The 56,136-nt window shown below is 63.5% G+C and carries 59 protein-coding genes and 1 rRNA gene (1 of these 60 only partly in view); 24 read left to right on the top strand and 36 right to left on the bottom strand.

Going from position 1 to position 56,136, the window contains the following annotated elements:
• On the bottom strand, positions 1-17 hold the beginning of the coding sequence (gene gltA / locus C1876_RS08840) for an NADPH-dependent glutamate synthase (RefSeq protein ID WP_114546361.1). 1,474 nt of this gene lie to the left of the window's left edge; only the first 17 of its 1,491 coding nucleotides appear in the window; it begins with the start codon at positions 15-17; the stop codon falls past the left edge of the window.
• Between the two features lies 1 nt (position 18).
• Entirely contained in the window at positions 19-858 is an 840-nt protein-coding gene (locus C1876_RS08835; RefSeq protein WP_114546360.1) for a sulfide/dihydroorotate dehydrogenase-like FAD/NAD-binding protein, read from the bottom strand.
• 318 nt (positions 859-1,176) lie between these two features.
• Between C1876_RS08835 and C1876_RS08830 the strand changes: the two genes are divergently transcribed.
• Positions 1,177-2,100, top strand: coding sequence for a magnesium transporter CorA family protein (locus C1876_RS08830; protein WP_114546359.1), 924 nt, complete (start codon positions 1,177-1,179; stop codon positions 2,098-2,100).
• A gap of 1 nt (position 2,101) precedes the next feature.
• Here the strand turns inward: C1876_RS08830 and C1876_RS08825 are convergent, their stop codons facing one another.
• The 4 genes from C1876_RS08825 to C1876_RS08810 form a co-directional block, all read right to left on the bottom strand.
• Positions 2,102-3,247, bottom strand: a complete 1,146-nt coding sequence (locus tag C1876_RS08825; RefSeq protein ID WP_114546358.1) for a Fic family protein — start codon at positions 3,245-3,247, stop codon at positions 2,102-2,104.
• A 174-nt stretch (positions 3,248-3,421) separates the two neighbouring features.
• Positions 3,422-4,069 carry a uracil-DNA glycosylase gene (locus tag C1876_RS08820; RefSeq protein WP_114546357.1) on the bottom strand — a complete coding sequence of 216 codons (648 nt, stop codon included), beginning with the start codon at positions 4,067-4,069 and terminating at the stop codon, positions 3,422-3,424.
• Positions 4,070-4,083: 14 nt separating this feature from the next.
• A complete protein-coding gene (alr, locus tag C1876_RS08815) occupies positions 4,084-5,487 on the bottom strand; it encodes an alanine racemase (RefSeq protein WP_114546356.1) in 1,404 nt (467 codons plus the stop codon).
• 61 nt (positions 5,488-5,548) lie between these two features.
• Positions 5,549-7,099: a helix-turn-helix domain-containing protein gene (locus tag C1876_RS08810; protein ID WP_114546355.1), complete on the bottom strand. Its 1,551-nt coding sequence runs from the start codon at positions 7,097-7,099 to the stop codon at positions 5,549-5,551.
• Between the two features lie 220 nt (positions 7,100-7,319).
• On the opposite strand from C1876_RS08810, the gene C1876_RS08805 reads away from it, so the two are divergent.
• The 4 genes from C1876_RS08805 to C1876_RS08790 all read left to right on the top strand — a co-directional run bounded on the left by C1876_RS08805 (position 7,320) and on the right by C1876_RS08790 (position 12,112).
• Positions 7,320-9,755, top strand: a complete 2,436-nt coding sequence (locus C1876_RS08805) for a DMSO/selenate family reductase complex A subunit (RefSeq protein ID WP_114546354.1) — start codon at positions 7,320-7,322, stop codon at positions 9,753-9,755.
• 15 nt (positions 9,756-9,770) lie between these two features.
• Positions 9,771-10,406 (top strand): 4Fe-4S dicluster domain-containing protein, encoded by a 636-nt coding sequence (locus tag C1876_RS08800; protein ID WP_114546353.1) that lies wholly within the window; start codon positions 9,771-9,773, stop codon positions 10,404-10,406.
• A gap of 231 nt (positions 10,407-10,637) precedes the next feature.
• Complete coding sequence (locus tag C1876_RS08795) at positions 10,638-11,261, top strand: 4Fe-4S dicluster domain-containing protein (protein WP_114546352.1); 624 nt, start codon at positions 10,638-10,640, stop codon at positions 11,259-11,261.
• Positions 11,258-12,112 carry a dimethyl sulfoxide reductase anchor subunit family protein gene (locus C1876_RS08790; protein ID WP_114546351.1) on the top strand — a complete coding sequence of 285 codons (855 nt, stop codon included), beginning with the start codon at positions 11,258-11,260 and terminating at the stop codon, positions 12,110-12,112. Before C1876_RS08795 ends, C1876_RS08790 begins: the two co-directional genes overlap by 4 nt.
• A gap of 10 nt (positions 12,113-12,122) precedes the next feature.
• Here C1876_RS08790 and C1876_RS08785 read toward each other — a convergent pair whose 3' ends face one another.
• Both C1876_RS08785 and C1876_RS08780 read right to left on the bottom strand, forming a co-directional pair.
• Positions 12,123-12,605, bottom strand: coding sequence for a MogA/MoaB family molybdenum cofactor biosynthesis protein (locus tag C1876_RS08785; protein ID WP_114546350.1), 483 nt, complete (start codon positions 12,603-12,605; stop codon positions 12,123-12,125).
• A gap of 12 nt (positions 12,606-12,617) precedes the next feature.
• Positions 12,618-13,874, bottom strand: coding sequence for a molybdopterin molybdotransferase MoeA (locus tag C1876_RS08780; protein WP_114546349.1), 1,257 nt, complete (start codon positions 13,872-13,874; stop codon positions 12,618-12,620).
• Positions 13,875-14,136: 262 nt separating this feature from the next.
• On the opposite strand from C1876_RS08780, the gene C1876_RS08775 reads away from it, so the two are divergent.
• On the top strand, positions 14,137-16,023 hold the full coding sequence (locus tag C1876_RS08775; protein WP_114546348.1) for an MFS transporter: 1,887 nt from the start codon (positions 14,137-14,139) through the stop codon (positions 16,021-16,023).
• Between the two features lie 76 nt (positions 16,024-16,099).
• On the opposite strand, the gene eno is transcribed toward C1876_RS08775, so the two are convergent.
• The 3 genes from eno to C1876_RS08760 form a co-directional block, all read right to left on the bottom strand.
• Positions 16,100-17,392, bottom strand: coding sequence for a phosphopyruvate hydratase (gene eno / locus C1876_RS08770; protein ID WP_114546347.1), 1,293 nt, complete (start codon positions 17,390-17,392; stop codon positions 16,100-16,102).
• Between the two features lie 139 nt (positions 17,393-17,531).
• Positions 17,532-18,422, bottom strand: coding sequence for a type II TA system antitoxin MqsA family protein (locus tag C1876_RS08765; protein WP_274542568.1), 891 nt, complete (start codon positions 18,420-18,422; stop codon positions 17,532-17,534).
• A 45-nt stretch (positions 18,423-18,467) separates the two neighbouring features.
• Positions 18,468-19,997, bottom strand: a complete 1,530-nt coding sequence (locus C1876_RS08760) for a LuxR C-terminal-related transcriptional regulator (RefSeq protein WP_114546346.1) — start codon at positions 19,995-19,997, stop codon at positions 18,468-18,470.
• A gap of 208 nt (positions 19,998-20,205) precedes the next feature.
• Between C1876_RS08760 and C1876_RS08755 the strand changes: the two genes are divergently transcribed.
• Positions 20,206-21,936 carry an FAD-dependent oxidoreductase gene (locus C1876_RS08755; protein ID WP_114546345.1) on the top strand — a complete coding sequence of 577 codons (1,731 nt, stop codon included), beginning with the start codon at positions 20,206-20,208 and terminating at the stop codon, positions 21,934-21,936.
• 102 nt (positions 21,937-22,038) lie between these two features.
• On the opposite strand, the gene C1876_RS08750 is transcribed toward C1876_RS08755, so the two are convergent.
• From C1876_RS08750 to C1876_RS08670, 17 genes are all read right to left on the bottom strand, one after another.
• Complete coding sequence (locus tag C1876_RS08750) at positions 22,039-22,518, bottom strand: SAM-dependent methyltransferase (protein ID WP_114546344.1); 480 nt, start codon at positions 22,516-22,518, stop codon at positions 22,039-22,041.
• 54 nt (positions 22,519-22,572) lie between these two features.
• Positions 22,573-23,409: a MerR family transcriptional regulator gene (locus tag C1876_RS08745; protein WP_114546343.1), complete on the bottom strand. Its 837-nt coding sequence runs from the start codon at positions 23,407-23,409 to the stop codon at positions 22,573-22,575.
• A 17-nt stretch (positions 23,410-23,426) separates the two neighbouring features.
• Positions 23,427-24,281, bottom strand: a complete 855-nt coding sequence (locus C1876_RS08740) for an energy-coupling factor transporter transmembrane component T family protein (protein WP_114546342.1) — start codon at positions 24,279-24,281, stop codon at positions 23,427-23,429.
• A gap of 60 nt (positions 24,282-24,341) precedes the next feature.
• A complete protein-coding gene (locus C1876_RS08735) occupies positions 24,342-26,066 on the bottom strand; it encodes an MFS transporter (protein ID WP_114546341.1) in 1,725 nt (574 codons plus the stop codon).
• A 93-nt stretch (positions 26,067-26,159) separates the two neighbouring features.
• Positions 26,160-26,543, bottom strand: coding sequence for a hypothetical protein (locus C1876_RS08730; RefSeq protein WP_114546340.1), 384 nt, complete (start codon positions 26,541-26,543; stop codon positions 26,160-26,162).
• Between the two features lie 43 nt (positions 26,544-26,586).
• The gene (locus C1876_RS08725) at positions 26,587-26,847 is read right to left on the bottom strand and encodes a BAG1 BAG family molecular chaperone regulator 1 (protein ID WP_114546339.1); all 261 of its coding nucleotides are present in this window, start codon (positions 26,845-26,847) and stop codon (positions 26,587-26,589) included.
• A gap of 157 nt (positions 26,848-27,004) precedes the next feature.
• Entirely contained in the window at positions 27,005-27,256 is a 252-nt protein-coding gene (locus tag C1876_RS08720) for a hypothetical protein (RefSeq protein WP_114546338.1), read from the bottom strand.
• A gap of 199 nt (positions 27,257-27,455) precedes the next feature.
• The gene (rplQ, locus tag C1876_RS08715; RefSeq protein WP_114546337.1) at positions 27,456-28,067 is read right to left on the bottom strand and encodes a 50S ribosomal protein L17; all 612 of its coding nucleotides are present in this window, start codon (positions 28,065-28,067) and stop codon (positions 27,456-27,458) included.
• Positions 28,068-28,079: 12 nt separating this feature from the next.
• The gene (locus tag C1876_RS08710; RefSeq protein WP_101720734.1) at positions 28,080-29,030 is read right to left on the bottom strand and encodes a DNA-directed RNA polymerase subunit alpha; all 951 of its coding nucleotides are present in this window, start codon (positions 29,028-29,030) and stop codon (positions 28,080-28,082) included.
• Positions 29,031-29,059: 29 nt separating this feature from the next.
• Positions 29,060-29,686 (bottom strand): 30S ribosomal protein S4, encoded by a 627-nt coding sequence (rpsD, locus tag C1876_RS08705; protein ID WP_114546336.1) that lies wholly within the window; start codon positions 29,684-29,686, stop codon positions 29,060-29,062.
• A 19-nt stretch (positions 29,687-29,705) separates the two neighbouring features.
• Entirely contained in the window at positions 29,706-30,104 is a 399-nt protein-coding gene (gene rpsK / locus C1876_RS08700) for a 30S ribosomal protein S11 (RefSeq protein ID WP_114546335.1), read from the bottom strand.
• Between the two features lie 11 nt (positions 30,105-30,115).
• Positions 30,116-30,484, bottom strand: coding sequence for a 30S ribosomal protein S13 (gene rpsM, locus C1876_RS08695; RefSeq protein ID WP_114546334.1), 369 nt, complete (start codon positions 30,482-30,484; stop codon positions 30,116-30,118).
• Positions 30,485-30,506: 22 nt separating this feature from the next.
• Positions 30,507-30,620, bottom strand: a complete 114-nt coding sequence (rpmJ, locus tag C1876_RS08690; protein ID WP_006363204.1) for a 50S ribosomal protein L36 — start codon at positions 30,618-30,620, stop codon at positions 30,507-30,509.
• 168 nt (positions 30,621-30,788) lie between these two features.
• Positions 30,789-31,007: a translation initiation factor IF-1 gene (infA, locus tag C1876_RS08685; protein WP_009306918.1), complete on the bottom strand. Its 219-nt coding sequence runs from the start codon at positions 31,005-31,007 to the stop codon at positions 30,789-30,791.
• A gap of 294 nt (positions 31,008-31,301) precedes the next feature.
• Complete coding sequence (locus C1876_RS08680; RefSeq protein WP_114546333.1) at positions 31,302-31,883, bottom strand: ECF transporter S component; 582 nt, start codon at positions 31,881-31,883, stop codon at positions 31,302-31,304.
• 96 nt (positions 31,884-31,979) lie between these two features.
• Positions 31,980-33,023, bottom strand: a complete 1,044-nt coding sequence (locus C1876_RS08675) for a twin-arginine translocation signal domain-containing protein (RefSeq protein ID WP_114546332.1) — start codon at positions 33,021-33,023, stop codon at positions 31,980-31,982.
• A gap of 165 nt (positions 33,024-33,188) precedes the next feature.
• Positions 33,189-34,709, bottom strand: coding sequence for a helix-turn-helix transcriptional regulator (locus tag C1876_RS08670; protein WP_244910092.1), 1,521 nt, complete (start codon positions 34,707-34,709; stop codon positions 33,189-33,191).
• Between the two features lie 94 nt (positions 34,710-34,803).
• Here C1876_RS08670 and C1876_RS08665 point away from each other — a divergent pair, with 94 nt between their 5' ends.
• On the top strand, positions 34,804-35,730 hold the full coding sequence (locus tag C1876_RS08665) for an FAD:protein FMN transferase (protein WP_114546330.1): 927 nt from the start codon (positions 34,804-34,806) through the stop codon (positions 35,728-35,730).
• 46 nt (positions 35,731-35,776) lie between these two features.
• Complete coding sequence (locus C1876_RS08660; protein WP_114546329.1) at positions 35,777-36,649, top strand: MerR family transcriptional regulator; 873 nt, start codon at positions 35,777-35,779, stop codon at positions 36,647-36,649.
• Here C1876_RS08660 and C1876_RS08655 read toward each other — a convergent pair.
• On the bottom strand, positions 36,646-37,071 hold the full coding sequence (locus C1876_RS08655; protein ID WP_148044501.1) for a hypothetical protein: 426 nt from the start codon (positions 37,069-37,071) through the stop codon (positions 36,646-36,648). The two genes, C1876_RS08660 and C1876_RS08655, sit on opposite strands and share 4 nt — an antisense overlap.
• Positions 37,072-37,148: 77 nt before the next feature.
• Here C1876_RS08655 and C1876_RS08650 point away from each other — a divergent pair, with 77 nt between their 5' ends.
• Positions 37,149-37,361, top strand: a complete 213-nt coding sequence (locus tag C1876_RS08650; RefSeq protein WP_114546327.1) for a helix-turn-helix domain-containing protein — start codon at positions 37,149-37,151, stop codon at positions 37,359-37,361.
• Positions 37,362-37,598: 237 nt separating this feature from the next.
• Here C1876_RS08650 and C1876_RS08645 read toward each other — a convergent pair whose 3' ends face one another.
• From C1876_RS08645 to C1876_RS08620, 6 genes are all read right to left on the bottom strand, one after another.
• The gene (locus C1876_RS08645; RefSeq protein WP_114546326.1) at positions 37,599-37,886 is read right to left on the bottom strand and encodes a molybdopterin-binding protein; all 288 of its coding nucleotides are present in this window, start codon (positions 37,884-37,886) and stop codon (positions 37,599-37,601) included.
• Positions 37,883-38,728 (bottom strand): molybdopterin-dependent oxidoreductase, encoded by an 846-nt coding sequence (locus tag C1876_RS08640; protein WP_114546325.1) that lies wholly within the window; start codon positions 38,726-38,728, stop codon positions 37,883-37,885. The genes C1876_RS08645 and C1876_RS08640 overlap by 4 nt, the downstream gene beginning before the upstream one ends.
• Positions 38,725-40,293: a molybdopterin-dependent oxidoreductase gene (locus C1876_RS08635; RefSeq protein WP_158544655.1), complete on the bottom strand. Its 1,569-nt coding sequence runs from the start codon at positions 40,291-40,293 to the stop codon at positions 38,725-38,727. Before C1876_RS08635 ends, C1876_RS08640 begins: the two co-directional genes overlap by 4 nt.
• Positions 40,294-40,335: 42 nt before the next feature.
• Positions 40,336-41,367, bottom strand: coding sequence for an NrfD/PsrC family molybdoenzyme membrane anchor subunit (gene nrfD / locus C1876_RS08630; protein ID WP_114546323.1), 1,032 nt, complete (start codon positions 41,365-41,367; stop codon positions 40,336-40,338).
• Positions 41,368-41,378: 11 nt separating this feature from the next.
• Positions 41,379-42,044: a 4Fe-4S dicluster domain-containing protein gene (locus tag C1876_RS08625; RefSeq protein ID WP_114546322.1), complete on the bottom strand. Its 666-nt coding sequence runs from the start codon at positions 42,042-42,044 to the stop codon at positions 41,379-41,381.
• A 220-nt stretch (positions 42,045-42,264) separates the two neighbouring features.
• A complete protein-coding gene (locus C1876_RS08620) occupies positions 42,265-42,912 on the bottom strand; it encodes a LexA family protein (protein WP_114546321.1) in 648 nt (215 codons plus the stop codon).
• 307 nt (positions 42,913-43,219) lie between these two features.
• Here C1876_RS08620 and C1876_RS08615 point away from each other — a divergent pair, with 307 nt between their 5' ends.
• The 14 genes from C1876_RS08615 to C1876_RS08550 all read left to right on the top strand — a co-directional run bounded on the left by C1876_RS08615 (position 43,220) and on the right by C1876_RS08550 (position 55,927).
• Positions 43,220-43,810 (top strand): hypothetical protein, encoded by a 591-nt coding sequence (locus C1876_RS08615; protein ID WP_114546320.1) that lies wholly within the window; start codon positions 43,220-43,222, stop codon positions 43,808-43,810.
• 129 nt (positions 43,811-43,939) lie between these two features.
• Positions 43,940-44,380, top strand: a complete 441-nt coding sequence (locus tag C1876_RS08610) for a hypothetical protein (RefSeq protein WP_114546319.1) — start codon at positions 43,940-43,942, stop codon at positions 44,378-44,380.
• 12 nt (positions 44,381-44,392) lie between these two features.
• Positions 44,393-44,890 carry a hypothetical protein gene (locus C1876_RS08605; RefSeq protein ID WP_114546318.1) on the top strand — a complete coding sequence of 166 codons (498 nt, stop codon included), beginning with the start codon at positions 44,393-44,395 and terminating at the stop codon, positions 44,888-44,890.
• Between the two features lie 33 nt (positions 44,891-44,923).
• Positions 44,924-45,304, top strand: coding sequence for a hypothetical protein (locus C1876_RS08600; protein WP_114546317.1), 381 nt, complete (start codon positions 44,924-44,926; stop codon positions 45,302-45,304).
• 4 nt (positions 45,305-45,308) lie between these two features.
• Positions 45,309-45,941, top strand: a complete 633-nt coding sequence (locus C1876_RS08595) for a Gp15 family bacteriophage protein (RefSeq protein ID WP_114546316.1) — start codon at positions 45,309-45,311, stop codon at positions 45,939-45,941.
• 90 nt (positions 45,942-46,031) lie between these two features.
• The gene (locus C1876_RS08590; protein WP_114546315.1) at positions 46,032-46,685 is read left to right on the top strand and encodes a hypothetical protein; all 654 of its coding nucleotides are present in this window, start codon (positions 46,032-46,034) and stop codon (positions 46,683-46,685) included.
• Positions 46,675-47,115 (top strand): hypothetical protein, encoded by a 441-nt coding sequence (locus C1876_RS08585; RefSeq protein WP_114546314.1) that lies wholly within the window; start codon positions 46,675-46,677, stop codon positions 47,113-47,115. The genes C1876_RS08590 and C1876_RS08585 overlap by 11 nt, the downstream gene beginning before the upstream one ends.
• A 288-nt stretch (positions 47,116-47,403) precedes the next feature.
• The gene (locus C1876_RS08580; RefSeq protein ID WP_114546313.1) at positions 47,404-49,659 is read left to right on the top strand and encodes a phage tail protein; all 2,256 of its coding nucleotides are present in this window, start codon (positions 47,404-47,406) and stop codon (positions 49,657-49,659) included.
• Positions 49,659-52,232, top strand: coding sequence for a fibronectin type III domain-containing protein (locus tag C1876_RS08575; protein ID WP_148044502.1), 2,574 nt, complete (start codon positions 49,659-49,661; stop codon positions 52,230-52,232). Before C1876_RS08580 ends, C1876_RS08575 begins: the two co-directional genes overlap by 1 nt.
• Positions 52,216-53,286 carry a hypothetical protein gene (locus tag C1876_RS08570; RefSeq protein ID WP_114546311.1) on the top strand — a complete coding sequence of 357 codons (1,071 nt, stop codon included), beginning with the start codon at positions 52,216-52,218 and terminating at the stop codon, positions 53,284-53,286. Before C1876_RS08575 ends, C1876_RS08570 begins: the two co-directional genes overlap by 17 nt.
• A 24-nt stretch (positions 53,287-53,310) precedes the next feature.
• On the top strand, positions 53,311-53,526 hold the full coding sequence (locus tag C1876_RS08565; RefSeq protein ID WP_114546310.1) for a hypothetical protein: 216 nt from the start codon (positions 53,311-53,313) through the stop codon (positions 53,524-53,526).
• A gap of 15 nt (positions 53,527-53,541) precedes the next feature.
• Entirely contained in the window at positions 53,542-54,276 is a 735-nt protein-coding gene (locus C1876_RS08560; protein ID WP_114546309.1) for a phage baseplate protein, read from the top strand.
• A 17-nt stretch (positions 54,277-54,293) separates the two neighbouring features.
• Positions 54,294-54,941: a holin gene (locus C1876_RS17845; protein ID WP_211309531.1), complete on the top strand. Its 648-nt coding sequence runs from the start codon at positions 54,294-54,296 to the stop codon at positions 54,939-54,941.
• Complete coding sequence (locus tag C1876_RS08550) at positions 54,941-55,927, top strand: endolysin-like domain-containing protein (RefSeq protein WP_114546308.1); 987 nt, start codon at positions 54,941-54,943, stop codon at positions 55,925-55,927. The genes C1876_RS17845 and C1876_RS08550 overlap by 1 nt, the downstream gene beginning before the upstream one ends.
• Before the next feature lie 107 nt (positions 55,928-56,034).
• Here the strand turns inward: C1876_RS08550 and rrf are convergent.
• Positions 56,035-56,136: ribosomal RNA gene (gene rrf, locus C1876_RS08545) — 5S ribosomal RNA — on the bottom strand; the annotation flags it as partial.

Genomic DNA, 56,136 nt, shown 5'->3' with positions numbered 1-56,136 from the left:
TAGCTCATCCGCGCCATGTTACGCCCCCTCCCCTTCGTTGCAGTCGCGTCCTTCGCGAGCCGCGCTCTCAAACGTGCGATACATGACGCCGCGGCGCATGGCGTCGTCGAAGTCCACCAGATGACCGTCGAAGTCGGGGCCGTCCACGCAGGCGTGCAGGTACTCGTCGCCCACCTTCACGCGGCAGCCGCCGCACATGCCCGTCCCGTCGATCATGAGCGGGTTCATGGACACGAGCGTCTTGATGCCGTACGGCTTGGTGGTTGCAGCCACGAACTTCATCATGATGACGGGTCCTACGGCCAGCACGAGGTCGTAGTCGGCGCCTTCGTCGATGCGCTGCTGCAGCGCTTGCGTGACCAGGCCTTTATTGCCGTTCGAGCCGTCGTCGGTCATGATGATCTGGCGCGTGGAGTGCGCGTCGATCTCGTCTTCCAACAGCACGAGGTCCACGTTGCGGAAGCCGGTGATGACGTCCACTTCGCAGCCGTGCTCGTACAGCCACTTGGCCTGCGGAAACGCGATGGCTGTGCCCAAACCGCCGCCGATGACGCACGCGCGCTTCGCTCCTTCGAGCTCGGTGGGGTTGCCCAGCGGTCCCGCGAAGTCGAGCAGCGCGTCGCCCGCCTTCATCTGAGCGAGACGCATCGTGGTTGCGCCCACCGCCTGGAAGATGATCGTGATCGTGCCGGCCTCCGGGTCGCAATCGTTCATCGTGAGCGGGATGCGCTCGCCCACCTCGTCGATGCGCAGCATGATGAACTGACCCGGCTTGATCTTCTTCGCAATCTCGGGCGCCCGCACCACCATGCGCGTCACCTCGGGATTGAGCGCCTCTACCTGTTCGATGGGATACACGTCGTCTGCCCTTCTCGTCTCAGATACAAAAGCAGCACCAAGAACGGTGCCGTTTCGTGTAGATGTGGCCGCCAGTATAGCAAATGCGCCGCCGCACCTTTGTTTCGAGCGTGTTTCCATACGGCCAGCGGAAGAATTCCCACGAGAAGGGTTCCCCCGCGCGGCCGCCGACGGCCGCCAGACGCCGCCCACCGGCCCCGTCAACAATCGCCTAACGGGCGCACGCAGCCGATTCACGCGTGAAATGCTGCGTGGTAAGCTGAGGAATCGCCCAGCTCGCGGGTGCGACCACCCGCGCTTCACGTGAAAGAACGCCCGATGGCCCACCTATACTTGCTGCAAAATCATCTCGAGCCCGCGCCCGCCGCCACGCCCATCGCCATCGATCAACCGGTGGTTGAGGTGCTCAGCTCGCAGGAGATCACCGAGGCGCGCTTCCTCAGCCCCGACATGCAGGAATCCCTGCGCTCCATCTCCACGGTGGAGAACACGTACCTCGACGTGTTTCCGCACTGCCTCATCGGCTCCTTCGCCGTGCCCGACAAAGAGCACGTGCTGTCTGACCCGCTGTGCTTCGCGTTCTACCTCGACGCCACCCACCTCGTGTTCCTCGACGACGGCACCACGTGCGTGCGCATCCTCGACACCATCGCGTCGTACCACATCGTGAAGAAGCCCACGGTGGCCCACTGCCTGTTCGAGTTCATGAAGCTGCTCGTGAAGAACGACCTGGCGTTTTTGGCCGATCTCGAAGATCGCATGGAAGACGTGGAAGAGGCCATCATCGACCGCGGCATGGACGCGAGCACGCGCACCATGCTGACGTTTCGCCGCAAGCTGCTGCGCATCGACACGTACTACCAGCAGCTCGTGGACATGGCCAGCGGCATTGCCGAAAACGAGAACAAGCTGCTCACCCACGAGGAAAGCCGCCTGTTCCTCGTGCTCGAGCGCCAGGCCGAACGCCTGTTGAAGCGCTCGCTCACGCTCAAGGAGTACAGCCTGCAGCTGCGCGAGCTCTACCAGACGCAAATCGACCTGCAGCAGAACAACACCATGCAGTTCTTCACGGTCATCACCACGCTGTTCGCGCCGCTCACGCTGCTCACCAGCTGGTTCGGCATGAACTTCGCGAACATGCCCGGCCTCGATTGGCGATGGGGCTACGAGACCATCATCGTGGTGTCGGCCATCATCGTGGTCATCGAGATCATCATCTTCAAGCGCAAGAAGTGGCTATAGCTTACAAAGGATCGGTCCCCGGCTCAAGAATATCCAAGTAAGGCTGGAACACGAAGCGCTTGTTTCTTTGCGAGCGAGGCGTCGCATCCTTGAGAATGCCGAGCGCGCACAGATTGTCGATTACGCTCTTCGCCGTAGGTTCGGAAACCGCCAGCACCCTCGCCGCTTTTTGCTTCGTGATGGAAGGCGACTCGAAGAGACGGTCAAGCAATGCAGCGTGGTTCGCGCTCAAACGCGCTTCGTTGATGCGCCGGATACCGTCGTTTTGCAGAGCGATGATCTTTTTCGCAGATGCAACGCCTTCCTCAGACGTCTGCGCAATGCCCCGCAGGAAGAATGCAAGCCATTCCTCCCAAGCGCCCTTCCGTCTCACGTCCATGAGTCGATCATAATATTCCTGCCGATTCCGCTTGAAGAAATAGCTCAGATATAAAACCGGTTTCGAAAGCACTCCCTCATTGCACAGCCAAAAAGCGATGAGCAAGCGCCCCATTCGGCCGTTTCCATCAAGAAACGGGTGGATCGTCTCGAATTGCGCATGGATGAGGCCGATTTTGACGAGCGTCGGCAGATCCGTGTGGCTATAGAAGAAGGATTCGAGATCCCCGAGCGCCTGGTGCATGTCCTCAACCGCAGGCGGAACGTACGCCGCTTCGTTTAATGTGCATCCTTGGGCTCCGATCCAGTTCTGCGAATGTCTGAATTCTCCGGGCGTTCGCTCGCTTCCCCGACCAGTCGCCAACAATCGCGCATGAATCTCGCGAAGCAACCTAAGGCTCAAAGGAAATTCACGCAAGCGGTCGAGCCCGAAGTTCATGGCTTCAATATAGTTCGCGACCTCAAGGGTGTCGTCGTTGAGACGGCTTTCCTCGATGGCAAGCACGTCCTGGAGGGACGCCTGTGTGCCCTCGATCTGCGAACTGAGAAGCGCTTCTTTTTTCACATACATCGAAACGAACAGGTCGGGATTGGGAAGAACCTGCGTCACGCCATCAAGCCTGCCCAACTTGCGATCAGCTTCGGATAGCAAGCTCATCAACTCAGACGAGAACACAAGCGGAGGCTCAGGAGGCAGAGGGTTGGGCACAAACGCACGATAGCCGCTCGGCTGCATGACGTACCGTCCTGAACGGTTCGATATCTCCATCGTTTGCCACCCTTTCACGCATAACGAGACAATGTTCGAAAGTCTATCGTACATATCTTTCGTAAAAGACGAATAACGAAAGAAATCATCGATTTTCTTTCGTTAAGAGAAGAAAAGAGGCGCTAACGAAAGAGAACTTTCGTTAGCGCCTCGAAAAGCACGATAAGGCTACGACTATAGCAAATGCGGCTGCTCCACGTGCTCGGGCTCGGGGGCTGCGGCGGCTTCCGCAGCGGCTGCGGCTTCGGCGCGGGCGGCGGCGCTTGCACGCAGCAGCTCGCCGAGGGTGGCGAAGTCGTTCTCGAGCGCCTCGCGCTTCGAGCCGTCGTACAGCGCGGCGGCCGGGTGGAAGATGGGGAACACCTTGAACTTGCCGGCCTGCTGCACCGTGCCATGCAAACGCGTGATGCCGATGTCGGTTTTCAGGATGAACTTCGTGGAGAAGTTGCCCAGCGTCACGATGAACTCAGGGTCGATGGTGCGCGTCTGTTCGCGCAGGTAGGGCGTGCACAGCTCGATTTCCTCGGGGCGCGGATCGCGGTTTCCCGGCGGGCGGCACTTCAGCACGTTCGCGATGAACACGTCGTCGCGGGTGAGCCCCGCCACGGCCAGCAGCTCGTTGAGGTACTTGCCGGCCGCGCCCACGAAGGGTTCGCCCTGCAGGTCCTCGTTCTTGCCCGGCGCCTCGCCCACGATGAGCACGCGCGCCTCGGGATTGCCCACGCCGAACACGGTTTGCGTGCGCCCATCGGCAAGCGGGCACTTGCGGCACGCCTCAACCTGTGCGCGGATTTCGTCGAGCGGAACATGCGGCTTCGTCATAGCGATCCCCCTTCTTACACGTACAGGCGCGGCATGCGCAGCGAAAAGCCCACCGCCACCTCGTAATTGATGGTGCCCAGCGCATTCGCCATATCGTCGAGCGTCACCACGGAGTCGCCCTCGCGTCCCACCAGCAGCACCTCGTCGCCAATCATCGGGTCGAGCCGGCGACGGCTGCCGTACACGCGCAGGTCAACCTCGAACATGCACTGATCCATGCAGATATTGCCCACCTGATGGCACCGCTGTCCCTTGAGGATGACGTCGGTGCGACCGGACAACCCGCGAGCCAGCCCGTCGGCGTACCCCACGGGAATGGTGCAGATTTTCACGCTGCCGGGGCTGCGGTAGTTCATGCCGTAGCTCACGCCGTCGCTCATGGGCACCGTGCGCACGTCGGTGATGCGCGCATGCACGCTCATGGCGGGCCGGAGGTCGATCATCGAGCGCGTGACGGGCGACGGATGCAAGCCGTACATGCCGATGCCGAGGCGCACCATGTCGAACTGCACGTCGGGATAGCGAATGGCCGCCGCCGAGTTCGCCGCATGCACGATGCCGGGGTTGACCCCCGCTGCACGCAGGGCGGTGATGGCCTCGATGAAGCGCTTCACCTGAATTTGGAAGTCGAGCGTTTCCACTGAATCGGCCGTGGCGAAATGGGTGAACGTGCCCACGAGGTCGAGCGCGCGATGGAAGCTCACCTGCCCCATGAACTCAACCACTTCGTCGTGGCGCACGCCGATGCGGTTCATGCCCGTGTTCACCGCCAGGTGGTAGGGGGCGCGCACGCCGAACGCGTCGGCGGCCTCAGCGTACTGGATGGCGAACTCGGACGTGTAGATGCTGGGCATGACCTTGTAGGCGAGCAGCAGCGGAATGGCCGTCTCGGGCGGCTGCGACAGGATGAGAATAGGCGCGTTCACCAGCGCTTCGCGCAGCTCGATGGCCTCGTTCACCGTGGCGACGCCCAGGTAGTCGGCGCCGGAGTTGAGCGCGGTTTTGGCGCACCGCACCGCACCGTGACCGTACCCGTCGGCCTTCACCACCGCCATGAGGCGCACGCCGTTGTCGACGCGCTGACGCACCGAGCTCACGTTGTGGCGGATGGCGTTGAGGTCGATTTCCGTCCACGCCCATCGGCGGTCGATGGCGGGAATGAGGCGCAGCTTATCGGGGTCGAACTGGGCCGACTCGCCGTCGGGACGCGCGTGATCGCGCGCGTATTGGAAGGCGCCTTCCGCACCGGAGCTGAACGCTGCCGTCGCCGCTTCGTACGCGCCCTTGCTTGCCGCGTTGTTCGCAGGTTGCTGGCCGCCGACGTACCGAGGCGTGCCTATCGCCGAGCTCGCGGACACGAAGCCGTTCGGCTTGCGCTGCGAGAAACCGGTGAATCCGTTGGGAAGATCCTGTGCCATGCTCCATGCCTTTCAGTCGATCGGGCATCAGTATAGCACTCCCGCTCTCCCTGACGCGCCCCTACTCCCCCAGCATGTCGAGCAGTTCTTGGCGGCGGTGGATGTCGAGTTTCGTGTAAATGTGCTTCGCGTGGGTGCGCACGGTGTTTTCGCTGATCACAAGGCGCTCGGCGATGGAAGCCATGCTGTTGCCGCGCGCGATGAGCTCCATGACCTCCGTCTCGCGCGTGGACAGCCCATGCGCCTCCTGCAACACGAGACACTGCTTCGACGTGCGATCGCGAATGACGCCGGCGTCCTCGGAGGCCGACGGGCGGTTGCGCCGCCGCTTCGCAGCGGGCTTGTCCGCTTTCGCCTTCGCCCCTTTCGCCGCTTTCTGCTGACGCGGCTCGCCGTTCGCCAAGAACTCGATGGGCTCCATGGTGACCGTGCCCTTCGCCACGAGCGGCTTGAACAGGGTGCCCGTTGCCGCAAGCAGCGTGAGCCCCAGCACATAGCTCGACACCATGGCCACGAAGAACAGCCACGCACGCCCGTCCACCGAAATGAAGTCGCTCACCCATCCCAGCAAGAATCCCCCGCTCTGCATGATGTACGCCACGCCGCCGAAGAAGCCGTAGATGAACACGGGATTGATGCCGCGGTCGCGCGAGATTTGCGCGCACTGCATCATCATGAGCATCTGCACGAGCGAGAACACCATGTACGTGAGCGCCGCGAACAGGTTGAGGTAGCCCGCGCCCAGGAAGGGCAGCAGCAAAAATCCCGTGACGATGAGCGGGTACACCACGCGAAACACCGAGGTGAGCCCGAAACGGAAGCTCATGCGGTACCACAGCACCAGCAGCACCACGGCCGACACGAGCGATCCCAGCATGGACGCGCTGTTCACCACCGCCCCGATTTCCTCGTGCAGCAGCGCGATGCCGCGGATGACGCCGCTTGCGAACGCGAGCGAGCCCACGCACAGCGCGTTGCGCCAGTAGTCGGACACCACGCGCCGGTACACGCGCGGATGCTGCTGAGGTACGTCTTCGAACATGGGCTGGTCGATATGCATCTCGCGCACCGACAGCGCGATGCACAGCCCGCACAGCGGCACGAACACGAGCGGGATGAGGAAGGCCGTCAGCGCGATGGGCACGAGGTACAGCCCGAAGTAGATGAGCGGCGCGATGGCCGTGCCCACGATGAGCCGCAGGTTGCCCTCGGCCGACGGCAGCGAGGCGAAGTAGCGCTGCCACAGCATGAACATGCCCGCGCACCCGATGCCCAGCAGCACGCCGCCGCCCGCCACCAGCACGAGCGTGATCGCCGACACGTACATGGCCGCGATGAGGCAGGCCGACCCGGCGAACACGAGGATGGCGCTCAGCGACACCAGCATCACGCGCGCGCCGCGCGGGAAGTAGTACGAGCCGAACATGCTTGCCACGAACGCGCCGCCGAACGCGAGCGCTTGCGCAAGAAAGAAGGTGAGCGTGATTTGCGCCGTTTGGAATTCAAGCGGCAAAAACGGGAATACGCCGCCCCAGATGGACGTGGCGTTCACCGTGAGAAAGCAGGCGTAGCCCCAACTGGACACATGCGTGCGATGTGCGGTCTGTGCCATGAGCGCCCCCTTCCACTTCCCCGCTCGGCCCGTCGTCGCATCTGCCATACTATCAAATGGAGGGGCTCCCGCCATCCCTTATGGCCAGAAAACCTCTCACCCTCATTCGTCCCACCTGGGGTTTTGTTCTTAAATCACATGACGAGTGTGATTCGTCTCCCGGTTGTTTCAGGTACTTTTGAAAAGGCGAGAGGAACAATCGGAATTAGAGGAGGGAACTATGACCATGAACGAATCGACGTTGTCGCGCCGCACGTTCGTCAAGGGATCGCTTGCAGGCCTCGCGCTTGCGGGCGCTGCCGGATCGACCGCGCTGTACGGCTGCACGCCGAAAAGCGAGCAGGAAGCCGGCGGCGAGGGCGCTGCTGCGCCGGCCGATCAGATTTCGTGGAGCCAGTGCAACGTCAACTGCGGCGGCAACTGCATCTTCCAGTGGCACTCCCAGGACGGCAAGATCGTCTACATGGAATCCGACAACACGGGGGATGTCGACCTGCAGGCGCGCGCCTGCCTGCGCGGCCGCTCCATGCGTCGCTGGATCAACAGCCCCGACCGTCTGACGAAGCCCATGAAGCGCGTCGGCAAGCGCGGCGAAGGCAAGTTCGAGGAGATTTCCTGGGACGAGGCCATCGACACCATCGCCGAGAAGCTGAAGTACACCATCGACACGTACGGCAACGAAGCCATCTACGTGAACTACGCCACGGGCATGTACTCCACCACCGGCAAGCAGCCGGGCCTTCGCCTGCTCAGCCTGCTGGGCGGCTACATCAACCAGGCGTACGACTACTCCACCCACATGCTGCAGGTGGCGCTTCCCTTCATGTACGGCAGCAAGTGCAGCCCGTACGACAACGTGCACGCCTCCTCGTTCTCCGAGGCCGAGCGCGCATCCGACCTCGTGGTGATGTTCGGCAACAGCCCGGCGGAAACCCGCATGGGCGGCGCGAACGCCGTGTGGGACTTCGCGAAGGTGCGCGAATCCGTCACCGGCCGCGGCGGGAAGATCATCAACATCGACTACCGCATGAACGAGTCGTGCTCGGGCCATCCCGACGAGTGGCAGCCCATCCGCCCCGGTACCGACGCCGCGCTCGTGTCGGCCATCGCCCACGAGTGGATTGCGAACGACCAGGTGGACAAGGAGTTTCTCGACCAGTTCTGCGTCGGCTACGACGAGGACACCATGCCCGAGTCCGCCAAGGGCCAGAACAAATCGTACAAGGACTACATCATGGGCACCGGCTACGACATGGTGGAGAAGACCCCCGAGTGGGCCGCCCCCATCACGCAGATTTCCGCCGACCGCATCCGCGAGCTGGCAGCCGAGATAGCCGCCGCCAAAGCGCCGTTCATCTGCCAGGGCTGGGGCCCGCAGCGCCACACGAACGGCGAGGACACCGCGCGCGCCATCTGCATGCTTCCCGTGCTCATCGGCCAGATCGGCCTGCCCGGCACGAACACCGGTCAGCGCGAGGCCGAGCCGCCCACGTACCTCGTTGGCAGCCTGCCGTTCGAGAACCCCATCAAGACGGCCATCCCCGTGTACCAGTGGATCAACGCGGTTGATCACGGCAAGGAGATGACCGCCACGAATGCCGGCATCGTGGGCGCCGACAAGTTGAACAGCGACATCAAGTTCCTGTGGAACTACGCGGGCAACTGCATCACGAACCAGCACGGCGACATCAACTACACGCACGACGTGCTGCAGGACGAGAGCAAGCTCGAGTTCATCGTGGTGTGGGACACCGTTATGACCGACTCCGCGAAGTACGCCGACATCCTGCTGCCCGACGCCATGCGCTCCGAGCAGCTGAACATGCAGACGCAGGGCTACTCCGAGTACTACACGGCCGTCGTCGTGGGCGGCCCCGCGCAGGACGCGCCGGGCGAGTGCCGCTCGAGCTACGACGTGTGCGCCGACATCGCCGACAAGTTCGGCAAGAAGGACGTGTTCACCGAGGGCAAGACGCAGGAAGAGTGGATTCAGGAACTCTACGAAGCGGGCGCCGCAGCCGACAAAAATATGCCCAGCTGGGACGAGATCAAGGAACAGGGCGTGTACAAGCGCGCGCTCGAGCCGGCCATCGGCCTCGTGGACTTCCGCACCGATCCCGAGAAGAATCCGCTGTCCACGCCGTCGGGCAAGATCGAAATCTACTCCGAGCAGCTGGCCGAGATTGCCGCCACCTGGGAGCTCGAGGAGGACGAGGTCATCAACCCCATCCCCGTGTTCATGCCCGGCTTCCAGGGCTACGGCGCGGTGACCGACGAATACCCGCTGTACTGCACCGGCTTCCACCACAAGAGCCGCACCCACTCCTCGTTCGGCTTCATTCCCGAGCTTGAGCAGGTGGCGCGCCAGCAGCTGTGGATCAACCCGGCCGACGCCGAGTCGCGCGGCATCGTCAGCGGCGACACGGTGGCCGTGAAGAGCCCCGCCGGCGAAATCCGCATTGAGGCGAAGGTCACGTCGCGCATCATTCCCGGCACCATCGGCATCCCGCAGGGCGCGTGGCACAAGGCGAACATGAACGGCGATCGCGTGGACGAAGGCGCGTGCGTGAACACGCTGACCACGTACAAGCCGACGCCGCTTGCCAAGGGCAACGGCCCCGCGCACTCCATGATCGCTGAAATCACGAAGGCCTAACGGGAGGAGGATCACATGACTCAGTACGGATTTTACTTCGACAGCACGCGCTGCACGGGTTGTCGCACCTGCGAGATGGCGTGCAAGGATTACAAGGACCTGTCGGCCACCATCGCGTTTCGCAAGGTGTACGACTACGAAGGCGGCGCCTGGACCGATACCGGCGACGGCACCTACGTCTCCGACGCGTTCGCCTACCACGTGTCGCTGGGCTGCCAGCATTGCGCCATGCCGGCGTGCATGGCCAAGTGCCCGCAGGGCGCCATCGAGAAGGACACCGAAACGGGCCTCGTCGCCATCAACGAGGAGAAGTGCACGGGTGCGGGCGTGTGCGTCACCACCTGCCCCTACAACGTGCCCATCGTGGACAAGGAGAAGGGCAAGGGCGTGAAATGCGACGGCTGCGCCGAGCGCGTGGCCGAAGGCAAGAGCCCCATCTGCGTTGAGGCGTGCCCCCTGCGCGCCCTCGAGTTCGGCGACATCGACGAGCTGCGCTCCAAGCACAGCGGCACCGTGGCCGGTATCGCCCCCATGCCCGCCCCCGACCAAACCACGCCGTCCATCGCCATCCTGCCGTGCCCGGCCGCAAAGGACCCGGGCGACACCACCGGCGCGATAGCCAACGAGAAAGAAGTGACGGGCGTCGCGTAGGGACTTTCCACCACCCCTTCCCCTCCATGGCGCTGGGCGGATCTTGCGAACCAGCAAGCCCGCCCAGCGCCGATTCGGCGAACCCAGGGATCGCCCAAAAGGCGCTGCATACGTCTCACCATCAAGCACGATTCGCGCAGCGCCATAAGGGAGAGAACTCCACGCCACAGGTTGCACCCACTCCCGCCATGCTAAAATCATCCACCACATCACCAACTTGAAAGCGACGCCATGCCACGGGGATTCTTCTATGACAACACGCGATGCACCGGGTGCAGAACCTGCGTGTTGGCGTGCAAGGATTACCACGACCACGGTCCCGACCTCGCGTTTCGCATGGTGATCGACTACGAGGGCGGCTCATGGCACCGCGATGCGCAGGGCGAGCTTTCACAGGACGCGTTCGCCTACCACCTCTCCATCTCGTGCAACCACTGCAACAACCCCGTATGCACGCGCGTGTGTCCCACCGGCGCCATGCACAAAGACGAGCTCGAACTCGTGTGGCCCGACGCGCGCAAGTGCATCGGCTGCGGCTACTGCACCATGGCGTGCCCCTACCATGCGCCCCACATCGACGAGCACCTGAAGCGCAGCACGAAATGCGACGGCTGCCGCACCCGCGTCGCCGAGGGAAAGCCGCCCATCTGCGTTGACGCGTGCCCCGTGCGCGCGCTCGACTTCGGCACCGGCTCCGAGCTGGCGAGCCGCCACCCGAACACCGTGCGCTCCATCCTCCCCCTGCCCGACGAGGGAGCCACGCATCCCAACCTGCTCATCCTCCCCTCGCCCGCCGCTCAACGCGCGGTCGAACAGGGCGGCAGCATTGTCAACCGGACGGAGATCCACCTATGACGAGCGGATTCGACGCCTTCTCGCTCGCGCTGTTCACGTCGCTCGCACCGGCGGGCGTCGTCGCGTTCCTCGCGCTTGCGCTCGTGCGCCTGGGATCGCACGACCACGCTGCCGCCGTGCGCATCGACCGCATGATCGCGTTGCCGTTCAGCGTGGTGCTGGCCGGCTTCATCGCCTCGGCCACCCACCTCGGCACGCCGGCGAACGCGCTGCACGTGTTCTCGGGCATCGGCCGCTCGCCCCTGTCGAACGAAGTGCTGAGCGCGGTCGCGTTTCTGTTCCTCGTGGGTTCGTACTGGATGATGGCGTTCAAGGAGCACTTCAGCGATGCCGTGGCCAAGCCGTGGATCGCGCTCGCCTGCCTCGCGGGGATGGGGCTCATCGCGTGCACGTCGGTCGCATACGGCGTGGACACGGTTCCCACCTGGGATACCGCCTTCACGCCGGCGAACCTCGTGCTGTCGGCGCTGCTGGCCGGCCCCGTGCTGGGCCTGCTGTTCATGGAAACCGCCCGCGTGCGCCCGCACGCCCTGGAAGTCGCGCTCATCGTGCTTGCCGCGGCGGCGCTCATCGTGGGCACCGCCGTGCTCGTCATGCACCAAGCCAGCCTCGAAACCATCGTGAACAACGAGTTCTCGGCCAGCTCGCTCGTGCCGCACTATCCGAGCGCCATCGTCATCCACCTCGTGCTCGGGGCCCTCGGCGTGGCGGCCGCCGGCCTGTCGCTCAAGCGCGTCCAATCGCGGCGCACCACGCTCGCCCTCCGCATAGCGGCCAGCATCTTCGTGCTGGCCGCCGTCTTCGTCACGCGCTTCGTGTTCTACCACCTGCACATGACGGTGGGTTTTTAGGAGCGTCGGCTCAGTGGCCGCCGCCGGCCATCATCTTGGCGGCATGCGGCAGGGCTTTCACCACGCCGTCCCAGTTCTCGCGTGCGGCCTTCTCGCTGCCCGGCAGGTTGATCACGAGGTGTCGGCCACGCTGCATGCACAGCGCACGCGACAGCATGGCGTACGGCGTGATGGCCAACGAGTGGGCGCGCATGGCCTCGGCGATGCCGGGCACGTTGCGCTCGCAGGCGTCCATCGTGGCCTCGGGCGTCACATCGCGCAGCGACAAGCCGCTACCGCCGCAGGTCAGCACAATGTCCACGTCCTGCTCGTCGCAGGCGCGCACGATGGCCGACGCGATGAACGGCCGCTCATCGGGCACCACCACGTGGCTCTTGCACTCCCACCCCTGCTCGGCGATAAGCGCCTCGAGTGCGGCGCCCGCCGTATCCTCCTTCATGCTGCGCGTGTCGGAGCACGTGATGATGGCGAAGCTGATAGGGTTCTCGGACATGAAAAGCTCCTTCTACAGACTGACTTCCTCGTTCACATCGAGCAGCACGCACTGCACGAGCGACCCGGCCGTGCGCGACTCGAGGCCCTCGGGCAGGATGGCCATGCAGTTGCTGCGCTGAATGACGCCGAACAGGCCGGAGCTCTGGTTCTTCGCCGGAGCCACCACGTAGGCGCCCTCGTCGTTTTTGTACAGCGTGCCGCGCAGGAAGATGCGGCGCGGGTCCTTCTTCTTCACGTCGCGCGACAGCTGCGCCATCACGGACGGACGCTCGAAGTGCGTGTAGCCCTGCATCTTGCGCAGCGCCGGACGGATGATCATCTCGAAGCCCACGTAGGCGGCCGCGGGGTTGCCGGGCAGGCCGAACACGGGCGTACCGTTCACGATGCCGAACGTCTGGGCCTTGCCGGGGCGCATGTTCACCGTGGTGATCAGCAGCTCGCCCAGCTCTTCGACGACGGGCTTGATGAAATCGAAGTCGCCGTTCGAGGCGCCGCCGCTTGTCACCACGAAGTCGTACTGCTCGGTGGCGGCGGACACGGCGGCGGCCAGGGCCTCCTGCGTGTCCTCCACGATGGGCAGGATCACCGGCACGGCACCCGCGGCCTGCGCGCATGCGGCCAACGCGTAGCTGTTCGAGTTGCGAATCTTGCCGCGCGTGGGCACCTCGGTGGGATCGACCAGCTCGGAGCCCACGGCGATCACCGCCACGCGGGGGCGGCGATGCACCGGCACGTTCACAATGCCGCAGCTGGCCAGGAACCCGACGCCGGCCGAGCCGATGACCTCGCCCTGCTCGACCACCACTTCGCCCGCCTTCGCCTCTTCGCCCGCGTCGCGCACGTTCGAGCGCTCGGCGGCGGGCGCGGTGAACGCCACGCGGCTGCCGGGCTTGCCGTCGCCCGTCACCACGTCCACGATCTCGTACTTCACCACGGCGTCGGCATCCTCGGGCAGCGGCGCGCCCGTCATGATGCGCACGCACTGACCCGCTTCGATGACGCCCTCGAACACGTCGCCCGCCGCGATTTCCGCGACGACGTCGAGCTCCACCGGCGCCTCGGCGCTGGCGTGCGCCAGCTCGGCGGCGCGCACGGCGAACCCGTCCATCGCCGAGTGGGCGAACGGCGAGACGTCGATGTCGCTGCTCAGATCGGCGGCCGCCACGCGGCCCACCGCCTCCAGCACGGGCGCGGTTTCAACCGGCAGCGCAGACACATGCGCCAGCACCAGGGCTCGCGCTTCCTCAAGTGAGATCATTTCCGGCATGGTTGCATATCCCTTTCGCGATGGCGCGGATCGCCCGCCTCATTCTTGCACGCCGTCAATTATAGCGTCCCCAGTATACTTAGCTACGAGAACCTTCCACGAGACGCGTGCAGTCATGGAGATATTGCGCGGCAAGGCCTGCCATCGCGTACAATCGTTACTAACAACGAGCAGTTGCACCAACGTAAGTCCAGTTGTGCGGCCGCTCGCCTTTCTTGCTGCGGCCGCGACGTGTGTCCCGACAAGAAAGGAATTCCTTTGTATGAGTAAGCAGAACGTCATGCCGATGCTCGCCGTGCTGTACGGCAGCGCATTCGTCGCCGCGTTCAACGAGAACATTATCAACGTCGCCCTCGTCAGCATTATGGGCACGTTTTCCGTGGGAGCCGATACCGCCCAATGGCTGGTCACCGGCTACATGGTGGTCACCGCTATCATCGTGACCGTCACTGCATTCCTCTTCAAACGGCTGCGCCTGCGCACGCTCTTCTTCGCAGCCGCCCTCTTCCTCGTGGGAGGCTCGCTGGCGTGTCTCGCGGCGCCCACCTTCCCCCTCCTGCTTGCCGCGCGCCTGGCGCAGGCGGTGGGCACGGGCATCTTCATCCCCGCCATGATGAGCACGGTGCTGATGGTTGCGCCGCGCAAGCGCCTGGGCACGTACCTGTCCATCGGCAGCTGCATGATCACGTTCGGCCCCGCGTTCGCCCCGGTGATATCGGGCCTGATGGTAACCGCGTTTGGTTGGCGCAGCGTGTTCGTGCCGGCCGCCGTCCTCGTCAGCGTGCTGGCCCTCGCAGGTGCGGTGTGCATCAAGAACATCGCCGAGCCGGAGAAGATCAAGCTCGACGTGGTGTCCGTGGCCCTCTCGGCCGTCGGCCTGTTCGCCCTCGTGTACGGCCTGTCCACCATCACCGCGAACCTACCGGTCGCGATGGGCGCTCTCGCAGTGGGCGCGTGCGGCATCGCATGGTTCGTGGTGCGGCAAGGCCGTCTCGAGAATCCGTTGCTCGACCTGCGGCCCCTGCGCAATCCGCGCTTCTCCACCGCGTGCGGCCTCGTGGTGGTGGCCATGATGACGACGTTCTCCATGAGCGTGCTGTTGCCGCTGTACTTCGAGGGAGCGCTCGGCATGACCGCGCTCGCGTCGGGCGCGCTGCTGCTGGCGCCCATCCTCGTGAACGCAGCCACCGCGCTGCTGGGCGGGCGCACGATGGATCGCCGCGGCATCTGGCCGCTGCTGCCGTGCGGCTTCGCGCTCATCGCCGCCGGTCAGCTTGCCATCTGCCTCGTCGCGCCCGGCATGTCATGGGTGGCGGTGCTGGCGGGTTCCGTGGTGGTGTACGCGGGTGTCGGCTTCATCTTCTCGCCGTCGCAAACGGCCGGGTTGCAAACCCTCGAGCCCGAGCAGAACCCCCACGGCGTGGCCATCATCAACACGTTCATCCAGGTGGCAGCCTGTATCGGGCCCTCGCTGTTCATCGGCGTGCTGTCGTCGACCGCCGCCGGAGCCACAGCGGGCGGCGCATCCGCTGTCTCTGCGCAGGCAAACGGCTTCTCGGCCGCCGTGGCCGTGGCCGCCGTCGTAGCCGCGATCGGGCTCGTAGCGTCGTTCGTCTACGCGCGGCGCGCACGAGTTGCCTCCGAACCCCGGGCTGACGCATCGACAACGCCCCTCGTCGAGCCCGGCATCGACGCCGTCATGAAGCGCGACGCGTTCACCATCCCGGCAACCGCTTCGGTGCTCGACGCCATGCGCGTGCTCATCGAGCGCAAGACGAGCGGCGTGCCCGTCGTGGACGAACGCGGCAGCGTGGTGGGCTTCATCTCCGACGGCGACATCATGAAGGCGCTCACCGTGCACGAGCCCACGGGCTACGACCTGGCGTACGGCCTGGCCATCTACCGGCACGACGAGGAATTCTCGCAGCGCCTGAGCGAAGTCGCGCAGCTCAACGTCATGGAGCTCGCCACCGACAGCGTGGTGTGCGTGCCCCTCAACGCCTCCATCGAAGATGCGTGCGCCACGCTCAGCGCGAAGCGCATCAAGAAAGCGCCCGTCATCCGCGACGGCGCGCTCGTGGGAACCATCAGCCGCAGCGACGTCGTGCGCCAGCTCATGGCCTCATACGCCGAAGTCGAACGCGCATAAGCCCCCCAACGCGAAGCGGCCCCGGGATATCCCGAGGCCGCTTCAATCATGACAGCAGGTTCAACCTGCGAGGCAGTTAGCGCTTGATGTTGTAGAACGCGTTCATGCCGGCGTATTGGGCGGCGGTGTCAAGCTCTTCCTCGATGCGGAGGAGCTGGTTGTACTTCGCCACGCGGTCGGAGCGGCAGGGCGCGCCAGTCTTGATCTGGCCCGTGTTCACAGCCACGGCCAGGTCGGCGATCGTGGTGTCCTCGGTCTCACCGGAGCGGTGGCTCATGACGCAGGCGTAGCCGGCCTGCTTCGCCATTTCGATGGCCTCGAGCGTCTCGGTCAGGCTGCCGATCTGGTTCACCTTGATGAGGATGGCGTTCGCGCAGCCCATCTCGATGCCCTTCGCCAGGCGCTTCGAGTTCGTGACGAACAGGTCGTCGCCCACCAGCTGCACGCGGTCGCCGATGCGGTCGGTGAGCTCTTTCCAGCCGTCCCAGTCTTCCTCGGCCATGCCGTCCTCAAGAGAGATGATGGGGTACTTGTTCACAAGCGCTTCCCAGTAATCAACCATCTCGGCGCTCGTCAGCTCGCGGCCTTCGCCCGCCAGCACGTACTTCTTCTTGTCGGCGTCGTAAAACTCGGTGGAAGCCGGATCCATGGCGAACATGATGTCCACGCCGGGCTTGTAGCCGGCAGCCTCGCACGCCTTCGTCACGTACTCGAGCGGCTCTTCGTTCGTGGTGAAGTTGGGGGCGAAGCCGCCCTCGTCGCCCACGCCGCCGCCGAGGCCGGCGTCGTGCAGCACCTTCTTCAGCGTGTGGTAGATCTCGGCGCACCAGCGCAGCGCCTCGGCGAACGAGTTGGCGCCCACCGGCATGATCATGAACTCCTGGAAGTCCACGTTGTTGTCGGCATGCACGCCGCCGTTGAGAATGTTCATCATGGGCGTGGGCAGCAGGTGGGCGTTCACGCCGCCCACGTACTTGTACAGCGGCAGCTCAGCCGACTCGGCCGCGGCCTTCGCACAGGCCAGCGACGCGCCCAGAATGGCGTTCGCGCCGAGGGCACCCTTGTTGTCGGTGCCGTCCACCTCAAGCATGATATCGTCGATGGTGCGCTGATCGTCGGCTTCAAGGCCGATGAGCGCGTCGGCGATCTCCTCGTTCACATGGGCAACCGCATCGAGCGTGCCCTTGCCGAGGTAGCGACCCTTGTCGCAGTCGCGCAGCTCGACGGCCTCGAACGCGCCCGTCGAAGCGCCCGACGGCACGGCGGCACGGCCGAACGCGCCATCCTCCAGCACCACTTCCACTTCCACGGTCGGGTTGCCGCGCGAGTCGAGAACCTCGCGACCGAACACATCGATGATGACGCTCATGCATGCCTCCTAGTAGGTTTCTTCCGCTTTGCCGCTCCCGGCAAAGATGCACTTCGCGGTAATCATAGCACGTCGGAAGCGCAGCGGCCGTACTCCCGCGCGTTTCCCACAACCACAACGACGAACGGCAAACAACCCGTTACCCTTCCCACTGCAAGCGCGACGCGTACCCATAGCCGATGAACCCGCCCAACTCGGTGTCCTTCCACCCCGGCTCCCCGTGGGAGAATTCCGACAACGCCGAAGTCGACGCAAACGTGTTCGCGAACGCGCACACGGCATCGAGCAGGGTCACCTCCGACGGCGAGAACGCGGAAAGATCGGCACCGCGCCGCGCGATGACCACCTGTCCCTCCCCTTGCTCGTGCAGAGACAGCGCTTCGTCATCGACGAGCGCCGCCATGATCAGCTCGTACTGATCGGGAACGGGCCCGTATTCGGCTTTGGCGTAGCGCAGCCCCGTGAAACCCTCCCCGCGGTCGCGATAGGACGCGAAGTCGAGGTAGAACAGCACTTTGTTGAGCTTCGTCCGATACAGGTCGGACACGTGCGCGGCGAGATACGCCACCACCTCCCGAAGCCGATCGGCGTCGAACGCACGCATGCCGGTCTCGGCCGACGCCGCGCGCGGCAGGCCGTCCAACAAGTCGAGCCGCACGATGGCGTAGTCGATGCTCTCAAACCCCACCGACTCCACCTTCGCCAACGCCTTCTCGCACTCGGCCTCGCTCAACCCTTTCGGGTTCGACAGGAGCTGCTTCTTGAGAAATCGAGGGTCCCGAGCACTGCGCAAAAGCTGCGCATGCGAGTCGGTGGCCAAGCTCCCCCGCTCGTACCGCTGCAAGCTCGCCACCCCGATGCCGAGAATTGCGGCAAATACCCGCTGAGAAAGCCCGTACCGTTTGCGCAACATCACGATTTCCTCTGGCTGAGGAATATCGAGCTTCGTCCGATACGCCCGATACATCTTCTCGAAGCCTTTGTCGACGATGGGAGCCCATCCGATAGACTCCCCGCATTTCGGACAAATCAGATGCTATAGCACACCACCTCACCGCAAGCTATCCCTTTCACATCATTTGATGCCGTTCTCTCCTTCGCCGTCGCCTACGAGGTGTTCGCGCTCGGCTACGATGAGGTCGATGAGCTCTTGCTGCGAGTGCACGTTGAGCTTGCGGTAGATGGCGCGCACGTGGGTTTTCACCGTGTCGGGCGACACGGTGAGCTCCTCGCAGATGGCGCGGCGCGTCTTGCCCTGCGCCAGCAGCAGCATCACGTCGGTCTCGCGCTGCGTCACCTCGCGCTCCGTGGCCACGAAGCGCACGAGCCCTGCCAAGTCGCCCGACTCCAGGCCGCCCTCGCCCGGCAGCACCGTACCCCAGCCGTATTTCAGGTTGCTGCCGCTCGACAGGAACAGCGCACACGCGAACAGGAAGCACGCCACGAAGCTGGCCAGCATCGCCGACTCGGAATAGGGGCGCCCGTCCAGAAACACCCAGGCCACCGCACCGCCCACGAGCGCCCCGGAGAACAGCGCCGCACCGGGACAGCTTGCCACCCACGTCGCGGGCAGGCCCATGTTCTTCATGAGGCAGGCGCCCAGGCTCCACAGCACGAGGTCGAGATAGCAGAACCCGGCCGCGAGCACCACGAACCCCAGCTCGGGCACGGCGGGCAAAGCAGCCAGCAGCAAGAACCCCACCGCCACGGACGAGAACGCCACCTTGTAGATGAACCGGTTGAAGTCGAGCCGCAGAAACACGAGCGTCGCGAACAGCAGCACCACGGCCGCAATCTGGCCGACGGCCGCATTTGTCGACCCCGTCCCCGGCACGCCGAACATGAACAGACTCACGTACAGCACGCCGGCCGCCACGCCCTGCACGGCCGAGGTGGCCACGAACTTCGTCGGAAACGGCAGGGGCACGTCGCGTCCATGCTGGTAGTAGCGCACGCGCGGGAAGGCCCGCACGACGCGGCGCAGCAGCAACAGCGTGACGAAGGGCAGCACGAGCGCCATGCCGTACAACACCATCGGGCCGAGTGCCCCCTCCTCGAACCCCGCGAACCCCACCGTTACCAGCAGCAGCGCCACGAGCGTGCCCAGCATGCCCTGATACAGCGTCTGCTGCGTGCCAATCCAGCCGAACACCCGGTCGATCTCCACGCGAAACAGCGCCACGCCCGCTCCCGTCAGCACGCTCATCAGCGCATACAGCACTGCATCGGCCGCACTCGGCAGCGAGCGGTCGAGCGCCCACACGAGGTGCACCGACGCCGCCAGCGTCATGATGGAGGCGAGCGCCACGAGCCACGACGGGCTGTCGGGCACCTTCCGCGTGCGCTTGAACCACACCGCCACCGCCGTGCTTGCCACCGCCGTAGCCAGCAGCGGTCCCGACCACGCCGGCACGCTGGCGAACCCGCCGCCTCCCAGCGGCACGGCCACCGCCGGGCCCATGCAACAAGCGGTCATCCACGCCATATAGCAGGCGCTGATCAGCGCGACGAAGCCGCGACCTGCCGCGGACTGATACACGCTCGACACGACGCTCTGCCGCTCGTTCGGCGCGTTAAAAAGATTGCGCACGTGTTCGTTCGGCATATCCCTCCCCTTTTCTCCCGAGCTCAGGATACCTCGTCAGACCTCACCCCTCAGGGTGAAAACGCTCGGATCGGCGTTTTCCCTGGGGTGGGCGACGAAACCGCTCGGTCATCACGGTAAGGTGACCTTAAAGCTCAGTGCGGAGGGCACCGGGCAGACGGCATCGCCACCAAGCGACGCCGTCGCAATCAAGGAGGAAGGGATCACCATGAGCCAGGAAACCAGCATGGATCGTCGCAGCTTCTTGAAGGGCGCGTTCGCCACGGGCGCCGTGGCAACCGCCGCCGTCACGGGCGTGGGAACGCTCGCCGGATGCGCCGCCGAGCCGCAGCAGGGCACCGCAGGCGCGTCGAAGACCAGCTCGAAGGCAACCGCGGGCACGTACGACTTCGAAATTGCGCCCGACCCCATCGCCGCAAGCGACATCAAAGAGACGGTCGACGCCGACGTCGTCATCGTGGGCGCTGGCTTCTCGGGCCTGTGCTGCGCGCTGTCCGCCGTCGAAAACGGCGCGAAGGTGGTCATGCTCGAGCGCATGGACCACGTGGTGGGCCGCGGCGGTTCCATCTACGCCATGAACTCAAGCCTGACGAAGGAAAAGGGCTACGAATGCCCCGTCGAGGAAATCGCCCAGCGCTACAAGCGCATGATGGGCTACCACTCCTACCGGGTCGACGGACGCAAATGGATGCTGCACTTCAACCGCTCGGGGGAGGCCATGGACTGGCTCATCGACCGCATGACCACGGCCAGCTCGGTGGGCGGCAGCGACCTCACTCCCGTCATGGAGCACTGGTACGAGGACCCCGAGAACATCAACGGCGAATTCCCCGGCACGCACGAATTCCTCGACGGCCCGAACGGCAAGGGCCCCGACGACAACCCGCAGCAGGACGTGTGCGACAACATGGCCGCGTACTGCGCCGACAAGGGCGTGGACATCCGCTACCAGACCGAGGCGAAGCAGCTCGTGAAGGACGGCGACAAGGTGGTGGGCGTCGTGGCGAAGGGCGACAACGGCTACGTCCAGTTCAACGCCAAGAAGGGCGTGGTCATGGCCACGGGCGACTTCGGCCAGAACAAGGACATGCTTGAGAAGTTCATCCCCTGGGCGGCGCACCAGACCGACTTCGGCGGCATCTGGGACGGCACGGGCCACCAGATGGCGTACTGGGCCGGCGCGGCCGTGGACAAGAACGAAACGCCCACGCCCATGATCTTCTGCTTCCAGTGGCGCTCCATCACCCGCCAGGTGCGCGCTTTCCAGGGCCTCATGGTGAACTCCGACGGCCGCCGCTACGACAACGAGGACAACGTCATCTCGCACGGCGCGCTCGCGCTCACCCACGAGAAGGGCCACTACGCGTACGCCATCTGGGACGACGACTACGCGAACGAGCCGCAGTGGCAGAACCATCGCTACGTGGACGGCCCGAAGGTGTTCGAGACGCCCGACGACGTGCGCGCCTACTGGCAAACCACCATCGACGGCCCCGGCACCATCAACATGAACGGCTCGGGCGACATCGAGGTGAAGATGATCAAGGCCGACACCGTCGAGAAGCTGGTCGAGGAGCTGGGCCTGCCGAAGGAACAGACGCTCAAAACCATCGAGGCCTACAACGGCTACTGCGACAAGGGCGTGGACGAGGAGTTCGGCAAGCGCAAGGAGCTGCTGCTTCCTGTGAAGACCGGCCCCTTCTACGGCATCAAGTGCACGCCGTGGTTCCTCACCACGGTGGGCGGCATCCGCTGCAACGAAGACCTGCAGGTGATGAACGAGGACAACGAGGTCATCGACGGCCTGTACTGCCTCGGCTCCACCGTGGGCGACATGTACTGCAACGCCTACTCCACGCACTTCCCGGGCCACAACCTGGGCGGCACGTGTCTGACCTTCGGCTACGTGGTGGGTCGCAAGCTCGCCGGCGCCGAATAGCCCCCTCCGCGAGCCCGCGCGGCCCGCATCTCGCGTATCGCGAAGCCCGGACGCCCTTCCCTCCCGCGTCCGGGCTTCGCCCGTTTCCGATCCCGTTCTCCCTTAGAAGTCGAACACCGCGCCCCAGTCGAAGTCGCCCGACGCCTCCACGCTCGCGGGCCACGCGGCGCACCAGGCAGGCACGCGCGGATGCTCGATGCGGTCGATGCTGGGCGTGTAGGGCTTGAGGTCGATGAGCGGCGTGCCGTCCTCCGCATCGAGGTACGGCGTTTCCACCGTGCCGGCCTCCACGTCCACCGCGGCCATCTCGATGGTGGTCAACGCAATAGGATTGGGCCGCATCGGCGAGCGCGTGGCGAAGATGCCCAGGTCGTAGTCGAGCTTCGTGTAGGGCCGACCCGCCTCGACGATGCCGCGCAGCTCGTCGGCGTCGGCCAAGTGGCACCACCACAGCACTTCGAGATGGCCGAACCCGTCCAACCCGCGCAGCCCTTCGCGATACGCCTCGTCGATGTGCAGCACCGCGCTGCCGTCCTGACGCGCCTCGACCCGTCCGATGGCGCGAACCTCGTATTCCTTCATGATGCTCCTTTCGTTGGCAACGAGAGAAGCCTACGGCCTCACACGGTGTGAGGGTCAAGCGGGTTCGACGGGAATCTGCAACTCCGTGAGGTAGTCGGAAGGGTCCGCGGCATTCCACGGGCCGCGATGCGCGATCTCGCGCACGTCCCCCGCAGCGCGCAGGGTGGGATGCGCTTCGAGCCAGCGGGCGAACGAGGCGTAGGCCGCGGCGATACGCTCGTAGGGGCCGTACACCATGAGGCTCGCCGCCTGTGGAAGCTCCGCGCTGCGATGGAAGCGCAGGTCGTCGGCGCCCGCAACCGCGGCTTCCTCCCCGGACGCCGCAACCGACACCTCCACGACCACGGTCTCGCTCGCGGCGTCGCCCACGTCCCCCGTCGGAAACGTGCAGAACTCCGTGTACGGCTCCGACGGCGCAATGCCGCGCGCGTGCATGAGCTGCCCGAGCCGTTCCCAGGCAAAGCGCTCCTCGTCGTAGTCGCGCAACTCCATGCGCAGCGTCACCACGTCGTAGGCGGGCACGCGCTTCATCTGCACCTCGAACGTCTGCTCCACGTCGCCCGCCTCCACCGCACGCAGCAGCTCGCCCAGCGCCGCACGCCGCTCTTCCACCCGCGCGGCTTCGGCATCGAGCGCCGCCTGCTGCTGCCGCAGCTCGTCGGCGAGCGCCGCCGCATCAAGCGCCAGAAGACGCTTGATGTCGCGCACCTGAAATCCCAGGTCGCGCAAGGCTTTGATGCGGTTCGCCTCCGCCAGCTGCTCGACGTCGTACAGGCGGTACCCCGTCGCCGGATCCTGCTCCGCGGGCACCAGCACGCCTTCGGCGTCATAGTGCCGCAGCATGCGGATGGAGATGCGCGCATAGCGCGAGAATTCGCCGATCTTCAGCATGGCCGCCTCCTCGCCGCCTACAGCCACACGGCCAAGGCCGCGCACGCCAGCAAACCGCCCGCCAGCACGAGGCCGCTGCGCGCCGAGAATCGCCGCGGCGCAAGCGACGTTCGCGCCACATCGGGCGCGCCGTAGCAGCGCGCGTCCATGGCAACCGCCAGCGCATCGGCACGTCGGAACAGCCCCACGAACAGGGGGATGAGCACGGTCTGCCACGCGCGCAGCCGCTCCCACAGGCCGCCTTCCGCAAACGAAGCGCCACGCGCCCACTGCGCATCGTGCACGCGCCCGAACTCCTCGGCCGTCACGGGAATGAAGCGCAGCGCCAGCGAGAACACCATGGCGATGTCGTCGGTGGGCACGCCGATGCGCTTGAGCGGGCGCAGGAAGTCGCCCAGGGCGTTCGTCAGGTCGGTGGACGTCGTGGTGTAGGTGACCACGAGGCTGGCCACCACCAGCAACAGGATGCGCACGGCGAAGAAGCACCCGCGCACGAACCCGGCCGGCACGAACCCGAACGATCCGATGAGCGCAACGGGAGGCCACGAGACGAACACGCCGGCCGACACGTCGCCGAGCGCCGCCTGCGCCTGCCCCGTCGCATGCGCCACGTCGAAGGTGAACCCGTTGAACAGCACGGTGAACGCCACAATCACGTACACGGGCACGAGCAGGCCGAAAAACCGTCGCAGCGGCACGCGCGATACGCCCGCCACCACGGCGAACAGCAGCAGGCACAGCCCCAGCCCCGCCCACGTGCGCACCAGGAACAACGTGACGGAATACGCCGCAAGCAGCACGATTTTCACGCGTGCGTCGCACGCGTGCACAGCAGAGGTTCCGGGGATGTACGAACTGACGTTGATACGCATGCTGGCAGTATGCCACAACGGCGTTTCCCGCGCGACGCCCAGGGTGACAATTCCGCGCGATCAGCGCGTCGGCTCCCCCTTCGCCTGCCCAGGCCGCGGCTTGTCTTCGCGATAGAACGCGAGCAGCACCAATCCTACGAGCGAGCTTGCCGCCACAAGCAGAAACGCGCCACGGAAGCCCTCGTCGAGCGTCGATTGGAACGTGGCCTCGATGTCGCCGGCATGGTCGTCGATCTCCGCAAGATACTGCTGCTCAGCGGCATCCACCGCCTCGTTCGGCATGCCCGAAGCCGTGGCCTCCTGCTCGATTTCCGTCTTCGCCAACGTTTTCACGTTGCCCACGATGGTGGTCACGTCCGAATCTTCCATGAGGCGCTTGAGATCGTCGGGCAAGCCGTCGCCCGCCCCGTTGCCGTTCTGCACCAACGACGCAACCGACGACCCGTTCGGTAAATCGGGAAGCGCACCGATGATGCGATCGGGCATGGCCATGCCCGCATGGGCGATGAACGCCACCATCACCGCAGGAGCCACCGCCGTGCCGATGGAGCGCACGAGCGAGAGCGTGGCCAAGGCCGAGTTCGCCTCGCGCTCCTCCGTCTTCGCCAACATCATGTAGTTGAGCGGCGTACCGATGGTGAAGCCCATGCCGACGCCGATGGCAACAAGGCTCACCGCAAGGGTGACCGCATTGGTGAACCGCGTGGTCACAAGCGCAAGGAACAGCGCACCAGCCGCCGATGCCGCCAGCCCGAAGCCCAGCACCAGCTTCACGCCGAACCGGTCGATGAGCTTGCCCGACACCGGCGCGCCGACGCCCGCGAACGCCGCCAGCACGATAACCACGTAGCCGCCGCTGCCCGAGGGCAGCTTCAGGATGTTCTCGGCGAACTGCGGGATGAAGATGATGCCCATGAGCACGATGCCCGTGATGATGGACAGCACAAGCGTCACCACGATGTCGCGGTTGCGGAAGTACGAGAGGTTGAGCACCGGGTCGGCCGCGCGGCGCTCGATGAGCACGAACACCGGCAGCAACGCCACGAACGCCAGCAAGAACGGCCACACGTCCGTCGTGGCAAACGACGGCCCCACGTTGAAGAAGTCGAGGTTCTTCAACCCGTACAGCAACGAGAGCACCATGATCACGAGCACGGCGATACCCCAGCCGTCGATGGGCTTCACCTGCTCGGCGCGGCGGTTCGGCAGCACAAGCACGCCCGCCACCACGATGGCAGCGCAGATGGGCACGTTCACGTAGAAGATGAACTGCCAGTTCGCCTGCCCGAACACGGAGAGGATGAGGCTGCCCGCCGACGCCCCGAAGATGTTCGCGATGCCGTACACGCCGCCCACGAGGCCGAGCGCCAGGCCGCGCTTCTCGGGCGGGAACGCCGTGCCGAACTCGGCCGTTGCCACCGGCACGATGCCACCGCCGCCGATCGCCTGCACCGCACGCGCAACGAGCAGCATCTCGAAGCTGCCCACATCCTGCGCGAGTCCGCAGAACAGCGATCCCAAGCCGAACAGCAGGATGCTGCCCAGGTACACGTACTTGCGCCCGTACATGTCGGCCAGTTTGCCCATCACCGGGATGGCCGCCGCGTAGGCCAGCGTGTAGATGGTGATGATCCATACGCCCGCCTGATCGGCCACGCCGAGGTCGGTTTGGATCACCGTGCGCGCCGGCGTGACGATGCCGGTGTCGAGCGCGCCGATGAACAGGCCCAGCAAATAAACGACGGCGATGAGGATATATCCCTTGGTACGGGTGCGAGCTTCCATGGACGGCCTTTCAGGACAAAAAGCCCGCAGCTCATGCCGCGGGCTTTGAAGGATACCGGGTGCGCTCGGACGCGAGCGCGCGTGCCGGCGGTGCTACATGCGCGCCTTGATGTTGTCGACGCCTTCCTTGACGTTGTCCTTGGCCTCGGTTGCGGCCTCCTTGACGGCTTCGCCGGCCTTGCCGAGCGACTCCTTCACCGACTCCATGAAGTCGCCGGGCTTCTCATCGCGGCGCTTCTCGTGCTGCTGCGCGCGCATCGTGGCCGACGCGTCGCCCGTCTGCTGAGCAACCTCGTGCTCGCGCTTGGCGGCTTCGTCTTCGGCCTTGCGCTCGTTCATGCCGGCCTTCGCCTCATGGTAGGCGTCCTTCACGTTGTTCTTCACGTCGTGCGCCGCATCCTGCGCGGTGTTCTTCACGTTGTGCGCGGCGTCCTTCGCCGCATTCTTCACGTCGTTGTTCGTATCGTTCTGAGCCATGGTCGTATTCCTTCCGGGTAAAAGTGTAGGGGGGGGTGCCGGATTACGCTTCGTCGGCTTCTCCGGTTGTCTTGATCAGCAGTTCTTCCGTCTCGGCTTCAGCCTGGTCGAAATCGAAGGCGGTGGCAGCCGCTTCGACGGATTCCTTCTCGTTGCCGTCGCCATCGACGGCTTCCACGTACTGCTCGGCTTCGCGCTTCACTTCGTACTCGATGCGCTCGAGATCTTCAGCCGCCTCGCGATTCAACTCCTCAGCATCGTCCTTGTCGATGCGGATGTCTTCCTTCGTGGTCGTCTTAACCATGTCGGACTCCTTTCACTTCGTACGGCGCGAAGCACCGTGCATTGCTTGACGTCTTCACCCCTCAATTGTACTGAGGACAGCCCGCGCGCTCGACCACCGCAGCGCTACGATAGCGAAACGGCTGCGCGACAAGGCGCGGGCACATCGTGCATGCGAGCTACCGGTGCGGATGGTTGCCGTGGCCGCCGCGTTCTTTCGGCCTGAACCAGCCGAGGATGTTCTCTTTGAGATGGCCCATGAGGATGGGCGTTTCGCGCAGCACGTCGCCTGCCGCCTTGGGCATGTGATGCAGCACGTCGTTCGTCATATCCTGGGCATGGCGCATCACCTCGGCGGACTCGACTCCCGAGTCCTGCTCGGTTCCGGATTCCCGCTCACGCGTCGGTTCCACCGTTGTTTGGTTTGCCATAGTGGCCTCTTTTCACGAAAATGACGCCCGCGATGCGCGGGCAGATCGTGAATCTATGGTAGAACGCGCGACCGCGCGATAGGGAAACCGGGCCCCTACGGAGCCGCAACACCTCGATGGCGCTCCTGCGGGGCGAGCCCGGAAACGCAAAACGGGGACCCGAAGGTCCCCGTTGAGTACAGCGTGGTGAGCGAAAAGGCTACTTGGCAGCCTCTTCCTCCTTGGCGTCAGCCGTGTCGGCCTTGGCGGCTTCCGCGTTCTCGGCGGCAGCTTCCTCAGCCTTTTCAGCAGCCTCGACGGCGGCTTCCTCGACCTTGGCTTCAACCTTCTCCTCGGCCTTGGCCTCGGCGGTCTCCTCCTTGGGAGCCTCCTCGGCAGCTTCGACCTTCTTCGGAGCAGCCTTCTTCGTCGCCTTCTTGGCGGCCGGCTTCGGCTCTTCCTTCTTCTTCACGGGCTCGGTCACGAGCTCCATGATAACCATGGGGGCGCAGTCGCCCTTGCGGTTGCCCAGCTTCATGATGCGGGTGTAGCCGCCCTGGCGGTCGGCGAACATACCCTGCTCGACCTTCTCGAAGATCTCGCGCACGAGATCCTTGTCGCCCAGAGCCGCGATGGCGAGACGGCGAGAATGCAGGTCGCCCTTCTTGGCCCACGTGATGATCTTGTCGACGTTCGGACGGATCTCCTTGGCGCGGGATTCGACCGTCTTGATGCGGTCGTTCAGGAACAGGGCGTTCACCAAGCTCTTCTTCATTGCCTTGGTGTGGCTGAAGTCAGTGCCCAGCTTGCGGCCCTTATAGTTGTGTCGCATGATTCGTATCTCCTATAGCTTCAAATTGAGGTCCATGGAAATGAGTTTATCCTTCACTTCTTCAATGGACTTCGCACCAAAGTTTCTGATGTTCAGCAGGTCGTTTTCGGAGAACTCAACGAGCTGGCGCACCGAATGGATGCCGGCACGCTTCAGGCAGTTGTACGAGCGAACGGACAGGTCGAGGTCCTCGATCTGCTTGTCCAGCTCGGCGTTGGACTCCTGGCCCTCCGGCGCGAAGATAGACGGCACTTCGCCCTCTTCCTCGTCGACGACGTCGGACAGGCTCAAAAACGCTCCCATGTACTGGTTGATGATGTTGGACGCGCGGCACACAGCCTCGGTCGGCGTGATGCTGCCGTCGGTCTCAACTTCCAGCACGAGCTTGTCGTAGTCGGTGCGCTGACCCACGCGGGTGTCGGTAACGTTGAGGGTGCAACGACGAACCGGCGAGAACAGCGAGTCCACATGGATGACCCCGATGGGATCCTCCGTGCGCTTGTTGCGCTCAGCCGAAACGTAGCCGCGACCCACGCCGATGCGAACCGTCATGTCCAGCTGGCCGCCATCGGCAACCGTGGCAATGACGTGCTCCGGGTTGACCAGCGTGAACTCGGTCGGGATGTCGAGATCGGCACCCGTGACCGTGCAAGGACCCTCCGCCGACACATGTGCCGTGGCTTCCTCGATGTCATCGTTCAACGCGGAGAACACAAGACCCTTGACGTTCAGGACGATATCGGTGATATCCTCGATGACGCCCTCAGCCGTCGTGAACTCATGCTGCACACCCTCGATCTGGATGGCGGTAGCTTTCGCACCATCCAGCGAGGAGAGCAGAACGCGGCGCATGCAGTTGCCCAGCGTGTAGCCGTAACCGCGCTCGAGCGGCTCGACCACGAAACGTGCGACAGTGTCGTTGACTTCTTCCGTTGTTACCGTAGGCCTCATGAACTCTGTCATGTGGGATAAGCCTCCTAACTATGCCGCGATTATTTCGAGTAAAGCTCGACGATGAGCTGCTCGCGAATGTCCAGATCGATTTGATCGCGCTGCGGAAGAGCAAGTACGCTACCCTGAAGTTTCTCGATGTCAACCTCGAGCCAAGCCGGCACCTGAACACGCTCGTTCGAGATGAGCGCGCTCTTGATGACCAACAGGTCCTTGGCCTTCGGCGCGACGGCCACGAGGTCGCCGGGCTTGACGCGGAACGACGGGATGTCGACGCGGCGGCCGTTCACCACGATGTGGCCGTGACGCACCTGCTGACGAGCCTCGGCGCGAGACTTCGCGAAACCGAGACGGTACACGACGTTGTCGAGACGGCTTTCGAGGATGCGAAGCAGGTTCTCACCCGTCACGCCCTTCTGACGACCAGCGAGGTCGTAGTAGTGACGGAACTGCTTCTCGAGCACACCGTAGATGCGCTTGGTCTTCTGCTTCTCGCGCAGCTGGTTGCGATATTCGCTTTCCTTAATGCGCTTCTTGCCGGCTTCGCCCGGCGCGTAGTTGCGGCGCTCGAGTGCGCACTTCTCCGTGTAGCAGCGATCGCCCTTAAGGAAAAGCTTCGCCCCTTCACGACGGCACAGACGGCAGTCCGCTCCAGTATAACGAGCCATAATTCGTAGATCCTTTCAGTTACACGCGACGACGCTTGCGCGGACGGCAACCGTTGTGCGGAATGGGTGTGCAATCCTGGATGCTGGCAATCTCGAGGCCGGCGGCCTGCAGAGAGCGGATAGCCGTTTCGCGACCCGAGCCGGGGCCCTTCACGAACACGGAAATCTTGCGCAGCCCGTGCTCCATTGCCGTCTTCGCGGCGGCCTCAGCGGCCATCTGCGCGGCGAACGGCGTGGACTTGCGGGAACCCTTGAAACCGACCGTACCGGCGGACTGCCAGGAGATCACGTTGCCCTGAGGATCAGTGATGCTCACGATCGTGTTGTTAAACGTAGACTTGATATGCGCAGCGCCGACGGCGATGTTCTTACGCTCAGAGCGCTTAATGCGCGTGCGCACGTTTTTCTTAGCTGCCACTTGAGACTACCTCACTTTTTCTTTCCGCCGATTTGCTTACGAGGACCCTTGCGCGTGCGCGCGTTCGTGTGCGTGCGCTGTCCGCGAACGGGCAGGCCGCGACGATGGCGGAGTCCACGATAGCAACCGATCTCCATGAGGCGCTTCACGTTCTGGGAAACCTCGCGGTGCAGGTCGCCCTCCACCTTGATGTTCGCCTGAATGTAGTCGCGCAGCTTCGTGAGGTCATCCTCCGTGAGATCCTTCACGCGGACGCTACCGTCAACGCCGGTCTCAGCAAGAATCTGCTTGGAGGTGGTCATGCCAATGCCGTAGATGTAGGTCAAGCCGACTTCAATGCGCTTGTCGCGAGGAAGGTCGACACCAACAAGACGTGCCATAGGTTATATCTCCTCTTTCTTCCTAGCCCTGACGCTGCTTATGGCGCGGGTTCTCGCAGATGACGAGGACCTTGCCATGGCGTCGGATGATTTTGCACTTATCGCACATTTTCTTGACCGAAGGACGTACCTTCATAATCATTTCCTTTCGGTTAATGCGTTCTCATTCTATATGCCACACCCAGCCGCAGGTGATAACTTTCAACACGTAGCTGCCCACCGATGCCGTTCTCAGGAATCGTTTTGAGCCCCTCTTGCACACAAAACCTGCACAGGTCGTTCTCGACCCGCGCACATTCGCGCGCTATTTGAACCGATAGGTGATGCGACCGCGGTTCAGGTCGTAGACGGACAGTTCCACCGTCACCTTGTCGCCCGGCAGGATCTTGATGTAGTGCATCCTCATCTTGCCGGAAATGTGGGCCAATATCTTGTGCCCATTTTCGAGCTCCACCCTAAACATAGCGTTTGGCAACGCTTCGAGCACGGTCCCCTCGAGCTCGATAACATCTTCTTTGGTCAAAAGTGCTCCTTCAAGCATATCGTCGTTAAGCAGCAACCATAGATGATACCAAAAGTATTCGGTTATGTACACGAGAATTTGGGGACGCAGAATTCCAACAAACCTTCTGGTCCGAAAACAGCCTGCTTGCCAGGCGCGCGGCTTTTTGATGCCGCGCGGTCCGCACAATGGGTGCGATACCGCCAGGTATTTGCGCGAAGCGCAGCCGCCTTGTCGGCTTGACGCGTTTCTGGCGTCCTCTCGGGACGCGCGCGTCATGGATAGGTACCTATTCTAGGCGATTCGCCCGCGCGGTCAAGAGCCTTTTCGCTCGGATGGTAAATGGTTACCTTCCTCCCCCTCGAGCAACGCGGCCAGCTTGCGATAGGACACGATGGCTATCACCGAGTTCGCAAGCGCCTTGAACGCGTTGAACGGCAGCAGGGCGGGCAGCACCATCGCGGCCACCATCTCGTAGGTGGCGCCTGCGTACAGCGGCGTGACCACGAAGTTCAGGCAGATGGATACCGCCGTGGAAACCACCACGCCCGCAGCGCACCCCAGCACCGCATGCAGCAGGCTGGGTTTGCGTCGGTACACGGTGCCCACCACCATGATGAGCGACACGGTGGCCATGATGTTCATGAAAGCGCCAAGCGGATCGGTGACGAGGTGCGGAATCCAGGACACCACCGCTACGGCCACGCCAATCCACGAGCCGTACAGGATGGTGGTGAGCAGCGACACGATGCCCGACGGATCGTACTTGAGCCATTCGGCTCCGGGAACCACCGGCAGCTCGACGAAGCTGAGCACCATGGCCATGAGGATGAGCAGCACGATGGCCGCCACTTGCTTCGGCGAGCGCTTCTGCCATCCATAGGGTAGTCCGTCCATAACACCTCCCGAGATTTCCCACCATTATATACGGGTGCGACGCATCTTTGGACACGTCGCACCCGTACGTTGCTCTTCGTTTTCCTGCGGAAGGGGTTAGACCGCCTTCGCGGCCGCAACGGCGGCGTCCACGTACCCGACGGTGTCCACGAGGGTGGCGCCCGACACCGCGTCGGGGCCCTTCACCTTCACGTCGGCAATCTTCTGACCCGCGAGGAACGACTCGATGGCGGACATCGACGTGAGCCACGGCGTGGTGGCCTGCGCCTTCTCCTTCATCATGTCGCTGTAGACGGCGGAGTTCACCGACTTGGACGCAAGCTCGACGCCCTCGGCGTAACCGTCGGCGAACGCCGCGTCGGAGTTCGGCACGGGAACAAGGCCGGCCGTGGAGGCGTCCATGAACTGGAATTCGTCGATGCTCGCGGCCACCAGCACGTCGCCCTGCACGAGCGACACGGCTTCGGCGAACGCCTTGTCGCCGTGCGCGGCAGCGTTCACCTGGCCCAGCTTCACGTCGGAGCCGTCGCCCGTGTACGAGCCGAGCGTGGTGAGGTCGCCGCTCTCGGCGACTTCGGAGACGAGCTTCAGGTAGTTCGGAGCGTCCACGAGCGTGGCGCCCGACACCGTGTCGATGCCGGCCTTCTTGAGATCGGCGGGCTTCTTGCCCACGCAGTACTCCTCGATGGCGGTCATGGACGTCAGCCACGGCTTGGTGGACTGCGCTTTCTCCTTCATCATGGCGGAATACGCCTCGTTGTTCTGCGCCTTCGACATGAGCATCTGGCCCTCGGCGTATCCGGCGGCGAAGCCCGCGTCGGAGTTCGGCACGCCCACCATGCCCGAATCGACCGCGGTGAACTGGTAGTCGTCCACGCTCACCGCAAGGATGGTGCCGTCGTCGGCGGTGGCCACCACGGCACGCGTGAAGCACTTGTCGCCGTGCGCGGCGCCGTAGCCGCGGTGCAGCGTGACGGACGTGGTCGCATCGGCGGCGCCGGCGGTTTCCGCTGCCGAGGCGGCACCGCTGCTTGCAGCAGGTGCGCTCGCACAGGAGCTGAGCGCGCCCATGCCGGCGGCGCCGAGCGCTACGACGATGCTACCCTTGAGAAAATCACGACGCGTGAATTGCAGTTCCATGATGGCCTCCCTAGCCGTTCCAACATTCCAACGTTCCAACGTTCCGTGGACAACGGGGCCACCATACGAGCTTTCAAAACGCGTATCTATCGTCAAAAGGAGGGAACTTTGCCGTTTTCCAGGCTTGTTACGTCTAAACGAAAAGGGGGAGACGCGGCATTGCGCCTATTCGTCCGCCGTTTCTTCCGCGTCGAGCAGCTTGAACAGCTCCTCGCGCGATGAAACGTCGAGCTTGCGGTAAATGTTCTTGCGATGGCTGCGCACGGTCGATTCGGCCACCGTCAGCTCGTCGGCCACGAAGCTCGAGGTGTGGCCGCGCCCCAGCATGATGAGGATTTCGGCCTCGCGCGCCGTGAGGTGGTACGCCTCGGCCAGCTCGGCGCAGCGCTGGCCGTACGCCACCTGCGCGTCGAACGCGTTTGACTCCACGGCCTCGATGCCCTCCAGCATCACGCGCCACAGCCGCGAACTCGGCGTGATCATGAGCACGCCGGCCAGCAAGACGAACAGCACGAGCATCACCTGGTACTGGTACGCGCTGAGCGGTCCCGCGTCCACGTGCGTGGTTGAAAGCAGGCACACGAGGCATCCGGCGATGATCATGATGCCGGCGGCCGGCAGCGCGAGCGAGCGCATGCGGCCCGCCATGGTGACCAGCATGGCCGACATGACCAGCGCGTACATGGTGCAGAACGCAAGCGAGCCCACCACCATCACCATGTGCTGCCACGGCGGGTCGACGAACGCGCTTGCGGCAAACACCAGGAAGGCCATGAGCGGCAGGAAGAAGCGATAGGAAAAGTTGATGAGCGCTTGGTCGGTCTTGAAGCGCACGAGCGGCACCATGATCACCACGGTGAGCACGCCCGCCAGGCCCAACGGCGGCACGGGCCACGCATACGCCTGCGTCACGTTGTGGTCGGCCACGAACAACAGCAGCATGACAAGCGGCATGACCACGAAGAACAGCGCGCGAGCGAGCGGCGTCTTGAAATCGCCCGTGCCCTCCACTACCGACACGTCGAGGTGCCCGAACACGTCCCACCAGTTCACGCCTACCTGCGTGGCCAGCTCGTCCTCGTGTTCGCGCCGGAAGAACAGGCGCGCGCACCCGACCAGCGCCAGAAGCGCCGTCGCGCTCAGCACCGCCCTCGTCGCATCGGCTCCCAGCAACGGCAGGCCGGCCGCAGCCGCGAACAGGCAGCAGGCTGCCAGCCACACCAGCATGAGCGCGCGCTTGAACTCGAGCAGGCGCAGGCGGCTCACCCACACGAGGCACATGACGGCGGCGCCGAACCCCAGCGTCAGACCGCACACGGTTTCCACCATCGAACCGCCCAGCACGCCCGAGCTCCACAGGTCGAGCAGCGCGTAGCCCGCCGCGTAGCAGGCGAGCGCCACCACGAGGATCGTGCGGCTCACGCGCGCATGCGCCGTTTTCAGCAAGCACACGAACAGGAAGGCGAGGGCCGTGAACATGGCGGACAGCGGCACCGCGCTGGCGAAGGGCACGATGGGCAAGAACGAGCTTGCGGCAGGCGCCGTCGAAGCCGTCAGGCCCTGCCACATCGTCAGCACGGGCACGAACAGCGGCACGCTCACGCAAAACGCCAGCAACGACGCGGTATCGAACGCATCGAATCGCTGCTTGGTGTCCGACCCGTCTCCACGCGCCCTACGCGCCATAGACTCGCTCCTCCGCGCCGCCTTTCCAACATGCATCGAAGAAAGTATACTAGGAAGCTCTCAATTACGCACGCTTGAAGGGAACGGGATCGCTATGATTTCGCGCACGTTCTTCCGTTTCAACACCACGAACACCATCAGCGCCGAAACCGACGACGAATCCGTGCTCGACGAAGCCGTCGCGCTGTGCGGCCGCTACGAGCAGCTGCTGTCGCGCGTCGATCCCGCAAGCGAGCTCTACCGGCTCAATCACGCCGAGGGGCGTCCCACCCGCGTCGCGCCCGAGCTCGCGGCGTTCGTCGAGACGGCGCTGCGCTACTGCCGCGAGGTCGACGGCGCATTCGACGTCACCATGGGCAGCACGACACGGCTGTGGGATTTCAAGGCGCGCCGCATTCCCACGCCCGCCGACGTGGCAGACGCGCTGCAGCACGTCGATTACCGCACGGTGCACGTGGACGGAGAAACCGTCACCCTGCGCGACCCGCAGGCGCACATCGACCTCGGCGGCATCGCCAAGGGCTACATCGCCGACGGCATCCTCGCGCTGCTGCGCGAGCGCGGCGTGTCGCATGCCCTCGTCAACCTCGGCGGTAACGTGGCCGTGGCGGGCGGCAAGCCCGACGGCAGCGCCTGGAGCATCGGCATTCGCAAGCCCCTCCCCTCCCACGAGCTGCCCCTGCTCGACTCGTTCGCCACCCTTGCCGTGCGCGACGGGTCGGTGGTGACGAGCGGCATCTACGAGCGCGCGTTCGAGCAGGACGGCACCCTGTTCCACCACATCCTCGACCCGCGCACGGGCTTCCCCGCGCACACCGACGTGCTGAGCGCTACCGTGGTGGCGCCGACGTCGCTCGACGCGGACGGATATACCACCGCGCTCGTCATCATGGGTGCCGATCGGGCGCTCGCGTTCGCCGAGCAGCACCCGTCGCTCGAAGCGGTGGTGGTGGCGAACGAAGGCGACGTCCTGGCCACGTCGGGCATTGGCACCGAGGTACCGTTTCAGCTGCTTACCTAGGGTTTCTTCGAGTAAAATAGGGGGTGCTTGAGGGGGAGGGGGAAGCATGGACGATCTGCCAACCGGCACGATGGCCGAGCTTAACTGCATCACCAAGAAGACGCTGCGGCTGTACCACGAGATAGGGCTGTTGGAACCCGTGCGCGTCGACGAGGAGACGGGGTACCGGTACTACGCGTACGATCAGTGCTCCACCATCGACATGATTCAGCAGCTGCAGAGCCTCGGCATCTCGCTCGCCGAGATCAAGAAGCTGCTCGACGACGATTCCGCCAGCCTCGTGAAACTGCTCGAGGAGCACCGCGCCGCCATCGATGCAGAAATCCTGCGGCTGTCCATCGCGCGGCAGAACGCCTCGCAGCTCTTGGACAACTACCGCCGCTACTCGAACCGGCCCCTCTTCGACACCGTCATCCTCGAGCACCTGCCCGAGCGACACGCGCTGTCGTTCGACATCTTCAACGAGAGCGCGCGGGTGCTCGACAACGACGTCGTGCATTTTCTGAAGGAGTGGGAGCTCAACTTGCGCATGACGAAGCGCTACATGCTCGACCACAACTTGCCGCCCTCGCTGTTTCACCACGTGGGGTGCCGTATCGCGCAGGAAAACCTCAAGCAGCGCGCCTTCGTGCTGGACGCGTCGTTCATCCTCATCGACAACGATCAGGTGGCGCGGACGTACGGCGCCGGCGTGGTGCCCGCGGGCGACTACCTCACCCTGTACAAGCAGAGCTACTCCGACGAGGGTCACCGCAACTCCGAGATCAGCGGCCTGAACGCCCTGCTCGATTACGCCGAGCAGCACGGCCTAACCGTGGCGGGCGACTACTACGGCGAGATCATCGCCGAGACCCCCGCCTTCCACTTCGAAGGCCGCGAGATGCTCTACAAGCTCGAACTCCCCATTCTGCTGGACTAGAGAAACGGACGAACCAGCTGCCACGCCTGGGTAAGATCGTCGCACTCGGCAGCATAACCCGCGTCAGCAGACAAGACCGCATCGAGCGCGTACCTTCCGTCGGCGATGGGAGTGATGACGCAATCTCCCGGGTCGACGAGGTACGCAGACTTCGACTTCACGAGCGCATACACCGGGTCGCCGGGAATCGTTCCTCGGTATTCCCCCACCTGAAAACCATGCTCGAGCAGCAAGTCTTCCGTTAAAACGAATTCTGCAAACGACCGATCGCCCTCAACCAGCGCTCGCCACACGTCGTCGCGCATCGCTGCGCGGCAGATCGAGCAACGTCCGTCGCCATCCTTCTCGCGAGGCCACTCGCATCTGAACGGATTGTCGCGGCGAGCGAGAACGCACGGATGGAGGGGGAATAGTCGGTTCATACACGCCCATATCTCAATTAGGGAAAATCTGACGGTTAGGACAGAGAACATTTTACTCCCTCGCGTAGCTTTGATATATGGTGAATTCGGCGAAAAAACTTGGCTTACGAATCAAAGAGCTGCGCGAAGAGCACGGCTGGACGCAAGTGCAATGCGCCGACTATTTGGGGTTTCACTATTCATACGTCGGACATCTCGAATCCGGAGACAAGAACGTAACCCTGGCGACCATAGACAAAATCGCCGACGGTTTCGGCATCACGCTCGAAGAGCTCTTCCGAGGGCTGTAAATTCCTTCGCATTACCCAAGCGCTTCCCCCTTGTGCAAAAAGTACCGAAATGTGACGTATTTTTACCTGCTTCGTCCAGCCGAGAATACACGACCTGGGGAAACGCGCGCAAACATCCCCATGAGGAAGATTCAACCGACCGCACCGCAACATTTCGGTGATTTCTGCACAATCCTAAAGCCCCCGACCCCGAGGCGCCCGCGGGGGATCGCGGGCGCCTCGGGGTGCGGCATGGCGCTAGCGCGCGGGAGCGATGTCCAGCTCGACGCGCGCCGGCTGGGGCGTGGCGCGCCCGTCGGGGCGCACGGCGCGCACGAGCAGCTCGTAGCGACCCTCCATCGGCGGCGTGAACGAGAACGACCAGTTCACGTTGCAATCGGGGTCCATGCCCGGCGTCTCGTACGACGTCCAAGTAGCCCCGCCGTCGCACGAGAACTGCACGGCATCGACGGGCACGCCGAAGTCCTGCGCGTAGCCTTCCACGCACACCGGCTTCCCCGCCGTGCCGAGCACGGTCCCAATCATGCCGCGCCCTTCGTCACGCCCACGTTCGGCACGTTCGCGTCAGGGCTCGCCCCCGGTGCGGCCGGCGGCTCGGCTTCCTTCGTGATGGAGATTGCCACCACATCGCGCGCATAGGCACGCGCGGCGGTCGAACCGAGCCAAAGCTGATTCGCGCACCCGATGGCCTGTGCCGCATCCTCGCCGTTCACCGTGGTCACCACGAGGCAGTAGCGCTGCGTCACGTACTTCAGCGGCAGCGCCACCTCGTAGCCGTCCGCCGACGTGAACGTGATGGTGTTCGCGCCCTCGAGCGGATCGGCCTCGTTGATGAGGGCCGCCAGCTGAAAGCCTCCCACCTCGGCGTTCGCGCTGGCCCGGCCGTCGGCCGGGTTACCCGAGCACGTGCAACCCATCACCTTCTGCACCGGGGCCTTCTTGACGAAGTCGTCAACCGACGCGGTGAACGCGTGGCTCACGTCGCCCGTCACGCGGATGAATCGAATGCTCGGGACGCGTTCGCTCGACGCGCCCTCATCCGATGCGCCCTCGTCCGACACGCCCTCGGCCCCTTGCGCGCCGCAGAGGTACTTCGACCCCTGGTAGAGCGCCTGCGAGAGCGTTGCGTTGTCAGCGGACACACCTTGATTCCAAGCGAAGGTTCCCTGCACGTTCTCAATGCTGACGCGCATCTGCTCGGACACCGCCGCACCCAGGTCTTCCCCGGCTTGCACCGCGCACGCCGCGCCGCCGCCGTCGAGCGCCGACCGCTCGCTTGCGAGCGCAAGCTGCGCGGCAGGCGCCGCCGAAACCACCAGGGCACCGCCCGCCACCAAACCCGCGAGCTTCTTTCCCGTGTTCATCATGAGTGCACCTCCCCTTGCTTCGCCTGAGCGTTGAACATGACTTCGATGGGCTCCTGCGTAACCGCGCCCTCCGTCGTGACGGAGCGGATGGACAGCACGTAGGCCGAATCGGTGTCGGGCGTGTACGTGAAATTCCAGATGACCCAGTTGTCCTTGTTCACGTTCGGCGTATCGAACCGCGTCCAGGTGACGCCGCCGTCCATGGAGAACTCCACACCGGCGATCTGCTCGTCCCACGCCGTGGCGTACCCGCTGAACGTGTACGGCTTGTTCGTCTCGATGATCTGGCCTTCCTGGAAATCGAACAGCGAGACGTTCGGCTTGTTCTGGTACCCGTTGTAGTCGGTGAAGGGCCAGCCTTCGGTGGTGTAGTACGCGGTGCCGTCGGTTTCCTTCGGCCACCCGTTCCACTCGTGCAGATCGGCCGCCTCCTCGGTGGTGTTCACCACGATGTCGGAAATTTGCTTCACGCTTGCCGGCGCCCCCGAATGCGGGACGATGAGCTGCACCGGATAACCCTGCTTCCACGGCAGCGGCTCCCCGTCGATTTCATAGCAGATATAGGCTTCGGTGAAGTTGTCCATCATGAGCGATTCGGTGAAACCGTCAGGTGCGATGAAGGTGAACGCGCCCGCGTCGGCGCTCAGACCCGCCTCGTTCAGCAGGTCGCTCAGCGGGATGCCCGTGTACACCGCATTTCCGATGAGCGGGCCGCCCGTGGGATTGAGCGTGCAGTGGAAGGTGAGCGGCTTCGTCTCGCTCGCGTACTTCGCGATGAGCTCGGGCAGGGTGTAGGTGACCTCACGATCCACCGCGCCGCTTACCGTGATGGTCCAATCGTCGAACATGCCCTGGTCAAGCGGCACGTTGTTCTGCGTGTTCTCGGTGCGCAGGTAGTCCAGGTCGAAGTAGTCCCAGCCGAAGTCGAACAGCTCGTCCACCGGCGTGGTCTTGTCCTGGTTGTACGAGAAGTCGCCCGTCACCTCGGCCACCGGCGTGATGCCGCGCAGCTGCGTGTGCTTCGCCTCGTCCCACAGCTCCATGCCCTCGCCGCTGCCGGTGCCCACGTGGCAGTTCCAGCACTCGGCCTTGTCGGTAGTGTCGTGGATGCCGTGGATGAGCGTGCCGAACGAGTTCTGATTCGTCTGGTAACCGTACCCGAACGTGTGGCAGTCTTTGCACATTTGCACGGTGGTTTGAATGCCGTAGGAATTCCGCAGGTCAACGTGCGGATAGTCCATGTCGGCCAGCGTTTGCGCCAAGTCGTCGTGGCAGGAGTTGCATCCCTTCTCGTCGGCCTTGACGTAATAGGTGTTGTACGGCACGGTGTCGGTGGGCAGGTGGTACGTGTACGACGTGTCGAGGGCTGTCGTCACCGCGCCCTCGGTGGGCGTGCGCTGAATGCGCGTGCCGTCGTCCTGCTCGATGACCTCGGGCAGGTACTGCTCAACCACCGCAGGGTCCGGCGTCGTTTCTTCCGCCGGCTGCGTGCATCCCGCGCACAGCGCGACGAGCGCCGCGCAGGTTGCCACGGTGGCCGCCATGCCGATATTCTTTGCTCGCATTGCCTCTCCTCCTGTTCGATTCATCATCCCGATGTTGTTCGCTTACCACAGCTGCGCAAGCGTGTCCGCCACCAGATCGGCGTGCACCCCCGCCAGCAGCACGAGGAAGCGAAGCGTGCAGCCGCCAATCAGCGCGCCCGCCGCCCCCGCAACCATGACCGCACGCAGGCCCGCGCCCGAAGCGCCTGTTGCGTCCGTCGCGCCCGCCGTGCCGCCCTTGGCTTTCCGGCCCACCACGAGGCAGCACAGCGATGCCGCGAGCGGCAGCACCAGCCCGCAGCCCACGAGCAGCCCCCAGAAGTACGGCGCCAGCGGTCCCGCTACCAGCAGCTGCATGGATGCGGCGGCCGTTGCAGCCGTCGAGCCCAGCGAAGTTGCGTCAACCACGTTGCCCGACAGCATGACCTGCGCGAACAGCGCCAGCACCACGCCTTCCAGCAGCACGAGCGCCACGACGGCCTTCTCGAGGAAGCGCTGCGCCGCGCGGCCGAGCCGCTCGCGCTTGACCAGCACCACCGCCAGCACCTCAACCAGCGCCACGCCGGTGTCGCAGGCCGACACCGTGAACAGGCACGGCAGCAGCAACGTGTTCCATAGGGGCACACCCGGCACGGCCATGAGCAGCATGCCCGTATACACGGCCACGCACGCCGCCAGCACCATGCCCGCCGACACGCACGCCGTGACGACGGCATGCTCGCGCTCGGCGAACGCGGGCCATGCCCTCACGATGAGCGCCTCCGTCTTTCGCGTCACCACCAGGGCGGATGCGGCGAAGAACACGAGCGCCAACAACGCCGCCCAGGCGCCGAACGCCATCCACGAGGTATGGTTGCTGAAGCTCTGCCAGAGCAGCAGGCCGCGCAGGGGATTCGTCAGCTCGGACAGCAACAGCAGCAAGCCAACGCCGAGGCAGGCGATAGCCGCCCACATCGATGCGCCGGCGATGGTGCGGTGCCGCTCGCGGTCCATGAACACCAGGATGCCCGCGGCCAGAAACGCGCCGGCGCCCACACCGCCCAGGAACAGGTACAACGCCGGTTGCCATCCCCACATCAGTTGCAGTTCTTCCATACGATCGCCCCCTACACCAGCAGATAGGAAGGCCCGGTGGTGCCGTTGATGCGCCGCGCCTTTCCCTTGGTCGAAGCCATGAGCTCTTCAAGCGTGCCGTACTGCAGCGCCCCCACCTTGCAGGCTTTCACGCAGTGCGGCTCATCACCCAGGGCAACGCCGTTGCCCACGCAGCAATCGCACTTGTCCATGCCGGACGCGGTGTAGTGCGGCACGCCGTACGGGCACGCTTGAAAGCAGTACTTGCAGCCGATGCAGCGATCCTTGTCCACCGCGACCACGCCGCCGTCGCCCTTCTTGATGGCGCCTGCCGGACATACCGACACGCACGCCGGAACCGCGCAGTGCATGCACGACGTGGACACGAACACCTCTCTGCCCGCAGGCGTGATGTACGACGCCACGGTACGGCGCGCCTCGGCGCCGTCGGGCGTGCGGCTCCACAATCGACACGCCTTCACGCACTCGCCGCAGTCCACGCAGTTCTTCACCTTGAGCAGAAATCCGAACTGCGCCTTCTTGACGGCTTCGTCCGCAGCGGGTTGTTCCGCCGGCTCTTCAGCCGCCTGCGCGGGCGCGCGCGGCGCATCGAGACACCCAAGCGTCAACGCCGACGCGCCCACCGCCAGCGCCCCGCCAACCACCGAGCGCCGCGTTACGAGCTTCTCTTTCCCCATAGTCTCTCCCGTCTCTCGTGCGTCGGAAACCCCAGAGGCCGTGCGGAAGACGGGCGCTCGCAACGCTCCCCCGATCGCCGTCCCCCAGCCGCCCACGCGGCTCCGACTGCCCTCGCCCCGGACGATACCCCGTGCCCCAAGGGCACAGTCAAGCAAAGAAAAACGCCCCTGTGGGGGCGTTGAGGAGGAGAACCTAAGGCGCAACCGAAAGCTGCGCTTTTTACAGTCGGTCGTCGTTTTCTAGGTAGTGCCAGACGGCTTTGCCGAGGACGCGCACATTGGGAGCGTCGGGGTCGTTGGCGTCGATGGAGCGATCACGGTGCGAAGGGTTGTTGCTCTCGGGATGCAGCACGATGGTGTCGCCCGCGAAGAAAATGCGCTTCATGGTGGCATCGTCCCCGTTCACCGTCACAGCGACGATGTCACCGCTGCGCACTTCGGCATCCTTGTCGAAGTACACGAGCGAGCCGTCGGGCATGATCTTGTCCATGGAGTCTCCCGACACGGTGAGGAAAAAGCCGTTGGGATGATCGCGCGCGATGGGCGGAATCACGTAGGCCTCCTCTTCGACCGGCAGCATCTCAAGCGCGTCGCCTGCGGAAATGCGTCCATACACAGGGGCGGTCATCGATGTGACGGCATAGCGCACCGTTCCGGTGATAGGAGCCGGCGCTTCGCCATCGAGAATCTCGCTCTTGCTGATGCCGAAATGATCGGCGATGCGCTCCACCACGCCGAAACGAGGGACGGCCCGGCCGTTCTCCCACTGCGAGACCGCCATCGACGACACGCCGGCGATCTTGCCGAACTCCTCTTGCGTCAGACCGTGCAGCGCACGCAAGCGCTTGACGCCTTCCCCAACTCCCATACGTCCTCAATCCTCGAAATCTAACGGTATTTCTATAGTCTACTATAATTTATCTTTACAGTATATATAGTTCTAATTATAGTAATAAACCAGATTGAACAGATCATCGATTATTATATTACCGCAGTTCAACCGCATATTTTCAGTATCATACCTGGTCAAAGCCCTCAAGAAAAGAGCCCTATTGCAGAAATTCCCGTGACACTATCTATAATTTAACTATAGATTGAATAGAGCGAGACGCACACCTACCTCATTCGCACGCGACGTCGTCGGCTCACACCCTTCGCACCCGAAAGGAAGCATCGTGGACAACACCGCCCGTCTCTCTGCGAACAGGAACAGCACCGCATCCCAACCTTGGGGCGAAGCCGAGCGCATCTTCCTGAAGAACGCCGCCGGCAAGCTCACCCCCAAAGAGCTGGGCCGAGCGCTCGACCGCGACAACGACTCCATCGAGCGCATCGCGCGCGAATCCCACCTCTCACTCGACGTGCGGACGGTTCGCCTCGTTTGGTGCGACAAATGCGCCACATGGAGGACGAGCATCGACAAACGCACCGGATGGTGCCGCGTATGCACCATGCGCGAGCAACTGACCCGACGCGAGGAAGCCTGCGCCGACGCCCTCGCAAGCATGCCGCCGCGCCAGCGCGCCATCTACGAGAAAACCGAGGCGGAGCGGGCAACGCGCCGTCTGCCGCCGCATCCTTCCATGCGCTATCTTTCGCCCGCCTCCCCCGCAGAACGTTGCGAGGAGGAAGCGGCGTACCTCGAGGCCATGGAAACGTGGGAATGCCGCGTCCTCAAGCTGCGCTACGACGCCGCCAAAACGAGGCTGCGCCGCATGCGCGAGAAAACCGGCACCAATCCGCGCAAGAAACCGTCGGAAAAATGATGAGCTCTTCCCCTGTTTCCCGGTGACACCTTCGACATCCTGTACCCGTTGCGAGCGACGAATTGAAGAAAACACGCGACTCGCATCTGGAAAGCCACAACAAGCAAGCTAAGAAGGGAGGTGAAAGCAATGACGAACCCCCGTGTGGAGCATGAAGACGTAGCCGCCCGCGTGTTCGCGACGCTCGAGACGCTGGTTGCAGGCTTTTCCGAGATCAAGGGTTGCGAATACGAGCACGCACCGACGGAAGCACCGTCCCTGCCTTGCGTCACCATGCAAACGCTGGGAGGAGATCCCATCGAGAAGCGCTATCTCGACGGCAGCCGCATCGCGGCGTATCGATTCTCCTTGCAGCTGCGGCAGCAGACGGAAGACGACCAGGGGCGACTCGACGCGCGCTCCCTGCTCGAACGACTCGCATCGGAAGTCGAGCGCGCCGCCATCGATCTGGGAGCCGGCCGCGCATCCTGGGGAGTCTCGTCGGACACCCTGCCCAGTCGCATCGAATCGACCGAGGGCTATGCCGACTGGCGAACAGAACTCACCCTGAAGTACCGAACAAACCTATGAGAGGAACACCACATGAGCGAGAACACCGTACCTGTTTGGGGCAACGAACTTGAGTACTACATCAACACCGGCAAGGATGCCGAACCGGTGTGGACGAAGGCCACCGAGCTGTTGACGTGGGAGCCGAGCGCCGACCCCAAGACCTACGAGCCCGCATGGCTCGATCGCAAGGTCTCCCCCACGTTCGTGCAGGGTCGCGCCTGCTCCATCAACTGGACCAAGGACACGGTCAAGGGCGGCGCCCTCGAAGCGTGGGTCATGGAGCATCGCAACGAGTCGGACCTCGCCTGCGAGGTGTGCCGCGTGTACACGTGGCTCGGCACGGCTGCTGCGCATACCGCCGACATGGCCGCCTTCATGTTCAACCCTGCCGACCCGAGCAACGCCAACGGTGGCCAGCCCGTGGTGACGGGCGGCACGCTGACCATGGCCGATGACGGCTGGACCGAGGGCACGTGGAACCCCACGACCAAGACGTTCACCGCCGGCAACGCCCCTGCCCAGGTGTAACCATCCGCCCGATCACACGATAAAGGAGAAGACATGGGATTCGAATTTTCCAGCCACACCGTCGAGGTGACCATCTGCGACAAGCAGTACACCATCAACATGGGCGACGCTTCGATGCTGGACAAGGTGGAACGCTGGAGCGACAAGCTGCAGCACACCGACTACGCCACCATGAGCGAGGGCCGCATCAACGCCCTGGCCGCCGACGTGCACAACTACCTGATTGCCCTGCTGGGCAAGGAGCAGTTCGAGGACGTGTTCGCGCACCGAGCCTTCGACTTCATCGACGGCTTGGAACTCTTCGCCTTCCTGTATTCCGAAATTGCGAAGAGTCGCGTCGACACCTCGTTCAAGAAGACGCTCAGCACGTACCTGCCCGACCTCGACTGGCAGAACGCCGACGCAGACGCGTAAGGCCATGAATCCCAACATTCTCCTGGAGCAGGCACCGTCTTCCGTACTGGTCGACGGGGCCTGCGTCCCCTTGAACCCCTCGCATCGCACGGGCATCCAAGTCATGCGCCTGTCCGACGATCCTACGGTGACCGACGAAGACAAAGCGCGCGCCATGCTGTTCCTATACTTCGGCACCCTCTCCACGCAGACGGGGAAGCTTCAGCTTCCCCACGAGGTCACCGCCCATCCCGAAGCAGCCATCGAGGCCGCTCTCGGGTTCTTCAACCTGTCCGAGCCCCGGCCACCCGCCCCATCGGGCGGCCGGGGCGCCGCGGGCGCGCGCGTATTCGACTGGGATTGGGATGCCGGGCGCGTGCTGGCCGACTTCGAGCGCGAATACGGCATCGACCTTGCCGATCGCACGCTCAACCTGCATTGGTGGCGTTTCTGGTCGTTGTTTCGCAACCTGGGCGAATCGTCCCAAACCATGCAGGCCATCAGCATCCGCGGCGCCGTGCCCGACGAGAAGAAGATGGGACGCGAAGCCGTCGACAATCTCATGAAGCGCAAAACCGCCCTCATGCTGCCCGCCCGCACCGAGGAAGAAGCCCTCCAGCTCACCCACCTCCGCTACCGCTGGGCTTTGGGCGTGTAGCATCGAAGCCCCCTTCAATCGAGTTTCCCCGCGTACGACTCCGTATTAGTAGGTATTATGTTCAAAAGTGCTTTCGAGTAAGGGATGCCGATGATTTCAACGTATGCGGAAAAGAAACTTCAATCTTCGAGCAACGGAGTGGCTTTTGCAGTTGCCGGGGCCATGTTCCTTGTCATCGGGGCATCGGCGTTCGGCTCTTTCGTCTTCGGCGCTTTGGGATGGGGCGAGACAGACTACGGGCTCGACTCAGGCATGGTTGCCTTGATGGCTTTTGTTCTGCCGGGTGTCTATCTTCTCTATCGGTGGCGCAAAACCGCAGCACGGAAAGACCTCTTCAAGTCGTACGTGTACGCCATTGACGAAATCGAGTACCCCCTGATCGACCTCATGGCATTGGTGGGAAGATCGTGGGAGGAAACAGATCGCGACCTGCGCGAGCTGATCGGTATCGGACTGTACCCGGGAGCGTATATAGATCGCAAGCATGCCGTGTTCGTGCGCTCGCAGGAAACGGAAGCGCACATGCTGAAGAGTCTCGGGGATCAAGCTCCAACCGACACGACCGTAGCGGACAGCGCATACGGTCAAACGCAGGCTCCGAAAAGATTCAAGCCCGTTGACCCCGATATACGCGACCTCGTCGTGCAGTGCCCGCAGTGTGGCGAACTGAACTACCGAACAGCCGACCTCGAAACGTGCGAGTTTTGCGGAGCTGCCCTGAAAGGGCTCGTCAATGATCGTTAGTCGCGAATCGCTCTACCGTCTCAACCCTGGGGCAATTCGCAAGGGGCTTGGCCTCGCCTTGCTGTTTTGGAGCGCCATCAACGCAATCGTTGCGGTGTTGGCAGGTTTTGGGATAGTTGTCAGCACCATCGACCCCCGAGACAGACTGTCGAGCTGCGCCCTATGCCTTCTCCTGGGAGTGGCATTTTTTATGTGGGGGAGATTTCAGCAGCGCCGATATCGTCTGGCGCGCGAATACGACGGGCTTATAGGGCGGAACGCAACCGACATCTCGGAAATAGCCGCACGCAAAGACGTCCCATCTTCTGAAGTCATCGAGGATCTCGCCACATTGAACAAAAGCGGATTTCTCACCGAGTGCAGCGTAGATTACGACAGCGGCGTAGTCCGTCGCGGAGAGGAGCAGCGCGCGATCAGCACGACCTCCTAAGCATCCGGTTCCGAAAACACTCCGCCTCTTCACGCCCCGTAGGCGGCAATATCCGTCCACGACGCGCGCCTTGAGCGCGCCCGCTCGCATGGGCATCAATGCACTTCTGCAAGAATATCGTGGTCTTCCCGCCGGCATGTTCCAAGCAAGCTGCGCAGGCAGTCGGTGACACCGCTGGCATCCTACAACCCTCGCAGGCGTCCACAAACGCGCCTGCGCGCCAGGCCCAATCGACCACGAAGGAGGAGTCCATGCAAACAGCCAAGATGAGGAACAGGGGGAAGCCCCATGTCTGAGATCGACGTCACCGTCGAGCCGAAGCTCGACACCAGTCGCTTTGACGAAGCGGTTAAATCTCTGGTTGATGCCACCACCAAGCAGCTCGACCTGCTCAAGTCCGCATTCGCCAAGCTCGCCGACATCGCCGGCGTACCGAAAGATCTCACCGCGCTCACAAGCAGCGTCAGCGACGTGGTCAAGCACGCGCTCGAAGCCCAGGAAACCGTCCAAAACGCCATGAGTCAACTCGCCGGAGCCATCGCCGGCAAGGCCAAGGATATGGCAAGCACGCTTCTTGAATCCTTCGCCGTATTCAAAGACGGCGCCATTCTCGCTTTCCGGTTAACGGGAGAAGAGGCTGCCAAACAGTTCAGCGGCGTTATCGACAAAGCCAAGGGTGTCGTTACGTCGATACAGGAGGTTGCGCTATCGAAAGCAACCCAAGTTGGAGAAGCAATTAGTAAGATTGCATCACCATTCGTCAGCGTGTTCGGAAAAGCGAAGAGCGCTGTCGTTTCCCTGTTCTCCGGAATTGGCGACGCCATCGCAAAGAAGTTCGAACCGATCACGTCAAAGCTCGGCCCGATTTTCTCCACCTTCACGAGCGCCATGGGCACCGCGGCATCTGATGCCGTCGGCGTGATCACCAAGAAGTTTTCGGGGATCTCCGAGAAGATGGGCGGAGCGCTGTCCGCCACGCTGAGCGGCATTGGCTCGGCTGCCGGCGGGATGTCCAAAGGCATCACTGCCGCGACTGCCGGCGTTGCGGGATTGGCTGGAGGCCTGCTTGCGCTTGGCCTTTCCGCACTCAACAGCGGCAAGAGCGTAGGAGACATGGCCAGGGAAACCATCGCCAATTTGACGAACGTCACCGACAATCTCCCCCTTGTTGCACAGCAGATCAGCGATACGCTTCCGCAGTTCGTCGACGAAGTTGTGGCCATGATGCCTGCATTCACCAGTGCGTTCGTCGATGCGTTCGCGCAGATCGTCGACGTGCTCCCCGAGGTGCTTCCAACGCTCATCGCAGGATTTGCCGACATGATCACTTCGCTAGGCGAAGCGTTCGTCGAACTCGCCCCCACGTTGCTCGCCTCCGGCATTCAGCTGTTCACCACCATCGTCGGCGCCCTAACCGAAGTGCTGCCATTGCTCATAGAGCAGCTGCCTACGTTTATCGAAGGCATCTGCGCGGCGCTTATCGAGAACATGCCCGCGCTTCTCGAAGCAGGCTTGCAGTTTTTCCTGGCGTTGGGCGATGCACTCATCGAGGTGCTCCCGCCGTTGCTGGAGAAGCTGCCTGCCTTCATCAGCGGATTCGTTGAGATGCTCGTCACGTTCTTGCCAAACCTGATCGAGGGTGGCGTGCAGCTGTTCACCGCTCTGGTCGAGGCGCTGCCGCTTATCATTCCCGCCCTCGTCGATGCCATACCATCGGTTATCGACGCGGTGTGCGAAGCCCTGCCGGTGCTTATTCCCGTTCTGCTGGCAGCGGCGGTTACGCTGTTCATGGCCATCGCCGATTCAGTGCCCAAGATTCTTGACACCTTGCTGTCGAAAGTGGGCAGTCTTATCCAGAACGGCATCGATCATCTGTCGACATTTTTGAGCTCGATGGGCACGGCAGCTCAAGACCTTTTCCATAAGATCGCCGACGCAGTCCCGAACGTACTCGGCGCTTTGAGGGATGCGCTCGGCAACCTGATCCGCGACGGCATCGACAAGGTGAGCGACTTCGCTCGCGATATGGTGTCAGCCGGCGAGAACCTCGTGAAAGGCATTGCCGAAGGCGTCGGGAACGCCGCCCAAAGCGTGCTCAACGCCATCGGCGGCGTGGTAAACGATGCTATCGGGTGGGCGAAATCGTTGCTGGGGATTGCTTCGCCTTCGAAGGTGTTCAAATCCATCGGCGGATACGTGTCCGAAGGCTTCGCGAACGGCATCGCGTCGAAGGCCAACGAGGCCGTGGCCACAATGAAAGCCCTTGCCGACGACGTGGTAGATGCCGCGAAAACCAACATCCCCGCCATCGAGGTGCCCGTCGGCCTCGACCTGTCGGAGCTGACGCGCAGCGGCGTTGGCAACCTCATGGGCGGGTTCAGCCTGCAGACGGCGCTGTCCCCAGCGGGTGGCGCAAACGCAGCCGTGACGAACAACTACTACACGATTGAGAAGGTGGACCTCTCCGGAGATCTCGTTGCCACCAAGGCGGCAAGCACGCTCTGGAACGGCGTCCGCCGACAAATACGAATGGGGGCGATGTAATGACAACCTGGTCAGGATGGAGCAAACCCTACGGCGACAGCCGTGCGATGAAGGTAGGCGTCGACGCCTGGATCAGCTCTTCGAACGATACGCAAGCATATATCACCGTCAAGGCCATGGCGACATCGGGTTCTGCTGGTTCATGGGAGGCTGCCTACCAGTACGGCGTCGTCACGCAAGACGGTCACGGAGCGGCGGGCAATCGCGGCGCCGACTGGAATGAAGCGGGACGCGGCGTGCTCAACGCAGGCGACACCATTGCCCAAGGGCAGCACACCTACGGCCCTTTCAACCGAACAACCTCAGCTTACTCCGTAGCCTGCTGGGGTAAAGCATGGGGCGAGACTGTCAACGGTTATGGCGCATGGGCTGGCGATGCTGAAGTATTCGTCAACGTCACCATCCCTGCGTTGCCTGTTTACGCGCCCAATCCCGTCACCGGGCTTTCGGCCTCGCGCGCAAGCGACACGCGCATGAACCTCAGTTGGACGAACCACCCCGACACGACGCATCCCTACACGTCCATCCTCGTCGAGCGGCAAATCGACAACGGCTCGTGGGCCCAAATCGCCAGCATCGGCGGAGGCTCCGCTTCGCACGCCGATAGCACCACAACCGCTGGCCACGTATACCGTTACCGCGTACGCTCAAGCAACGCATCCGGCACGAGCGCCTATGCCACGTCGGGATTCACCTACACCACGCCGCCCGCCTGCTCCGCGTGCACCAATACGCGCGTGAGCGACACCAAGAACACCGTGTCGTGGAAGCTGGGTACGTCCGTGTCGGGCCTGTACGCAACTATCAAAGTGGAGCGCAGCATGGACGGCGGTTCGTGGGCGGAAATCGCCAGCGTCTCGGGCTCCGCGACTTCGTACGCCGACACCGGCACGAGCTCCAACCACGCGTACGCCTATCGCGTACGCGCGAACAACGCTGCAGGATACAGTGGCTACGCCGCCTCGAGCACCACGTACAACACCCCAACCGAACCGTCCAACGTCGTGGCGGCGCGCAAGACGGAAACCGTCGTCACGGTGACCATGGACAACCCCGCGCTCACCGCGACGGCGGCCGAAGTACAGCGTTCGTCCGACGCCGCAACGTGGGCAACCATCCGCACCATCACGTCCGCCAACGTGACGTCGTTCGACGACACGCCGGGCGGCGGCACCTTCTACTATCGCGTGCGCAACACGCGCGGTTCGCTCGCCAGCGCGTGGTCGGCAGCATCGAACAAGGTGATCACCATCATTGCTCCCGCCGCGCCGACGCTCAATGAGCCAGCCTCGGGCGTCGTGGTGCCAAAAACGCAACAATCGGTGCACTTCGCGTGGACGCACAATCCCATCGACGGAAGCCCGCAATCGAAGGCCGAAATCGCAACGTCAACCGACGGCGGAGCAACCTGGACCACCTCGGTCGTTTCAGACTCCAAAACCGCCGCCGACCTCGCGAATGGGTGGAGCATTAACGCCACGGTGACCTGGCGCGTTCGCACCAAGGGCGCCCATGCCGATTTCGGCGCATGGTCGAGCACGCGCGCGTTTCGGGTCTGCCAGATGCCAAGCGTTTCCGTCTCCTCCCCCGCCGTTGACGGCCAAGCTCTCACCGACGTGCCCGTCCGCGTGGCCTGGACGTACAACGATCCGTCGGGAACACAGCAGCAAGCCACCGTTACGGTGAAGTCTGCCGATGGCTCCGTGCTGTTCACGAGAACCATCGCGGGAGCAACCGCATCGCTCGACATCGGAACGAAGGACATGCTTCCCAAGAACAATTCGACGTTCACCATCACGGTGGCGGTCGTATCCACGTCATCGCTCGCGTCTTCCGCAACGAGAACGTTCACGACCAACTACCTCGAACCGGCCGTTCCCGAGATCATCATTGAGCAGGACTCCATCAACGGACGCGTGTCGGCCACGTGCTTCTCCGGCGACCGCGATGGCGATAACCTGCCCGACACGGCATCGCTCGGCATATTCCGACGCAACGCCGACGGGAGGCTCGTGCCCATCGTGGACAAAGTGGTGTCGGGTACCGGCGCGGTCGATTGCTACCCGCCGCTCGACCAGCCGCTTTCCTATATCGCCACCGCGTATACCGACAACGGGCTTACGTCTGAAAAAGAAGTGGTTGTCACGGTTCCTTCGCGCGGATTCGTGTTCGTCAATTTCGACGCCGCATCCGGCTATGCCGACGTGGCCAAGATGGCCATGGACGTGGAATGGAACACCGATCGGCAGCCTGACAGCGAGATCATCGACACCGAGGGCAGCGAAGACCCGCTCGTGTTCTACGGCTCAGCCCTGCAAACGTCCACCGAAATCTCCGGCAGCGTCTGGTGGCGAACGGACACGGCACCGGAAGGATGGTCGGACGCACCGTCGATGGCCGCCGCTTTCGAACGACTCGCCAAAGACCGCGGCATCAAGATCGTTCGCTACCCCCATGGCGACGTCGAGCCCGCGCATCTCACGTGCAAGCTTTCCACATCTTCGGCAAACCCGCTGGTCAACGGTGTCGAGCTGAGCGGAAGGAAGGTGAGGGCGCATGGACTGGTCCTCTAGCGGCCGCATCGATTCGTTTCGCTACGTGCGCGTCCATCGGGACGAACAGGGTTGGGAGGAAGTCGAGGAGCTCACCGGAATCACCGGTGGCACCCTCGAGCGAAACGACCTGACCGCCATCAAGGTATCCGGCTCGCTCACATACATCGACGAGCCTCGAATCGGACGCGACCTCTTGCGCGTGTATTCCGACAGCCTCGATCCCCAAACGGGCGAACGCGTAAGCATCGCGCACGGCACATACCTCGTGTCCACGCCCTCGAGCACCTATCGGGGCGCCATCGAGGAGGGTACGGCCGACCTGTACGGCGTGCTCCAACTGCTCGCCGAGGATGCGTTCGAAGCTCCGTTCGCCCTCCCCGCTGGCAAGGATGCACTGCTGGCCGCACGAACCATCGTCGAGGAGGCGGGGCTGAACGTGATCGCCACGCCCGCAAGCGCAAAGCTATCGTCCCCTGCGGTCTTCGACGACGAGAGCGCAAGCAAGCTCGACGTGCTGAATTGGTTGATGAGCTTCGCAGGGTTCGAATCCGCCACCTGCGACGGTTTCGGCAACGTGCTGCTGAGGCCCTACGTCAACCCGGCCGACCGAGCGCCATCCTTCTCGATGCGCGACGATGACTCGTGCGTGTATCGCAGCGGTGTCGTGCGCGAGTGCGATACGTTTTCAGTGCCGAACGTGGTGACCGTGACCTGCAGCAACGCGAGTAAGGAACAACCGCTCACCGCCACGGCCGTCAATGACGATCCGTCAAGCGCGTTCTCAACCGTCACACGCCAACGCCGCATCGTCTATAAGGAGAGCATGAGCGACATCGAAAGCGAAAGCGCCCTGATGCTCAAAGCCGAGGCGCTGCTTGCCGCCAAAACCTCAGTAGCTGAATCGTTCGAGATCACGCATGCGTTCCTCCCCATGAACATGGGCGAGGTGTGCGACTTCGTCTACGACCAAGCCGGAATCCGACGCAACGATCTCGCGGCCACGCGCCAAACGATGTCGTTACGCCCCGGCATGGAATGCACCACCCAATTCCAACGCTGCACAAGGAGGTAGCCGAGGAACCGAAAGGATTTTTGAATGACCTGCTGCGATAAGCATATTGCTCATGTTGAGCACTTCGAGCGGCTGGACAAACGCGTCGGCGACCTCGAGGAGCGCGACTTCGAGAAAACGCAACTCATTGCTCGCATGGACGCAATCCTGTCGCAATTGCAGCGGCTGTACTGGGCCATCGTCACCTCGTGTGCGGCGGCCCTCGTCACAGCCCTGTTCGCCGTTATCACCAGCCGATAGAAAGGAGAACCGCACATGGACACCTTCGAAATTGCCCAATTGATGACCGACAGTACGCACCAACGCTCCCCCAAAATACGATATGGGGTGGTGGCATCCCTCGATGCCGGGATAGCCATCACGGTTCGCCCCGACGGTCAAACTGACACCATCCCCGCCGTTCGTTGCTGCCATCCCGAAGCAGGCGATCGAGTCGCGTTACTGGTAACCGAAACGGAATGGCTCGCGGTTGCAGTCGTAGGCGGCGATCGCTCCTCCGACGACTTCGCGCCCAAAACACATCGTCATGCCGCAAGCGATATCACGAGCGGCACGCTGCCCGTGGCTCGAGGCGGCACCGGCGTCACCACAGCCGCGGCCATCGCTCTGCTCGCCTATCCGGTAGGAGCCGTGTACATCAGCTATGTCTCCACCAGCCCTGCCTCGCTTTTCGGTGGAACCTGGACTGCGATCACCGGCCGTTTCCCCTACTTCAACGCCGGAACCGCAACCGGCGGCTCAAACAGTGTTGTTATCGACTTCAACCATACGCACGCCATGAATCTAGTTTTTAGCTCATCTTACATATACAACTCAGGACTCAAATACACGAACGGGGAGAGCGTTCCTCAGCCCTGCATCGCAACAAACGACTCCGCATGGACGGACATCGGATCTCCAGCAATCGGATCGAAGAAAACACTTGAAAAAAAATCTTGGAACAATATGCCAGCCTACCAGACCCTCTATGCGTGGCGACGCACCGCGTAGCGAACAAAGGATTAACCATGATCACACTCGACGAAAACGACAATCTACTCACCGATCCTGATCTGTCGAAAGGTCAAATCAACAGCGATTGGCGACGCGCATTCCATCGCTACGTGGTAGATGCGGAAGAGAAATCGAATGAAGAAGTGGTGACCGAGCACCCCAACGGCGGCAAAGATGTCGCCATCGTGGTCGATGTGCCCGAGCGAGGCCACTGGGTAACGCACCTGGAATCGAGCAAGCTCGTCGATTTCGGCGGGATCATCCCAGGCGATGCGCCCCGCGACTCCGTGCTCGAAGACCTCGAACCCGCACTGCGATCCCGTGCGCGCAATGCCGAAATTGCTTCCTCACTTCACATGTGTGCCACAAACCGTTCCGCACCAGATACTTTCCAATCCGACGAAGGAGCATCCTTGAGCACGAACGATACCCCAACCTTCACCCAGTGGGCTCGCGCAGCCTGTATCCGCGCTACCAAGACTACAGCGCAGGCGTTGGTGACCCTGATCGGGGCCGACATGGTGAGCATCGTAAGCCTCGATTGGGCGCAGATGCTGGGCGTGGCGGCCACGATGGCAGTGGTGTCGCTGCTCACGAGCATTGCAGGCATCCCCGAGGTCGATGCGGGAGCCAGCATCGCGAAGATTGCGAGGAACAGCTGATGGCCGCCCCGAACGAAGTAGCCGTACGCATCATGAACCATCTCGTCACGCACGACGGCAACAATGGGCATGGCTACAGCCAGGGGTCGAACCGCTGGGGCAACGGCATTCGCGAGACGCTCGTCATCGATGGGGAAGCGTACAGCTTCGCCGGGGGCGACCGCGACTGCTCGTCAGGCGTGATCAGCGCCTACGAGGCCGCAGGCGTTAATTGCGGCGGCGCCACCTACACGGGAAACATGCGTAGCTGCATGTGCAGTACGGGAAACTTCTCCTGGGAACCCATGAGCTACACCGCGCAGCCTGGCGACGTCTACCTCAACGAACGCGATCACACCGCGATGTGCAAGACGACCGTCCCCGACGTGCTCATGCAGTTCAGCATCAATGAGAACGGTGATATCATCGGAGGCCGCGAGGGCGACCAAACCGGCCAGGAATCCAATACTCGGCCGTACTACGACTATCCTTGGAACGGCATCCTACGCTATATCGGCGAAGGCAGCAACGACACCCCGTCCTACGGAACGCAAGACCATAGTATTCCCGACCTGCGCTACCGCGTCTGTTCGCAGGCGCAAGGCTGGCTTCCCGAGATGGTGAACCATTACGACCCGTCGGGATCGGGAGACGACTACGCCGGCGACGGCTCGCCCATCCTCTACCTCGCCATCGACATGCCCGGCTGGTACCAGGCGTGCACGCAGCGAAACGGGTGGCTGCCCGCCGTGCGGGGCTACGATGCGAGCGATCGGGAACATGGCTGCGCAGGCGACGGCTCGCCCGTCACGGCCGTGCGGTGCTACTACGAGACGCAGAATCCCGCGGCCACCGGCTGGCTCGGCATCGAGTACGCCGTGGCCGACGTGGGCTGCGGCTTCCTGCCCGACATGGTCGACCTGCGCGACGCCGGGGGCACGGCCGACGACTTCGCCGGCGACGGCGGCGTCGCGGGCGCCTTCAGGGCGCGGATCGTCGCCCTCTAGCCCCCGAAACGCGAAGGGGCCCGCCCCCTCCCGGGAACGGGCCCCGACATGCGAAAGGGCCCCGGATCGCTCGGATCCGGGGCCCCTCGGCGCTGAAACGCCCTCCGCGAGCGCGACGTCCTGTCCTCCCACGGGCTGGACCCGCAGTACTTTCGGCGATGGCAGGCTTAACTGCCGGGTTCGGAATGGGACCGGGTGATCCCTGCCTC

Source organism: Eggerthella sinensis, from assembly GCF_003339815.1.
Lineage (GTDB): Bacteria > Actinomycetota > Coriobacteriia > Coriobacteriales > Eggerthellaceae > Eggerthella > Eggerthella sinensis.
This window is presented reverse-complemented; position numbering and strand designations above follow the sequence as displayed.

Coding starts and splice junctions, on each gene's coding strand:
- C1876_RS08760 (WP_114546346.1), bottom strand. CDS start 19,997: ATGCCGAACGAACACGTGCGCAATCTTTTTAACGCGCCGAACGAGCGG.
- C1876_RS08725 (WP_114546339.1), bottom strand. CDS start 26,847: ATGGTTAAGACGACCACGAAGGAAGACATCCGCATCGACAAGGACGAT.
- C1876_RS08655 (WP_148044501.1), bottom strand. CDS start 37,071: ATGAACCGACTATTCCCCCTCCATCCGTGCGTTCTCGCTCGCCGCGAC.
- rplQ (WP_114546337.1), bottom strand. CDS start 28,067: ATGCGACACAACTATAAGGGCCGCAAGCTGGGCACTGACTTCAGCCAC.
- C1876_RS08660 (WP_114546329.1), top strand. CDS start 35,777: ATGGACGATCTGCCAACCGGCACGATGGCCGAGCTTAACTGCATCACC.
- rpsD (WP_114546336.1), bottom strand. CDS start 29,686: ATGGCTCGTTATACTGGAGCGGACTGCCGTCTGTGCCGTCGTGAAGGG.
- C1876_RS08575 (WP_148044502.1), top strand. CDS start 49,659: ATGACAACCTGGTCAGGATGGAGCAAACCCTACGGCGACAGCCGTGCG.
- C1876_RS08680 (WP_114546333.1), bottom strand. CDS start 31,883: ATGGACGGACTACCCTATGGATGGCAGAAGCGCTCGCCGAAGCAAGTG.
- C1876_RS17845 (WP_211309531.1), top strand. CDS start 54,294: ATGATCACACTCGACGAAAACGACAATCTACTCACCGATCCTGATCTG.
- C1876_RS08675 (WP_114546332.1), bottom strand. CDS start 33,023: ATGGAACTGCAATTCACGCGTCGTGATTTTCTCAAGGGTAGCATCGTC.
- alr (WP_114546356.1), bottom strand. CDS start 5,487: ATGGCACAGGATCTTCCCAACGGATTCACCGGTTTCTCGCAGCGCAAG.
- C1876_RS08740 (WP_114546342.1), bottom strand. CDS start 24,281: ATGCGTATCAACGTCAGTTCGTACATCCCCGGAACCTCTGCTGTGCAC.
- C1876_RS08785 (WP_114546350.1), bottom strand. CDS start 12,605: ATGTCCGAGAACCCTATCAGCTTCGCCATCATCACGTGCTCCGACACG.
- C1876_RS08755 (WP_114546345.1), top strand. CDS start 20,206: ATGAGCCAGGAAACCAGCATGGATCGTCGCAGCTTCTTGAAGGGCGCG.
- C1876_RS08635 (WP_158544655.1), bottom strand. CDS start 40,293: ATGCGAGCAAAGAATATCGGCATGGCGGCCACCGTGGCAACCTGCGCG.
- rpmJ (WP_006363204.1), bottom strand. CDS start 30,620: ATGAAGGTACGTCCTTCGGTCAAGAAAATGTGCGATAAGTGCAAAATC.
- C1876_RS08795 (WP_114546352.1), top strand. CDS start 10,638: ATGCCACGGGGATTCTTCTATGACAACACGCGATGCACCGGGTGCAGA.
- C1876_RS08745 (WP_114546343.1), bottom strand. CDS start 23,409: ATGCTGAAGATCGGCGAATTCTCGCGCTATGCGCGCATCTCCATCCGC.
- C1876_RS08720 (WP_114546338.1), bottom strand. CDS start 27,256: ATGGCAAACCAAACAACGGTGGAACCGACGCGTGAGCGGGAATCCGGA.
- C1876_RS08710 (WP_101720734.1), bottom strand. CDS start 29,030: ATGACAGAGTTCATGAGGCCTACGGTAACAACGGAAGAAGTCAACGAC.
- C1876_RS08570 (WP_114546311.1), top strand. CDS start 52,216: ATGGACTGGTCCTCTAGCGGCCGCATCGATTCGTTTCGCTACGTGCGC.
- eno (WP_114546347.1), bottom strand. CDS start 17,392: ATGAGCGTCATCATCGATGTGTTCGGTCGCGAGGTTCTCGACTCGCGC.
- C1876_RS08605 (WP_114546318.1), top strand. CDS start 44,393: ATGAGCGAGAACACCGTACCTGTTTGGGGCAACGAACTTGAGTACTAC.
- C1876_RS08560 (WP_114546309.1), top strand. CDS start 53,542: ATGGACACCTTCGAAATTGCCCAATTGATGACCGACAGTACGCACCAA.
- C1876_RS08825 (WP_114546358.1), bottom strand. CDS start 3,247: ATGGAGATATCGAACCGTTCAGGACGGTACGTCATGCAGCCGAGCGGC.
- C1876_RS08625 (WP_114546322.1), bottom strand. CDS start 42,044: ATGGGGAAAGAGAAGCTCGTAACGCGGCGCTCGGTGGTTGGCGGGGCG.
- C1876_RS08640 (WP_114546325.1), bottom strand. CDS start 38,728: ATGATGAACACGGGAAAGAAGCTCGCGGGTTTGGTGGCGGGCGGTGCC.
- C1876_RS08590 (WP_114546315.1), top strand. CDS start 46,032: ATGATTTCAACGTATGCGGAAAAGAAACTTCAATCTTCGAGCAACGGA.
- C1876_RS08800 (WP_114546353.1), top strand. CDS start 9,771: ATGACTCAGTACGGATTTTACTTCGACAGCACGCGCTGCACGGGTTGT.
- rpsM (WP_114546334.1), bottom strand. CDS start 30,484: ATGGCACGTCTTGTTGGTGTCGACCTTCCTCGCGACAAGCGCATTGAA.
- C1876_RS08620 (WP_114546321.1), bottom strand. CDS start 42,912: ATGGGAGTTGGGGAAGGCGTCAAGCGCTTGCGTGCGCTGCACGGTCTG.
- C1876_RS08780 (WP_114546349.1), bottom strand. CDS start 13,874: ATGCCGGAAATGATCTCACTTGAGGAAGCGCGAGCCCTGGTGCTGGCG.
- C1876_RS08670 (WP_244910092.1), bottom strand. CDS start 34,709: ATGGCGCGTAGGGCGCGTGGAGACGGGTCGGACACCAAGCAGCGATTC.
- C1876_RS08580 (WP_114546313.1), top strand. CDS start 47,404: ATGTCTGAGATCGACGTCACCGTCGAGCCGAAGCTCGACACCAGTCGC.
- C1876_RS08600 (WP_114546317.1), top strand. CDS start 44,924: ATGGGATTCGAATTTTCCAGCCACACCGTCGAGGTGACCATCTGCGAC.
- C1876_RS08550 (WP_114546308.1), top strand. CDS start 54,941: ATGGCCGCCCCGAACGAAGTAGCCGTACGCATCATGAACCATCTCGTC.
- C1876_RS08750 (WP_114546344.1), bottom strand. CDS start 22,518: ATGAAGGAATACGAGGTTCGCGCCATCGGACGGGTCGAGGCGCGTCAG.
- C1876_RS08645 (WP_114546326.1), bottom strand. CDS start 37,886: ATGATTGGGACCGTGCTCGGCACGGCGGGGAAGCCGGTGTGCGTGGAA.
- C1876_RS08650 (WP_114546327.1), top strand. CDS start 37,149: ATGGTGAATTCGGCGAAAAAACTTGGCTTACGAATCAAAGAGCTGCGC.
- C1876_RS08610 (WP_114546319.1), top strand. CDS start 43,940: ATGACGAACCCCCGTGTGGAGCATGAAGACGTAGCCGCCCGCGTGTTC.
- C1876_RS08775 (WP_114546348.1), top strand. CDS start 14,137: ATGAGTAAGCAGAACGTCATGCCGATGCTCGCCGTGCTGTACGGCAGC.
- C1876_RS08820 (WP_114546357.1), bottom strand. CDS start 4,069: ATGACGAAGCCGCATGTTCCGCTCGACGAAATCCGCGCACAGGTTGAG.
- C1876_RS08735 (WP_114546341.1), bottom strand. CDS start 26,066: ATGGAAGCTCGCACCCGTACCAAGGGATATATCCTCATCGCCGTCGTT.
- nrfD (WP_114546323.1), bottom strand. CDS start 41,367: ATGGAAGAACTGCAACTGATGTGGGGATGGCAACCGGCGTTGTACCTG.
- C1876_RS08595 (WP_114546316.1), top strand. CDS start 45,309: ATGAATCCCAACATTCTCCTGGAGCAGGCACCGTCTTCCGTACTGGTC.
- C1876_RS08565 (WP_114546310.1), top strand. CDS start 53,311: ATGACCTGCTGCGATAAGCATATTGCTCATGTTGAGCACTTCGAGCGG.
- C1876_RS08665 (WP_114546330.1), top strand. CDS start 34,804: ATGATTTCGCGCACGTTCTTCCGTTTCAACACCACGAACACCATCAGC.
- C1876_RS08810 (WP_114546355.1), bottom strand. CDS start 7,099: ATGGCACAGACCGCACATCGCACGCATGTGTCCAGTTGGGGCTACGCC.
- C1876_RS08805 (WP_114546354.1), top strand. CDS start 7,320: ATGACCATGAACGAATCGACGTTGTCGCGCCGCACGTTCGTCAAGGGA.
- C1876_RS08790 (WP_114546351.1), top strand. CDS start 11,258: ATGACGAGCGGATTCGACGCCTTCTCGCTCGCGCTGTTCACGTCGCTC.
- C1876_RS08730 (WP_114546340.1), bottom strand. CDS start 26,543: ATGGCTCAGAACGATACGAACAACGACGTGAAGAATGCGGCGAAGGAC.
- C1876_RS08585 (WP_114546314.1), top strand. CDS start 46,675: ATGATCGTTAGTCGCGAATCGCTCTACCGTCTCAACCCTGGGGCAATT.
- C1876_RS08830 (WP_114546359.1), top strand. CDS start 1,177: ATGGCCCACCTATACTTGCTGCAAAATCATCTCGAGCCCGCGCCCGCC.